The following is a 55592-nucleotide window of genomic DNA, read 5'->3' on the forward strand; positions in this document are numbered from 1 at the left end:
CACGACACCTACTTCGTGGTGGCGCACTTCCACTACGTGCTGGTGACCGGCGCGCTGTTCTCCATCATCGCCGCCACCTACTACTGGTGGCCGAAGTGGACCGGCCGCATGTACAACGAGTTCTGGGGCAAGTTCCATTTCTGGTGGACGATCGTGTTCGTCAACCTGCTGTTCTTCCCGCAGCACTTCCTGGGCCTGGCCGGCATGCCGCGCCGCATCCCGGACTACAACCCGGTGTTCGCGGACTGGAACCTGGTCAGCTCGATCGGCGCGTTCGGCATGTTCGTCACGCCGTTCATGATGGCCGCGATCCTGTGGTCCTCGCTGCGCAGCGGCAAGAAGGCCGACGCCCGCGCGTGGGAAAACGCCAAGGGCCTGGAGTGGACCGTGCCGTCGCCGGCGCCGCACCACACCTTCACCACGCCGCCGGTCATCAAGGACGGCGACCTGGCGCACGGCGACGTGACGCACTGATACGGTCGACCCTCGCGCCATGAACGCCCCCGTCCTGACCCCCGAGGAAGTCGCGCGCCGCCGCAAGGCGGTGCTGCGGACCGCGTGGGTGATCGGCGGCATTGCCTTCGCCATCTTCGTGGCCTTCATCGGCCGCGCGGTGCTGGGCGCATGAGCGCGTCCCCGTCCAACTCGGCCGGGCTGTTCAAGCTGGTGGGCGTGGCCGTGGCCGTGTTCGTGCTGACGTTCTCGCTGGTGCCGCTGTACCGCATCGCCTGCGAGAAGGTGTTCGGCATCCGCCTGGAGCAGGGTCCCGGCCAGGCCGCGGCCGTCGCGGCCGCCAAGGCGAAGCGCACCGTCACCGTGCAGTTCGACGGCGGCGTGAACTCCAAGCTGCCGTGGGCCTTCCATCCCGAGCAGCTGACCATGCAGGTGGTGCCCGGCGAGCTGTACGAGGCCAAGTATTTCGCCCGCAACGACAGCGAACGCCCGATCGTGGGCAGCGCGGTGCCGTCGGTGGCGCCGGCGCGCGCGTCGGGCTATTTCACCAAGACCGAGTGCTTCTGCTTCACCGCCCAGACCCTGCAGGCCGGCGAAAGCCGCGACATGCCGGTCCGCTTCATCGTGGATCCGGACCTGCCGGCGGAGGTGAAGACGATCACCCTGTCGTATACCTTCTTCAAGAACGATGCACTGACCGCGCAGATCGGCAGGGGCCATACATCGCCCTCGCCGCTCGCGGCACCCTGATCACGCTCAGCAACCGGAAGCCACGCCATGGGACAAACCCATTCGCCAGACGCCAACATCTACTTCGTGCCGCATAGCTCCAAGTGGCCGTTCGTGGGTTCCATCGCCATGTTCGTCACCATGGTCGGCGTGGCCAGCTGGCTGAACGACATCTCGTGGGGCATGTGGACCTTCTACGCCGGTGTGCTGATGCTGTGCGCCACGTTGTTCATGTGGTTCGGCGACGTCATCCGCGAGTCGGTGGGCGGCAATTACAACCGCCAGGTGGACGTGTCCTTCCGCATGGGCATGGTGTGGTTCATCTTCTCGGAAGTGATGTTCTTCGCCGCCTTCTTCGGCGCCCTGTTCTACGCGCGCACGCTGGCGCTGCCGTGGCTGGGCGGCGAGGGCGACGGCGTGATGACCAATAGCCTGCTGTGGGAAGGTTTCAGCGCCGCGTGGCCGAGCGCCGGCCCGGGCCAGGTGGGCGGTCAGTTCCAGACCATCCCCGCATGGGGCCTGCCGCTGCTCAACACGCTGATCCTGCTGACCTCGGGCGTGACCATCACCATCGCGCACCACGCGCTGAAGGCCGGCAACCGTAGTCAGCTGCTGATCTGGCTGGGCGCCACCGTGCTGCTGGGCTGCACGTTCCTGTTCTTCCAGGCCGAGGAATACATCCACGCCTACAAGGAACTGAACCTGACCCTGGGCTCGGGCATCTACGGTTCCACCTTCTTCATGCTGACCGGCTTCCACGGCCTGCACGTGACCCTCGGCACGATCATGCTGGCGATCATCTGGTTCCGTTGCGCGAAGGGCCACTTCAGCAAGGACAACCACTTCGGCTTCGAGGCCGTGGCGTGGTACTGGCACTTCGTGGACGTGGTGTGGCTGGGCCTGTTCCTGTTCGTTTACGTGCTGTAAGAGGCGGGACCAGGGATACGGGAGTCGCAGCGCGCATCCCGAGGGCACAAAGAGCGACGGTCGCCCGTCGCTCTTTGCTTTTGCGAATCCCGAATCTCTGCGGCCGGATCCCGGCCGGCGTCAGCCGGGATTGACGCCGTGCGGCTGGATCCAGCCCATCTTGATGGCCAGCACCACCAGCAGGATCAGGCCGACGGACAGGGCGATGCGCCGGGTCAGGGCGTTGACGGTGCGCTTGCTCTCGCTCTTGTCGACCAGCATGTAGTACAGGCCGGCACCCAGGTTCCACACGATGAGGATGAGGAAGGCGATGATCAGCAGGGTTTTCAGCGAATCGTTCATGGCGTCCTCGGCGGGGCGCGGGCGATGAGGCAAGCATTATCGCTTCCCCGGCGTGAGCCCGGGGTGGGTGCGACATTCGGACGCAGTCCATGAGCCGGCGCATGCCGCTGCCGATCGGCTGGACCCTGGCCGTGCTGGCCATGTCGCTGTTCGGCAGCCTGGGTGCCTGGCAATGGGGTCGGGCCGAACAGAAGGAGGCCATGCTGGCCGACACCGCGCGCGTGCTGGCCGAGCGCCAGCCGCAGGCGCTGGCGCTGGCCGCGGATGCGTCGCGGCTGCAGGCTTACGACTGGGTGGTGGGCGAGGGCGAGTTCCTGCCCGGCCCGGCCATCCTGCTGGACAACCAGACGCGCGACCGCCAGCCGGGCGTACGCGCCTACCGCGTGTTCCTGCCCGCGGGCGGCGGCGAGCCGCTGCTGGTGGAACTGGGTTGGCTGCCCGTGCCGGGCGACCGCACGATGCCGGCCGTGGCCCCGCTGCGGGGCCCGCAGCGCATCGCCGGCCTGCTGGTGCCGCCACCGTCGGAAGGCATCGCCCAGGCTTCGCCCACGGTGTTGGCAGACGGCAGCTTGCTGGTCATCGCGCTGCAGCGGGAGGCGCTGGCGCAGGCGCTGTCCCTGCCGGCGCTGGCACCGCGCGTGCTGAAGCTGGACCCGGACCTGCCGCTGGGCTACGCCCGCGATCTCGACATCCTGCCGAACACGCTGCCGCCGGAACGCCACGTGGGCTACGCGGTGCAGTGGTTCGGCCTGGCCGCTGCGGTGTTCATCACGGCGCTGGTCCTGACCTGGCGCAGCCGGCGGGCCGGTAGACGGGGCCGGTAGACATCCTTCGACCCGCCATGCCCGCATGCTCTGGGGATGCGATCGGTTTGCAGTGAGCCTGCCGGCCCCCGGTATCCACGGCAGGCGGGGCTGTCGTGACGGGTCGACCATCGCGAAGCGCGTGGTTCGACAGGCTCACCACGAGCGGCCATCGAGCGGCGTTGTACGGCATCCAGCGGGCTTGGCCTGCGGGATCGTGCTGTCGGGCGTCGGCATAGGGGCAATGAGCGCGCGGGCATGAGAAAATGCCGCCCATGGACCCCAAACCATTCGATCCCGCCCAGCGGCGTCGCGGGCGGTGGATGCTCGTCGGCCTGTTCGCCCTGTTCTTCGGCACCGTGTTCGGGGCCGGCATCCTGCGTTTCTCCGGCTGGCAGCCTGCGGGGCACAAGAACCATGGCCAGCTGCTGCAGCCGCCCGCGGATGCACGCGATCTGGCCCCTGCACTCGTCGATGGCGGTACGTACGCGTGGCAGCCCGCCGAGCGCCGCTGGCGCATCGTGGCCGCACCCGCACCCGGCTGCGCGGATGCGTGCCTGGCCCTGGCGCGGGACCTGGACAAGGTCTGGCAGCTGTTCGGCCACAACGCCGACGAAGTCGACATCCTGTGGATCGGCGACTACCCGGCGCAGGCGCCGCGCCACACGGCGCTGCGCCAGGTCCGTGCCGACGATCCTCTGCGCGCGCGCCTGCCGCAGGTGGACGATGCCGCCGGCACGCCGGTGTACGTGATCGATCCCCACGGCTTCGTCATCCTGCGCTACGCCCCGGGTTTCGACCCAGGCCACCTGCGTACCGACGTCGCCAAGCTGATCAAGCTCATCTGAGCTCCCGAACGAACCGCAGACCATGATGAATGCTGTTGCGCGCCCCGTGATCTACCGACATTTCCACCGCATCGCCTGGCTGGCGGTCGCGCTGACGTTGTGCGTCGTCGTGTTCGGCGCCTTCGTGCGCCTGTCCGATGCCGGTCTGAGCTGCCCGGACTGGCCCACCTGTTACGGCCGCGCCGCATGGCCGAAGGCCGTCGACGAAGCGGCTTCGCACGTGGCAAGCGAGATCCGTCCGTTCGAGACCCACAAGGCGTGGCGCGAACAGGTGCATCGCCACATCGCCGCGTCGCTGGGCGTGCTGGTGCTGGTGCTGGCCCTGCTGGCCGCGCGTCGTCGGCGCTGGGGCATCGCGCAGATCCTGGCGGCCGCCGGGCTGGTCGGTGCCGCCATTCCGCTGTACATGCACGGCGAACACGTCGCCGCGTCGGCGCTGGCGATCCTCGGGGAAGCCATCCTGCTGTTCGCAGCCCTGCGCTGGTCGAACATCGACCTGGCGCGCGCCGCCGCCCTGACGCTGGCGGTGATCATCTTCCAGGCGCTGCTCGGCATGTGGACGGTGACGTGGCTGTTGAAGCCCATCGTGGTGATGGGTCACCTGCTCGGCGGCCTGACCACCTTCTCGTTGCTGGTGTGGATGGCATGGCGCGCGACTGATCGGCCCATCACGCTGGCCGACGCCGGGGTGCTGCGGCGCTGGCTGGCCGGCGGCCTGGTGCTGCTCGGCATCCAGATCGCGCTGGGCGGCTGGGTCAGCGCCAACTACGCGGCGTTGGCCTGCGGCCTGGATTTCCCCAAGTGCGTGGGCCAGTGGCTGCCGCCGGCGGACTTCCGGGAAGGCTTCGTGCTGTGGCGGGGCATCGGCGTGGACTATGAGGGCGGCGTGCTGGACGGCGCATCGCGCATCGCCATCCAGCTGACCCATCGCGCCATGGCAGTGGTCGTGGCGCTGTACGTGCTGGCCCTGGCGCTGCGCCTGTTCCGCACCCCCGGCATGCGCGGCTGGGCGCTGACGCTGATCGTGCTGATCGCCGCGCAGGTCACCCTGGGCATCCTCAACGTCAGGCTCAACCTGCCGCTGCCGGTCGCCGTGGCGCACAACGCCGGTGCCGTGCTGCTGCTGTTCACGATGGTCTCGCTGCTCGCACGCCTGCGCAGGCCCGACTGATGGCGTCCACGTTCCGCCAGTACTGGGACCTCACCAAGCCGCGCGTGGTGGCGCTGATCGTGTTCACCGCGCTGGTGGGCATGTGCCTGGCCATCGAGGGTCTGCCCGATGGCGGGCAACTGCTGCGCGGCGCGCTGGGCTTCCTCGGCATCTGGCTGGCCGCCTCCAGCGCCGCCGCCATCAACCAGCTGCTGGATGCGCGCATCGACGCGAAGATGGCGCGCACCTCGTGGCGTCCGTTGGTGCAGGGCCAGGTGCAGCCGTGGCAGGCGCTGGCGTTCGCCCTGGTGCTGGCCGCACTGTCGATGGCGATCCTGGTGCTGTGGGTCAACACGATCACCGCCATCCTGACCTTCGCGTCGCTGATCGGTTACGCGGTGGTTTACACGGTGTTCCTGAAGCGCGCCACGCCGCAGAACATCGTCATCGGCGGTATCGCCGGCGCGGCACCGCCGCTGCTGGGCTGGGCCACGATGACCGGCATGCAGGGCGAGTGGGACTGGCCGCACGCGCTGCTGCTGGTGCTGATCATCTTCGTGTGGACGCCGCCGCATTTCTGGGCCCTGGCGATCTTCCGTCGTGAAGACTATGCGCGCGCGCTGGTGCCGATGCTGCCGGTGACGCACGGTGTGACCTACACGCGCTGGCAGATCCTGTTCTACACCGTGCTGCTGGTGGAGGTGACCGTGCTGCCGGTGGTATTCGGCATGAGCGGCTTCTTCTACCTGGGCGGCGCGCTGGTGCTGGGCTCGGTGTTCCTGTGGTATGCGTGGCGCCTGCTGAACCCGCCGGACGAGTTCTTCGCCATGCGCGTGTTCAACTACTCCATCGTCTACCTGATGGCGCTGTTCGCCTTCCTGCTGGTCGACCACTGGGCGATGCCGCTGCTGCGTCCTGCCGCCTCGGTGGGCGGCATCGCGTTCGTGCCGGCGGGGTGATGCTGCGGTAGGAGCGACGTGAGTCGCGACCACTCCTGATCGGCGCTTCTTCTGCTTGGCTCGTGCGATGCCGTTGCCGCGCTTCCGCACGAACGAACTTGAAACGTGGCTTCGTTCGTGCGGTCGCGACTCACGTCGCTCCTACAGACCCCTCAGCGTTCGGGCTTCGCCAACCGTTCCATCACCACCGGCTCCAGCGACTTCAGTCCGGCCGCACGGCCCAGCGTGAGCGCCGCTTCCGGCGATGCGCCATCGACCTGGACGGCCGCCAGCGCCAGCAGCGCACCGACGCGGTTGCCCGAGGCGCAATGCAGCAGCACTTCGCCGTCGCGTTCTTTCAGCAGGGCATGCAGGGCCGCGGCGTTCGCTGGCGTGATGTCGTCCTTGCCGGCGATCGGCAGGGCGATGTAGTCCATGCCGAGGCGACGCACCTCGGCGGCCTGGTCGTAGCCGCGATCCTCCTGGGGAGCGCGCAGGTCGATCACCGTGCGCACGCCCTCGGCCTGCAGGCGCGCAAGATCGTCGCGCGAGGGCTGGCCACCGGTATGCAGCCCGGGTCGGGGCTGGACGAAATCGTGGGCGGTGGCGGCGAAGGACGCTGCGCACAGCAGCGCGGAAAACAGCAGGGATGCGGTGCGTTTCATCACGGAGTCCTCAATGGCGACCGATGCGGGCCTGCAGCAGCGTGCGCAGTTCGTACTTGTCGGCTTCGTCCAGCCCGATATTGCGTTGCTTGGCCTGCAGTTCGTCAAGGCGCTGCTGCAGCATCTGCTTCTCCAGCTGAACCGCCGCATCCAGGACCTCCTGCCGCCAGCCGTCCTCGTCGCCGGGCAGCTCCTGCATCGCCAGCTTCTGCAGCGCCGCGGCCTCGTCGCGTTCGGCGAAATGTTCCAGCAGCGCACCGGTGGTGATGTCGGGGCGCGCATGGACCAGCGCCAGCAGCTCCAGCAGCAGTTCCATGCCCGGCAATCGAAGGCCCGAGAAACCATGCGTCGATTCGATCGCCAGGGCCAGCGCGGGCTTGTGCAGCAGGCGCACGATGATGTGGCGGACCAAGCTGGGCTTCTGGCCCGGCTTGGCAGCGGGTGCGCGGCGTGCCGGTGCCGGCGCGGGTGACGGCGTCGCGGTGCCCGCGCCCACGCCCGTCACCACCGTCAGCTGCTGGCGCATCAGGTCGCCGAAGGCGCCATCGGGAATCTGTGCCAACAAGGGGCGTGCGCGCTCAGCAAGACGCGCCTTGCCGTCCAGCGTGGACAGCTTGATGTCCTTGCCCAGTTCCTGGAAGAAGAACTCTGACAGCGGCATCGCCTGCTGCAGGCGCGCGTCGAATCCCGCCGCGCCTTCCTGTCGCACGATGGTGTCGGGATCCTCGCCATCGGGCAGGAACAGGAAGAAGGCCTGCCGCCCATCTTTCATGCGCGGCAGTACCGATTCCAGTGCGCGCCACGCCGCGCGCTGGCCGGCGGCGTCGCCGTCGAAGCAGAAATACACGTCGGGCGCGTTGCGGAACAGCAGTTCGGCGTGTTCCGGCGTGGTCGCCGTGCCCAGCGTAGCGACGGCCTCCTTCACGCCGAACTGGAACAGCGAGACCACGTCCATGTAGCCCTCCACCACCACCAGCCGCGCGATCTTCTGGTTGGCCTGCTTCACCTGCCACAGGCCGTACAGCTCGCGCCCCTTGTGGAACAGCGCGGTCTCCGGCGAGTTGAGGTACTTCGGGCCATCGTCCTTCTGCAGCACGCGGCCGCCGAAGGCGATCACGCGTCCGCGCCGGTCGTGGATGGGGAACATCACCCTGTCGCGGAACTTGTCGTAGACGTGGCCGCGGTCGTTCTTCGAGAACAGGCCGGCGCGGTCGAGCAGCTTCATCCGCCGCTCGTCGGTGCCCAACGCGTCCTTCAGTGCGGAATAGCCATCGGGTGCGTAGCCGATCATGAACTGCGTGCGGATCGCCGCATCCACGCCGCGGCCATCGAGGTAGGCCTTGGCCTTCTCGCTGCCCTCCAGGTTGCGCTGGAAGAAGCGCGCGGCCGCTTCCAGGGCGTTGAACAGGTCGCGGGTATCGTTGTTCTCGTTGCGCTGCTGCGTCTCGCGCGGCACTTCCATGCCGTTGCGGCGGGCCAGTTCTTCCACCGCATCGAGGAATTCGAGGCGGTCGTAGTTCATCAGGAACGACAGCGCGGTGCCGTGCGCGCCGCAACCGAAGCAGTGGTAGAACTGCTTGGTCGGCGACACCGTGAACGAGGGCGAGCGCTCGTCGTGGAATGGGCAGCAGGCCGAGTATTCCTTGCCCTGCCGCTTCAGCGGCACGCGCGCGCCCACCACCTCGACGATATCCGTCCGGGCGAGCAGTTCGTCGATGAAGGCGTCGGGGATGCGGGCCATGGGCCACATAGGATGCCATGCCCGGCCGGGCCGCCGGGGTCGCGCGCTACCATGCCGCCATGCCTGCGACGATGCCCTCCGACGACGCCCTGCTGGCCCGACTGCGCGAGGCCGTGGGCGCGGCGCACGTCCTGACCGGTACACGGGCGACGCGCCGCTACCGCAAGGGCTACCGTTTCGGCGACGGACCGGTGCTGGCCGTGGTGCGCCCCGGCACGCTGCTGGCCTTGTGGCGCGTGCTGGAGGCCACGGTGCAGGCCGGGCGCATCGTGCTGATGCAGGCGGCGAACACCGGGCTCACCGGTGGTTCCACGCCGGATGGCGACGACTACGACCGCGGCATCGTACTGGTCAGCACCCAGCGGCTGGCCGGCGTGCAGGTGATCGAAGACGGCCGCCAGGTGGTCTGCCTGCCAGGCGCGACGCTGGACGTGCTGGAGAAGACGCTCGCCCCGCTGGGACGCGAGGCGCATTCGGTGATCGGCTCCTCCTGCATCGGGGCGTCCGTCCTCGGCGGCGTGTGCAACAACTCGGGGGGCGCGCTGGTACGGCGTGGCCCGGCCTACACCGAGCTGGCGCTGTACGCACAGGTGGGTGCCGACGGCGTGCTGCGGCTGGTCAATCATCTCGGCATCGCCCTGGGCGACACGCCGGAGGAGATCCTGACGCGGCTGCAGGCGGGCGACTACACGGCGACGGACATCGCCCGCGATGCCGCCCGCGCGGCTTCCGACCGCGGCTACGCGGCCCACGTACGCCAGGTCGATGCGCCGACGCCGGCGCGCTACAACGCCGATCCGTCGCGCCTGCATGAGGCGTCGGGCTGCGCGGGGCGGCTGGCCGTGTTCGCGGTACGGCTGGATACGTTCGAGAAGGACGAAGCCGCCGTGTTCTACATCGGCAGCAACGATCCGGACGACCTGACGGCCGTACGACGCCACCTGCTGACCGCCTTCGAGCGGCTGCCGATCTCCGGCGAGTACCTGCATCGCGACGCCTTCGATATCGGCGACCGTTACGGCAAGGACACCTTCCTGTTGATCGACCGCTTCGGCACCGACCGCGTGCCGGCGGCATTCGCCCTGAAGAGCCGCATCGACGGCTGGTGCGAGCGGTGGGGCCTGCGTGGCCTGACCGACCGCGTGCTCCAGGCGGTGTCCGGGTGGTTGCCCGACCACCTGCCGCCACGTCTGCGTGATTTCCGCGCGCGCTACGAACATCATCTGCTGCTCAAGGTGTCGGCACAGGACGCAGGCGCCACGCGCGATTTCCTCGACCGCTTCTTCGCCGGCCGCGAAGGCGCATTCTTCGCCTGCGATGCCGATGAGGGCCGCAAGGCGTTCCTGCACCGTTTCGCCGTCGCCGGCGCCGCCGTGCGGTATCGCGAAGTGCATCGCGACGCCGTCGAGGACATCGTCGCGCTGGATGTCGCCCTGCGCCGCGACGACCGCGACTGGGTGGAGACGCTGCCCCCCGCGCTGGCGGACACCATGGTCGCGCGTCTCTACTACGGGCACTTCTTCTGCCACGTCTTCCACCAGGACTACATCGTGCGGCGGGGAACGGATCCGCTTGCGGTGGAGCACGCGCTCTGGAAGCTGCTGGATGCGCGTGGTGCCGAGTATCCGGCCGAACACAATGTGGGCCACCTCTACCACGCCAAGCCGCAGCTGGCCGCGTTCTACCGCGGGCTGGATCCCACCAACACGTTCAATCCCGGCATCGGCAAGACCAGCAAGCGGACTGATTGGAAGGAGTGAGTGGAGAGGAGTGAGGAGTGAGTAAAAGCGGCTTTCTCGCACTCCTCACTCATCCCGACTCACTTCTCGAACTCTGCGCTCGTCGATCACCGCCGTGATCAGCGCCCCGGCGAAGAACACCACGCTGGCGTAATAGATCCACACCAGCATCAGCACCAGCGCGCCCATCGATCCGTACGCGCTGCCGGGTGCCGCTTCGGCCAGGTAGAGCCCGATCAGGTAGCGCCCGCCTGCGAACAGCAGCGCCGTGATGACGCCGCCCAGGAACGCCTGCCTCCACGCCACGCGCCGGTCCGGCAGGTAGTGGTAGAAGAAGGCGAAGGCGAGCGCGTACAGCAGCAGGGTACTGGTGTAGCCCAGCACGGGCAGCAGCGACGGCAGCCTGGCGAAGGCCACCTGCAGCGCCGTGGTGGCGATCATCGACACGATCAACAGGAAGCCGATGGCCAGCACCACGCCCAGCGAGAACACCCGCTTCTTCAGCCACGCCATCAGGCCATTCAGACGCTGCGCGTCGGTGCGGAAGATCAGGTTCAGCGCACCCTGCAACTGGGCGAAGACCACGGTCGCGCCCACCAGCAGCAGCGCGGTGCTCCACAGCCCCGCCAGCGAGCCCAGGTCGGGGCGGGCGTCGGCGTTGCGGATGACGGTCCTGGCCACGGCGGCGGCATCGGAGCCGGCAAGCTGGCCAATCTGGTCCAGCAGCGACTGCTGAGCGGGCGGGTACAGCGAGGCCGTCAGCCACAGCAGCAGGATCAGCAGCGGCGCCAGCGAAAGCAGCGCATAGAACGACAGCGATGCGGCCTGCGTCATCAGGTCGGTCTCGATGAAGCGGCGCATCAGTGCTAGGGGCAGGCTGCGCTCGGCGCGCGCACTCAGCCGCTGCAGGTGTTGCCGGATGGCGGGAAGGCGGACAGGCGTGTGCATGGGCCGAGGGTGGCCCGCCGCGTGTCAGCGCTTCGTTAGCGCGGCGTCGTCGGGACGTTCACGTGGACGCGTCGGCCAGCGCGCGCAGTGCCTCGCCGCTGACGCGCTGCACGGTCCATTCGTCCATGCCGGTGGCACCCAGGCGGCGATAGAAATCGATCGCGGGCGTGTTCCAGTCCAGCACCGACCATTCGAAGCGGCCGCATCCGCGTTCCACCGCCAGGCGCGCCAGATGCACCATCAGCCGCTTGCCCAGCCCCAGGCCGCGATATCGGGGATAGACGAAGAGGTCTTCCAGATACAGCCCCGGCTGTCCGAGGAAGGTCGAGAAACTGTGGAAGAACAGGGCGAAACCGGCCGGCGTGCCGTCGGCCTCGGCGATGACGACTTCGGCCGCAGGCCGCTCCCCGAACAGGTGCTGTTCCAGCAGGGCCGGCGTGGCAACGGCCTCGTGGGCGAGTTTTTCGTACTCGGCCAGGCCGCGGATGAAATCGAGGATCTGCGGGATGTCGGCGCGGGTGGCCGGGCGCAGGGTGATGGTGGGGGTCTCCATGGCGTCAGGATGCCATGGAGACGCGCCCCGGCGGGTTCTCGCTCAGCCCGCCAGCTTCTTCTTGATCAGCGCGGACACCAGGCCCATGTCGGCCTGGCCGGCCAGGCGCGGCTTCAGCACGCCCATCAGCTTGCCCATGTCGGCCGGGCCGGACGCGCCGGTCTCGCCGATGGCGGCCTCGATGGCAGCCAGGATCTCGGCCTCGCCCAGCTTGGCTGGCAGGTAGGCGTCGATCACCGCGATCTCGGCGCGCTCGACGGCGGCCAGGTCCTCACGGTGGGCGGCTTCGTACTGGCTGACCGAATCCTTGCGCTGCTTGACCATCTTCTCCAGCACGGCCAGCACGGCGGCATCGTCCAGTTCCACGCGCTCGTCGACTTCCTTCTGCTTGATGGCGGCGTTGATCAGGCGGATGACGCCCAGGCGATCCTTCTCGCCGGCCTTCATCGCGGCCTTCATGTCATCGGTGAGCTGCTGTTTCAGGGACATGGGTGACTCCTGCGGAGGGTGGGGCGGCGCCCGCGGGCGCCAAAAACACAAAAAGCCGGCGACGCTTGCGCGTGCCGGCTTCTCGCGAAGCGACGCGGCTCAGTACAGGCGCTGGCGCTTGGTGACGTCGCGCGAGCTGCGGCGCAGCTGGCGCTTCACCGCGGCGGCGGCCTTGCGCTTGCGCTCCTGGGTCGGCTTCTCGTAGAACTCGCGCTTGCGGGTTTCGGCCAGGACGCCGGCCTTTTCGCAGGTGCGCTTGAAGCGACGCAGCGCAAACTCAAACGGCTCGTTTTCGCGGACTTTGACGCTGGGCATACGTAATCTCGGTGAAGTAAAGGCCCGGGCAGACCGGGTGAGCCGCGTATTATAGCGGCTGACTCCGGCGCTGCAACCCACCCCGGCTTGTCCCTGTCCCCCAGGAGCACCAGATCCCCGTCATGAAAGTCCTCGGCATCGAAACCAGCTGCGACGAAACCGGCGTGGCCGTCTACGACACCGGCCGGTCCGGCGCGGCCGGCCTGCGGGCTCACGCGGTCTACAGCCAGATCGCACTGCACGCCGAATACGGCGGTGTGGTGCCGGAACTGGCCAGCCGCGACCACGTCCGCAAGCTGCTGCCGCTGATCCGGCAGACCCTGGCCGAGGCCGGCCTGGAGACCCGGGACCTGGACGGCGTGGCCTACACGGCCGGCCCGGGCCTGGTCGGCGCCCTGCTGGTCGGGGCCGGCGTGGCCCGGTCGCTGGCCTGGGCGCTGGACGTGCCCGCCGTGGCCGTCCACCACATGGAAGGCCACCTGCTGGCCCCGCTGATGGAAGACGATCCGCCGGAAGCACCGTTCGTGGCGCTGCTGGTCTCCGGTGGACACACTCAGCTGGTGGCCGTGGACGCGATCGGCCGCTACCGCCTGCTGGGCGAGACGCTGGACGACGCCGCCGGCGAAGCGTTCGACAAGACCGCCAAGATGATGGGGCTGCCGTACCCCGGTGGTCCGCAGCTGGCCGCGCTGGCGGAACAGGGGACGCGGGGCCGGTTCAGATTCGCCCGGCCGATGACCGACCGCCCCGGGCTGGACTTCAGCTTCTCCGGCCTGAAGACGCAGGTGCTGCTGGCCTGGCGCGACAGCGACCAGTCGGAACAGACCAAGGCCGACATCGCGCGCGGCTTCGAGGATGCGGTGGTCGACACGCTGGCGATCAAGTGCGAACGCGCGCTGGACGAAGCCGGCAGCGACGTCATCGTCATCGCCGGCGGCGTGGGCGCCAACAAGCGCCTGCGCGCGAAACTGCAGGACATGGCGCTCAGGCGCGGCGGCCGCGCCTGCTTCCCGCGTCCGTCGCTGTGCACCGACAATGGCGCGATGATCGCGTTCGCCGGCGCACTGAGGCTGGAGGCGGGCCAGCACGAGACGGCCGAAGTGAAGGTCACGCCGCGCTGGGACATGGCCACGCTGGCGACCGTGGCCGCAGCGGGCTGAGGGGAACGGGGCGGCGAATTCCGTTCAGGTTCAAGGCGGTGCGGCTAGGCTTTCCCGCTCCGCCAACCGGTGCGCCCGCCTGCGCAATGCAGACGCCAGGGCGCGCATGAACCACCTCAAGGGGTAACGGAATGACCGAACAGCTGGATGCCCTGCGCGCAAGCCTTGCGCCGTATCCATGGGCGTATACCGTCGTCGTCGCCTGCGTACTGGTACTGCTGGCGTGGCTGGCCAACTGGATCACCAAGCGCGTGCTGCTGCGCGGCCTGCGCCGGCTGCTGGCCACGCTGCCGCTGGGCCAGGGCGACCACCAAGTCCGCCTGCGGGTGATCCCGCGCCTGGCCAACGTGGTGCCCGCGGTGGTGCTGGCCGCCGGCGTCGCCTTCGTGCCGGACCTCCCGGCGCTGCTGGTGACGGTCGTCCGCAACGTCTGCTTCGCCTTCATCATCCTCACGGTCGCGCTGGCCGTCGCGGCGGCGCTGGACCTGGCCAACGAGGTCTACCAGCGGCGGCCCGATGCCGCCGACAAGCCGATCAAGGGCTACCTGCAGTTGCTGAAGATCGTCGTGTTCGTGGTCGCGGCGGTGCTGATGGTCGCGGCGCTGATCGACCGCTCGCCGGTGATCCTGCTGTCGGGCCTGGGCGCGATGATGGCGGTGCTGATCCTGGTGTTCCAGGACACGCTGCTGTCGCTGGTGGCCAGCGTGACGCTCAGTTCCAACGACATGGTGCGGGTGGGCGACTGGATCGAGATGCCCAGCCAGAACGCCGACGGCGACGTCATCGACATCGCGCTGCACACAGTGAAGGTGCAGAACTGGGACAAGACCATCACCACCATCCCCACCAAGAAGCTGATCAGCGACTCGTTCAAGAACTGGCGCGGCATGAGCGAGTCTGGCGGACGGCGCATCAAGCGCGCGCTGTACCTGGACCAGAACAGCGTGCGGTTCCTGGACGAAGACGGGCAGGCGCGGCTGCGCCGCTTCCGCCTGCTCGCCGACTATCTGCAGCGCAAGGATGGCGAGCTGGACGCCTGGAATGCGCGCCTGGCCGAGCAGGGACGCGAGCGCGTCAACCAGCGCCGCATCACCAACCTGGGTACCTTCCGCGCCTACGTCGAGGCCTACCTGCACGCGCATCCCGACATCCACGACGGCATGACGCTGCTGGTGCGCCAGTTGCCGCCGGGCCCGACCGGCCTGCCGCTGGAGGTCTACTGCTTCACCCGCACCGTGGCATGGGGGCCGTACGAAGGCATCCAGTCGGACATCTTCGACCACCTGCTGGCGATCCTGCCGGAGTTCGGGCTGCAGGTGTTCCAGCAGCCGGGTGGGGCCGACGTGCGCCGGTTGCACGGTGTGCCAGGTGCGGCCGTGGCGGCCATGGGCTGAGCGCGCCCATCGATTGCGCGTACCATTCCCGCACCCGGATCCAGAGCCCCCCATGGACATCGTTTTCATCGAAGACCTGCGCATCGAGACCGTCATCGGCATCTACGACTGGGAGCGCGGCATCCGCCAGACCGTGGCGCTGGACGTGGAGATGGCGTTCGACAACCGCGTGCCGGCGGCGAGCGACGACATCGCGCACACGCTGGACTACAAGGCCGTGTCCAAGCGGCTGATCTCCTTCGTGGAGGAGGCGAACTTCGGCCTGGTCGAGACACTGGCGGAGCGGTGCGCGGCGATCATCCGCGACGAATTCGGCGTGGCCTGGGTGCGGTTGAAGCTCAGCAAGCCCGGCGCGGTCACCGGCGCCCGCAACGTGGGCGTGCTGATCGAACGCGGCGAACGTCCGGCCTGACGCCATGGGAATGGCCTATCTCAGCCTGGGCAGCAACGTCGAGCCCGAACGCCACCTGCGCGCCGCCGTCGCCGCCCTGCGCGCGCGGTTCGGCGAGGTGCTGCTGTCGCCGGTCTACCGCACGCGGTCGGTCGGTTTCGACGGCACTGACTTCCTCAATGCCGCCGCCATGATCGACAGCGACCTCGATCCCCTCGCGCTCAACGACTGGCTGCATGCGCTGGAAGATGCGCATGGCCGGGATCGCAGCGGGCCGCGCTTCTCCGACCGCACGCTCGACATCGACATCGTGCTTTATGACGACCTGGTGCTGCAGGGGCCGGGCAACCTGCGGCTGCCCCGCGATGAGTTGAAGCACGCGTTCGTGCTGCTGCCGCTGGTGGACATCGCGCCGGAGGCGGTCGAGCCGCGCAGTGGACGCACGCTGGCGGCGCTGTGGCGCGAACACCCCGACCACGCCACGCCTCCCCAGGCGGTGCCATTCCCGTAGCGTGCGCCGCGCGCACGACCTCATGACCATCGCCTGCGCGACCGCATGATCGCGATCCGGCGCAACGGGCAGTGCGCGTGAGTCGGCAATCCTGCGGTCGTGCGCATGGCGCACGCTAGGTGGGGCTTTATGCCGTGTGCCGGCCGCCGTCGACGTGGATCACCTGGCCGGTGACGTAGCCGGCGGTGTCGCCGAGCAGCCAGGCGACGGTGCCGGCGATGTCGCCGGGATCGCCGATGCGGCCCAGCGGCGTCTGCGCCAGCAGTCGGTCCTGCACGTGTGGATCGATCCCGCCATCCGGCCACAGGATGGCGCCGGGCGACACCGCGTTCACCCGCACCTCCGGCGCCAGCGATGCCGCCAGCCCGCGCGAGACCGCCAGCAGCGCGGCCTTGGAGGCGGCGTACACCGCCAGGTCCGCACGCGGTTTCTCGGCATAGATGTCGGCGATGTTGACGATGGCGCCGCGTGCGGCCCGCAGGTGCGGCGCTGCCGCCTGCGCCAGGAAGAATGGCGCGCGCGCGTTGACCGCGAACAGTTCCTCCCATTGCGCCGGGGTGGCGCCGCCCACGGGCGTGGGATAGAACGCCGATGCGTTGTTGACCAGGGCGTCCAGACGGCCGAAATGGCCCACGGTTCTCGCCACCAGTTCGGGCAAGCGGTCGAAGACCGCCAGGTCGGCCTGCAGCATCAGCGTGCTGCCCTGGCGCCCGGCTTCCAGTTCGTCGACCAAGCCGTGCATGTCGGCGGCCGAGTCCCGGTAATGCAGCGCCACGTCGCAGCCGTCGGCATGCAGCCGGCGGGCGATCGCGGCGCCGATGCGACGGGCGGCGCCGGTGATGAGGACGACACGACGCGACGTGGGCATGGCAGGCTCCGGAACAGGAGTCCGCATTCTCCCTGCTTTGCACCGGAATGGCGCAAGACCGCACCGAAAAATGTGAGTCGATCTTCGCGTCGATGGGATGCTTGACGGCGCGAGCGTCGAGCGGGCATGTTGCGACGCATCACCCCGTGCCGGATGCGCCGGCCGGGACAGCAGGAAGGCGAATGGACTGGGCGAAGTACCGCACCACGACCTTTGACGAACTGATCCAGGCCGATGGACGGCCGCGACCGGCCGCACGCCGCTTGGTCGAATACCTGGCCGGACTGTCCGGCCGCGAACTGGCCGAACGCCAGCTCGCCGCCGACGTGGTGGCGCGCGTGCAGGGCATCACCTTCACCGTGTACTCCGACGGCCGCAACGTCGACCGCACGCTGCCGTTCGACCTGATCCCGCGCATCATCCCGCTCAGCGAATGGCAGCGCACCGAAGCCGGCCTGAAGCAGCGCATGCGCGCGCTGAACCTGTTCATCGGCGACATCTACGGCAGGCAGCAGATCGTCAAGGACAAGGTGTTCCCGGCGATGCTGCTGAAGGATTCGGTGAACTTCCGCGCGCAGTGCGTCGGCATCACGCCGCCCTTGGGCGTGTGGGCGCACATCTGCGGCTCGGACCTGGTGCGCGACGGCGACGGCACGCTGTACGCGCTGGAAGACAACCTGCGCATCCCCAGCGGCGTCAGCTACATGCTGGAAAACCGCATGGTGGCCAAGCGCGTGTTCCCGGAACTGTTCGAGACCAGCTCGATCCTGCCGGTGGACGAATACCCCAGCCAGCTGTACGACACCCTGGCCGCGCTCTCGCCGCGCCCGGGCGACACGCCGGTCATCGCGCTGCTGACGCCGGGCGTGTTCAACAGCGCCTACTTCGAGCACGCCTACCTGGCGCAGGCCATGGGCATCGAACTGGTCGAAGGCAGCGACCTGTTCGTCGCCGACGACGACTGCACCTACATGCGCACGGTGTACGGGCCGAAGCGCGTGGACGTGGTCTACCGCCGGGTGGACGACCTGTTCATCGATCCGGAGGTGTTCCATCCGGATTCCGTGCTGGGCGTGCCCGGCCTGATCCGCAGCTGGCGTGCCGGCAGGGTCGCGCTGGCCAACGCGCCGGGCGCCGGCGTGGCCGACGACAAGGTGGTCTTCGCCTACGTACCGAAGATGATCAAGTACTACCTGGACGAGGATCCCATCCTGCCCAACGTACCCAGCTACCTGTGCCACAACGCCAAGGAGCGCAGGTACGTGCTGGAGAACATCGAGAAGCTGGTGGTGAAGCCGGCCAACGAATCCGGTGGCTACGGCATGCTGATCGGCCCGCGCTCGACCAGGCGACAGCGCGAGAAATTCAAGGCATTGATCGGAGCCAACCCACGCAACTACATGGCGCAGCCCACGCTGGCGCTGTCCACTGCGCCCATCGTCACCAAGCAGGGCCCGTCGCCGCGCCACATCGACCTGCGCCCGTTCGTGCTGTCGCGCCAGGACACCTATGTCACCACCGGCGGGCTGACGCGCGTGGCGATGGTGAAGGGTTCGCTGGTGGTCAATTCCTCGCAGGGCGGTGGCGCCAAGGACACCTGGGTGGTGGACCTGGCCGACGACGACGGGGAGAACGCCTGATGCTCTCGCGGGTGGCCGACAACCTGTACTGGTTCAGCCGCTACGTACGGCGTGCCGAGAACACCGCGCGCCTGGTCGGCGTGGGCAGCCAGCTGCAGCTGGACATGCCCCGTTCGGTGCGGTTCGCGTGGCGGCCGATGATCGACACGGTGGGCGCGGGCGACTGCTTCGAGCAGTGCTATCCGGATGCCGGCGACGCCGCAGGCGACGTGGACGTGATCCGTTTCCTGCTGCTGGACGAACGCAATCCCTCATCGCTGCGCACGTCCGTGGATTCCGCCCGGGAAATCCTGCGCGGCATCCGCGACACGCTGCCGCAGGACGTCTGGGAAGCGATCAACGACCTGCACCTCTACATCGGCGCGCAGGGCGAGCGCAGTCTGGGCCGGCGCTACCGCATGGAGTTCCTGCAGCGCATCGTCGACGGCTGCCTGAAGGTCTCCGGCCTGCTCAGCGCGAACGTCAGCCGCGACATCGGGTACCAGTTCCTGCGCCTGGGCACGGCGCTGGAGCAGGCCGACATGACCACGCGCATCATCGATGCCGGCGCCTCCGGCCTGGTCACCCCGCGCCACGAAGAGGATCGCGAAGCGTTCCAGAACATGCAGTGGATGAGCGTGCTGCGTTCGCTGGCCGCGTACCAGATGTTCCGTCGCCACGTGCGCCAGCGCGTCACCGCGGAACTGGCCCTGCGGTTCCTGCTGCAGAACAACGAGTTTCCGCGCAGCGTGCACTTCTGCCTGACGCGCGCGCAGAGCGTGCTGCCCACCATGCCGCCCCGCCCTGGCGTGGACCGCCATCTCAACCGGGTGATCGGGATGACCCGCAACGCCGATCCGGCCGTGCTCGCGGAGCGGAACCCCGCCGCGTTCATGGACGAGATCCAGACGCACCTGGGCGCGCTGCACGATGCCATCGCCGCGGGCTACTTCCACGGGTGAACCCGATCAGTCGCGGGCACGCCACGCAGCGGCCGACACGGCCGCGAGCTTGCTGGCGATCAACGTGCCGGCCACGCCCGCCGCGATACGCCATGCCGGCGGCACCCACCATGCCAAGCAGAGGGCAGTAAGCCCCAGTCCCACGCAGAACACGAGCAGCGCGACCACCCAGGGCTTCAGGCCGCCGGCAGCCATCGGTCGTTACTGCTGCTGGCCCTGTGCGTCGCCCGGATCCTGTCGCGAAGGAATCCGGCGGGGCGGCATGGCCGGCAGCGGCCCCGGCACGTCTTCGCGTTCCTGCGGCGGTTCCCACGGGAAACGCGGCAGGCTGTGCACGGCGGCTTCCAGCTTGCGCGACCAGGTGTCGTGGATCTCGGCGTACAGCGGGGTGTCCGCTTCCAGCCGCATCTTCTGGCTGATCTTCAGGTCGCCGCTGCGCAGCAGCGCCATGTCCACCGGCATGCCGACCGACAGGTTGGAGCGGATGGTGGAATCCAGGGACACCAGTGCGCAGCGCGCCGCATCCTCCAGCGATGTTTCCGGGCGGATGATGCGGTCCAGGATCGGCTTGCCGTACTTGGATTCGCCGATCTGCAGATAAGGCGTTTCCGGCGAGGTGGCGATGCAGTTGCCGAGCGGATAGACCATGTACAGGCCGGGACGCTCGCCCGCGATCTGGCCGCCCAGGATCAGCGTGGACTGCACGTTGACGCCGCTCTGCTGCGCCTCGTCCTTCATCTTCACCTGGCTGGCGACCAGGGTGTCGCCGACGTACTCCGCCACTTCGTACAGGTGCGAGAACGTGCGCAGGCTCCGCGTCGCATCCGGATCGTCGGCATCGCGCTGCAGCCGCGAGATGGTCAGCTGCGTGGTGGCCAGGTTGCCGGCCGACATGATGACGAACACGCGGTCGCCGGGCCATTCGAATACGTGCATCTTGCGGTACACGCGCACATCGTCGAAGGAGGCGCTGGTGCGGGTGTCCGCGGCGAAGACCAGGCCTTCGTTGACTTCGATGCCGACGCAATAGGTCATGGCGTGTCCGTTGCTGCTGTGCACCACGATTCTATGCGCGACCCCCGGGGTTGGCTAGGGCCGCCATTCCAGTGTTAGACGGCCCGTACAATGGCCGGGTTTCCCGCTGCCCGGTGCACCATGCAGGCCGATCTGCCCCTCCCCGACGACGACGCGCGTGCGCACAGCGAACGCCTCGCGGCCTTCATCCGCAACGAGATCGCCGCCGAGGGCGGCAGCATTCCGTTCTCGCGCTTCATGGAGTGCAGCCTCTACGCGCCCGGGCTGGGCTACTACAGCGCGGGCAGCACCAAGTTCGGCGAAGCGGGCGATTTCACCACCGCGCCGGAGCTGGGGCCGCTGTTCGCCAGCTGCGTGGCGCAGGCGGTGGCGCCGGTACTGCAGCAGCTGGGCCCGGAAGCCGGGTTCGTCGAGATCGGCGGCGGCAGCGGTGCATTCGCCGAGATCATGCTCAAGCGGCTGCTGGAACTGGATGCGCTACCCACGCGCTACGCCATCCTCGAGCCCAGCGCCGATCTGCGCGAACGCCAGCGCGAACGGTTGGGGCGCCGGCTCATCCCGCCCGTGTTCGAACTGGTCGAGTGGCTGGATGCGCCGCCGGACGAGACCTGGAATGGGGTGCTGTTCGCCAACGAAGTGATCGATGCGCTGCCCACTCCGCGCTTCACGCTGCGTGACGGTGAAGTGTTCGAGGAAGGCGTCGCGCTGGACGGGGAGGGTCGTTTCGTCCGCACCGACCGTCCGGCCGACGCGCTGCTGTCGGCCGCAGTCCGCCATGTCGAACGCTACCTGGATGCGCCGTTCCCCGATGGCTACCGGTCCGAGCTGCTGCCGCAGCTGCCTTACTGGATCCAGGCGGTGATGGGCGGCCTGGACAGGGGCGTGATGCTGTTCGCCGACTACGGGTACCCGCGGCGCGAGTTCTACCAGGCCGACCGCGACGACGGCACGCTGCGCGCGTACTACCGGCATCGCGTCCACAACGATGCCTACTTGTGGCCGGGCCTGCAGGACATCACCGCGTCGGTCGACTTCACCGCGTTGGCCGAGGCCGGTACGAATGCCGGCTTCGACCTGGCCGGCTACACCACGCAGGCGAACTTCCTGCTGGGCAACGGTCTGCAGGAGCGGCTGGACGAAGCGCAGGCGCGTGCGGACGAGGCCACCCTGTTGCGCCTGCGCAACGAAGCCAAGCGGCTGACGCTGCCCAGCGAGATGGGTGAGCGCTTCCAGCTGATGGGCTTCTCGCGCGATGTCGAGTTCGGCGCGGCCTTCCTGTTCAACGACCTGAGCTGGCGCCTGTGAGCGGTGTTTTCATGTTGAAGCCGTTCCATCGCCCGCGCCTGTGGTGGGGCCTGTGGCTGCTGGCTGTGACGGGCGTCGTCGTCCTGTCGCTGGTCAACCTGAGCGGCCTGCCGCCGGTGCCCGAAGGGGGCGACAAGGTGGAGCACTTCCTCGCCTACGCGCTGTTGTCGGCGTCGGCGATGCAGCTGTTCGCGACGCGACGCGGCTGCGTGGTCGTGGCAGCACTGCTGATCGCGTTGGGCGTCGGTCTGGAGTTCGCCCAGGGCGCGCTGACCGCCACGCGCATGGCCGATCCGCGCGACGCCCTGGCCAATACGCTCGGCGTGGTGGCCGGCCTGTCCACGTTGTTCACGCCCTTGCGCGACATGCTGCTCGCCTTCGATACCCGGCTTCGACCGCGACGCGCATCGTAGGAAAAGAGGAAAAGCCGGGCATTACCCGGCTTTTCTTCGACGGCAGCATGCCTCAGCGCGGTTGCAGCGTGATGCGGTCCAGCACCCACATCTGCGGCCGGGTGTCGCCGGTGAAGCGCACGCACAGGTCCTGCCTGCCGGCGGTGCCGGCGGGCAGCGGTGCGTCCAGGTCCAGGAATCCGTCCGCGCCTGGCGCCGCCGGCAGCGGCACGCTGGCCAGCGTGTGGCCCTTGCAGCCGCCTCCCAGGATTTCCAGCTCGCCCAGCGGCGACTTGGCCGGTTCGAACGTGCGGTGCGGCTCGTCGTGCGCCAGCTGGAAGTAGTACGGGATGCGTCCCGCACGCACCTTGATGGACGCGATGCCGTCCAGGTCGGCCTGGTTCCACTGCCAGCACGGGTAGAAGATCGTGGCATTGAAGATCGCGCGTTCGCCCTCGGCCGGGCCGTCGTCTTCCAGACGCAGCAACAGGCGGCCCGCATCGGGGCACACGGCCATCGCCTCGTCGGTGCGCGTGAGCAGTGCGGCGGGCGTCAGCTCGAACGTGGTGGCGGGCGCCAGCGCGCGGCCCTCGGCGAAGGCCGCCGCACGCACGGTGACCGGCAGCTTCAGGTCGAGCGGCGATGCGAAGGCCTTGGAAGTCGATGTCGGTTCACTGCCGTCGGTGGTGTAGTGCACCGGATAGCCGAGCGGATTCGACAGCGTGACCTTCACGGTACCCGCCTTGCGGTCGTCCTCGGTCGCGATCATCGCTTCGAACGGCGTCTTCGCGTAGCCCAGGCCGATGGCGTCGTAGCGCTTCAGCTGCGTGGGCAGGCGGCGGGTGAAGTCGACGAAGTCCTTCTTCGCCGCGGGCGTCCAGCCGGTTTCGGCGACCGACGCCAGGCGCGGGAAGGCGTTGTGCTGCAGGCGCGCGAACGTGCGCGTGTGCTCGGTCCACAGGTTGGCCTGCAGGCCGAGGATGTGGTGGCGCTGGCTTTCCTCCAGCTCCGGCGGCACCGGCTCGAACGCGTAGACGTCCTGCAACGTGATCAGTGCGGGGCGACCCGGCGGCTCGTTCGGCGACGCCGTCTGCAGGTAGTCCAGGTAGGTCTTGTTCGACGGCGACATCACCACGTCATGGCCCTGGCGCGCGGCCTTAAGGCCGCCTTCGATGCCGCGCCACGACATGACCGTGGCTTCCGGCGGCAGCTTGGCTTCCAGGATCTCGTCCCAGCCGATCAGGCGCTTGCCGTGTCCGGCGAGATACTTCTCCAGCCGCTCGACCAGATACCCCTGCAGATCCATTTCGGTCTTGGCGCCGACCTGGCGCATGCGGGCCTGCTCGCGTGCCGACGCTTCCCACTGATCCTTCACTGCTTCGTCGCCGCCGATGTGCACGTAAGTGCCCGGGAACAACTGCACCACTTCGCCCAGCACGTTCTCGAAGAAAGCGATCGTCGGTTCCTCCACGTTGACCAGGTTGGGGAACACGCCCCACTCGCTGGACGGCACCAGCGGCGTGTCGGTGGAGCCGAGTTCCGGATACGCAGCGAGCGCCGCCGTCGCGTGACCGGGCACATTGATCTCGGGCACGACGGTGATGTGGCGTTCGGCGGCGTACTTCACCACGTCGCGGATCTGGTCCTGCGTGTAGAAACCGCAATAAGGGCGCGGCTCACCGGTTTTCGGGTCCTTGCCGCCATCGCCGGCGGGAATGCGGCAGCCGCCGATTTCGGTGAGCTTCGGGTACTGCTTGATCTCGATGCGCCAGCCCTGGTCGTCGGTCAGGTGCCAGTGCAGGGTGTTGAGCTTGTGCAGGGCCATCGCGTCGATGATCTTCTTCACCTCGTCGACGGTCTGGAAATGGCGCGCCGGGTCCAGCATGAAGCCGCGCCAGGCGAAGCGCGGTGCGTCTTCGATATGCAGCGCCGGCAGCGTGACGCCGCCCTTGTCGCCCTGGGTGGCGAGCTGCCACAGCGTCACCGCACCGTAGAACAGGCCGCGCTCGTCACGTGCCTTCACCGTGACGCCATCGGGCGTGATGTCCAGCGTGTAGGCCTCGGGCGAGGCCGCAGCCGCATCGCCCGTTTCCAGTACGAAGCGGATGCCTTTCTTGCCATCGGCGTCCGCGATCGCCAGCGCAGGCCCGCCTGCCGACTGAAGGTAGGCGGCGAACTGGCCGGCGACGCGTGTCGCCGGTTCACCGGTGGCGGACAGAGGGGTGTCGGCATTGATGACGAACGATCCTTCGCCCGCCTGCAGCGTGGCGGGCGCGGGAATCAGGGCCGGCGTGACGGGCGCCGAAGCGGTCGCGGCGCCGGCATCGCTGTCCGGTCGGGCGCAACCGGCCAGGACCAGCAGGGTGATGGCCATGCCGGCCAGGGCGCGACGGACGAAGGGTCGTTTCATCGGAATCCTCGTGGGCGAACGAGCGGAGAGTGCCAAAAAAAAGCGGGCCCGGACAAATCCAGGCCCGCAGAGGGAGAGCGTTCCCTTACATCGGTGATGCGATCAGAACTTGAAGCGGAAGTTCAGGTAGTACTGGCGGCCGTTCTGGTAGATCGAACGCGGCTGGTCGCGGTTGAGCGCGTAGTACTTCAGCTTCGGCTCGTTGAGGTTCAGGCCATCCAGCGTGACCGTCAGCCAGTCCGTCGCCTTGTAGCCCAGCGACGCGGACAGAACGTCGGTCTCGTCCTGGTAGAACGCGGTGGCACGATCCAGGCCGCTGTAGAACTCAGAGCGGTAGGTGTAGTTCACGCGCGCGTTGAAGCGGTCGTTCTCGAAGTACGCCCCGATGTTGTAGGTGTTCTTCGAGGTGCCCACCAGGTCGCGGCCATCATCCTGTTCGCCGTCGGCATACGTGTAGTTGGCGTTGATGCCGAAGTTGTCGCCGATCGGTTGTTCGTACGTCAGCTCCACGCCCTTGACCTTGCCGTCGCTGTTGACCGGCACCGTCAGCACGTAGTCCGCCAGGTAGCCCTGCGGGTTGGTCGTGCTGTAGGTCATGTACTGGCGCGTCTCCTGGCCGTAGGACACGTAGTCCTTCAGGTCCATGTAGAACACGCTGGCGGCCAGCAACGCGCGAGGTGCGAAGTACCACTCCACCGACACGTCGAAGTTGGTGGACAGGATCGGCTTCAGGTCGGGGTTGCCGCCGCTGCCCGAGCCCGGTGCGCCTACGGACGGCGGCGGGCTGAGCGAAACGGCGCCCGCGAGGGCCGAGTAGTCCGGGCGGGTCATCGTGCGCGAAGCCGCGACGCGGGCCACCAGGTCCTCGGTGATATCGAATTTTAAGTTGGCGCTGGGCAGCAAGTCGGTATACGTATGGCGGGTGATGACCGGCAAGTAAGGTCCGAAATCCGAACCGGTGATCGCATCCGGCGAACCTGTGCCCGACACGTTGTTGTGGATGCGTTCTTCGGTCCGCACGTAGCGCAGGCCGACGTTACCGCTCCAGCGGTCGCCTTCGAGGTTCAGCTGCGCGTAGGCCGCGGACGATTCTTCGTGGATCCCGTACAGGCCGGCCCAGTCGGTGCGCGTGGTGGGGTTGCGGTTGGTGAAGCGGTCGTTGAAGGCAGCCAGCTGCTGCGGCGAGTAGTACCAGATGTCGCGCGGGAACGTACCGCCCAGCCCGTCGGCGAAGTCGCCCGGATAGTTGGCGTAGCCACCGGTCGGGTAGTTGGCCGGATCGAACGGCGACTGCGTGCCGACCGGGCAGAAGTACGGTTGGCCCCAGTCGAATGCGACGGTGTTGCCGCTCGCGTCCTTGCACGCCGGCCCTTGGCCGGTCGCGCCCAGCGACTCACGGCTGTGCTCGGCATAGCGAGCGCCGAACTGCAGCGAGGACATGGCGCCCTTGTCGATGAAGTATTCGCCATCGATCTGACCCCACTTCTCTTCGTCTTCGACCTTGACGTCCTGGTAACCGAAGATCCAGCCCAGCGTGTCGGCAGCGTTGCTGGCGGGATTGCCGCCGATGTACCAGTCGGCGGCACCGACGCCGTTGAGGCCCCAGCCACCGCCGGCGCCGATGCCCACGTTCCACTCTGCCACGTCCTGGGTCGGCGTCTCGCCGGTGCCGTCGGACGTGCCCAGCTGCGCCTTCAGCACCAGCGAGTCGCTGGGCTGCCACTTGGCATCGAACGCGATGAACGAGGAGTCTGCACTCGCATCAGGACGCGAGATCTGGTCGTATACGCCATACGTCGTGCCGGGCACGCCGGCGAAGTCGGCCTGTACCAAGGTGCCGTTGCGGACGACGTAACCCGGTAGCGGCGCCTGGCCATTGCCCTGTGCCAGGAAGTGCGTCACCCACAGCAGGTAGTTGCGGTTGTAGTTGCCGGCCTTCTGGTCCGACACGAAGGCGTTCACGCCCAGCGTCAGGTCGTCGGTCGGCTTGATCTGGACTTCGAGCAGGCCGCCCTTGCGCTCGCGCTTCTGCTCGAACAGTGCCGAACCGATCATCGTGGGATACCACACGCCGGCGAGGTCGGGGTTGGAGAGTGCGACCGCACTGCCTGGCGCGATCTGCTCGTAACCCAGCAGTTCCTGGCCATCACGGCGCAAGCTGCGCTCTTCCGAGAACGCCTGGACCAGCACGCCGAGGGTGCCGGCGTCGTTCTTCCAGTTCAGCAAGCCACTGAACTGCGGTTCGGTTTCGCTCGGGAGGTCGGAATAGACGGCACCGATAGATGCTTCCGCGGTGAAGTTTTCCGCGAACTCCAGCGGCTTGCGGGTGATGATGTCGACAGAGCCCGCCACGCCGCCTTCCACCAGGCTGGCCTGCGAAGACTTGTGCACGACGATCTGGCTGACCAGTTCCGACGGCAGCAGGGTGTAGCTGACGCTGCGGCCGACCGTGCCGGTCTGATTCAGCACGAACCAGTCGCCGGAGGCGATGTTGTGCCCGTTGAACAGCGTCTGCGTGAGGCTCGGGTTGGTGCCGCGCATCGACACGCGGTCGTTCTCGTCGAAGCCGCCTTCGTTGGCGCCGGCCGAGCTGACCGTCACGCCGGGGATGCGCTGCAACGAGTCGGCGACGTTCTTGTCGGGCATCTTGCCGATGTCTTCGGCGGTGATCACTTCCACGTGACTCTTGGCCTCGCGCTTGACGTCGAGCGACTTCTCCACGCTGCCACGGATGCCGGTGACCACCACGGTGTCGAGGTCGGTCGCCTGGGTGCCGGTCGGCTGGGCGTCCTGCGCGTGTGCCTGCACCGCCACACCCAGACAGGTCACGATGGCGGCGGAAAGGATGGATCTGCGGTACGTCATGATGTCTCTCCCATCATTCATTGTTTGAGTTTCGGCAGGTCTTGCTCGCGCTTGCTCCGCCGTGCTGAAGCCGTTACTGCAATCGACGCCACGCCTGTCCCGGCGCTTGCTCTTCAATCTTCCTGCTGTTGCTCCAGGTACCACTTGGCGGCACCCACCACCCCGAGCTGCCCGTGCTCCACCAGCTTCACGGGAATGCGTTCCAGCGCCTCGCGCATCGTTCCCTTGTTGAGGAAGCGCGCCACGAAGCTGCTGTTGATCAGGAAATCGCGGATCCTGGGCAGGATCCCGCCGGCGAGGTACACGCCACCCTGCACGCCGTAGAGCAGGGCCATGTCGCCGACCACGCTGCCGAGCAGGCCGCAGAACACGTCCAGGCTTTCGCGCGCCAGCGGGCTCTCGCCCGACAGCGCAGCAGCCGTGACCTGGCCCGGATGCATGTAGCCCGAAGGCGCGGCCCCGCGGACGGCGCACAGCGCCGCGTGCAGGTTCAGCAGGCCCGGACCCGACAAGGCGTGTTCGACCGGTACGTGCGTGCGGGTCTTCAGCATCTCGGCCAGTAGCGCCATCTCGAGCGCATTGCCGGCCGTGAGCGCGGCCTGTCCGGCTTCAGTGGCCAACACCACCGCGCGTGCGCCGGTCGGGATCCACACGGCTGCGCCCAGGCCGGTGCCCGGACCCAGGATCAGCGTCGGGCCGCGCGCCGGTGCGATGGCGGGGCCGGTCAGCTGCAGCACCTGGCTGGCATCCACCTGCGCGGCGGCATGCGCCACGGCTTCGAAATCGTTGACCAGGCGGACGTCGTCGAAGCCGAGCCGCGTGCGCAGGTCGGCCAGCGACAGGCGCCACGGCAGGTTGTTGGTGATGACGGTGCCGTCTTCCAGCGCATAACCGGCGCTGGCGATCACGCCGCGCGTCACCCGTCCGTGGTCGAGGCTCAGGTGGGCGAGGAAGTCCTGGACGATGTCGCCCAGGCCGGCGTGCTCGGCGCAGGCGTACTTGCGGTACTCCAGCACGTGGACCGGCGTGCCGGCGTCGCCGCTGCCGCGCACCAGACCGATGCGGACGTGGGTGCCACCGACGTCCGCCGCGATGAAGGCGTCGTGCGCCCCGCGGCTGGTCTCTGTCGGCAATGGATTGGCAATGGCGACCACACGTCTCCCCACATGTCCGCGGCCGGGACCCCTCATCCCGATGGGGCCGGAGTGTGGAAAGTGTTTGACAACGTTGTCAAGACTCTGTCATGAAATAGGCGTTCGAGCGGCCAAGTGATGTCGAAGAATGACAACAATTGCCGTATTCATCATTCGATTGCGCGCAGGAATGTGTTCAATGCAGTCTCCCGGAAGACGAGAAGGGGCGAGTCCGATGGACTTCATGCTGCAGTGCATGATGCCGCTGCACTCACATCACTCAGCCCGAAGGGGGCCGGACCCTCGCCTTTTCTCGATCCGTTCGCGCGGCCATGACAACGTTATTCCCGCTCCTGGCCGCGGACCTGGCGGGCGCGCCGGAACCGGGGATTGCATGGTCGCCGGTAACGGTTACGCCCCGCTCCGCTCGTTCGCCCTCGTCGGTAAGGCGTGCTCCATCAGCGCCTTCCTCAAGCCGATGGAATCCTGCGTGCCCCGCTTCTTCCTGACGCAGCCGGCGGCGCTGTCCAGACGCAGCGGTGTAAGCAAGGGACTGGCCCTCAGCCCGGTCGCGCTGACAGGGGCGGCGGTGATGCTCGCCGGGTCCTTCCTCCAATGGGGGTATCCCGGTGCGCCGGCCGGCCCGTGCGTCATCGGCGGTGGTCTGGCGCTGCTGCAGCCCGCGGCGCGCCCGGGCGCGGGCACGACGGGCCTGATCGATGGCGCACGACACGGCGTGCCGACGGGCATCCGCAACAAGCGGACCGCCACCTTTCACAGCGCGGCGGCAGGGCATCGGGCGGGTCGTCCGCGGCCGGCGACGGCCGTGCCGGAACGCGGCATCATGGCGGACTCGCCTCCATGACGGAAACGCCCATGCGCCGACCCACCATCAAGGACGTCGCCGAACGCGCGAAGGTCTCGCTGAAGACCGTGTCCCGGGTCATCAACAACGAACCGTCGGTGCTGCAGGGCACGCGCGCGCGCGTGCTGCACGCCATCGCCGAACTGGACTACGAACCGGACCAGTCCGCGCGCAACCTGCGCAGTGGCACGCCGTTCGTGATCGGACTGGTGTACGACAACCCCAACCCGTACCACATCATCGGCGTGCAGAACGGCGTGCTGGCGGCGTGCAAGGAGACCGGCTTCGGCCTGCAGATCCATCCGGTGGATTCCACCTCGCCGTTGCTGGCGGAGGAACTGGTGGAGTTCGTGCAGCGCTCCCGCCTGGCCGGCCTGGTGTTGACCGCGCCGATGTCCGAGCGCGCCGACCTGGTGAATGCGCTGGCCGCGCGCGGGGTGAAGCTGGTGCGCATCATCGCGGCGACGGAAGATCCGGAAGATGGTCTGCCGTGCGTCTATGTCGACGACCGCGATGCCGCCTACGAGATCACCGAACACCTGATCCAGCTCGGCCACCAGCGCATCGGCTTCCTGTGGGGCGGACTGGCGCACCGGTCGAGCACCGAACGCTATGCCGGTTACGAGAAAGCGCTGAAGGACTACGGCATCACGCTCGACAAGCATCTCGTCGTGCCGGGCGACTACACGTTCGACGACGGTTTCCGTGGCGCGCGCCGATTGCTGGCGCTGCGTGAACCGCCCACCGCGATCTTCGGCTCCAACGACGAGATCGCGGCCGGCGTGCTGGCGGCGGCCAAGTCCGCCGGCATGAACGTGCCCTACGACCTGTCCATCGCCGGCTTCGAGGACAGTCCGTTCTCCAAACAGTCGTGGCCGCCGCTGACCACCGCCAAGCAGGCCACGCAGGACATCGCCAAGCAGGCCGCGCGCCTGCTGATCGCCGGCCTGCGCCAGGACGCGTACGACGACCATCCCACCGCCGTGCACAACCAGGGCTTCGTGCCGCAACTGGTGGTGCGCGGTTCCACTGCGCCGGTCCGTCCGCGCGCGGACCGACCCGAACCCCCGACACCATGACCGACACCCCGTTGCCCGCGCCCTCCGACACCCTGATGCACCAGGAGGCGGCCCAGACCGCCGACATCGTCGCCGACCAGTACGCGCGCAACGCCGCCACGGTGAAGGCGCTGGCCGACGACCTGCGGCGCAACCCGCCGCCGTTCGTGGTGACCTGCGCGCGCGGTAGCTCGGATCACGCAGCGACGTATGCGAAATACCTGTTCGAGACGCAGCTCGGCGTGGTCACCGCCTCGGCGTCGCCGTCGGTGGGCTCGGTATACGAAGCGAAGCAGCGGTTGGCGGACGCGCTGTACGTGGTGATCTCGCAGTCGGGCAAGAGTCCGGACCTGCTGCGCAATGCGACGCAGGCGAAGGAGGCCGGTGCGCGCGTGGTGGCGCTGGTGAACGTGGAAGACTCACCGCTGGCGCTGCTGGCCGACACCGTGCTGCCCTTGCGCGCCGGTCCCGAGCGCAGCGTGGCGGCGACCAAGAGCTATCTCGGTTCGCTCGCGGCGATCCTGCAGCTGGCCGCCCACTGGAAGAACGAAGCGCCGTTGCATGCCGCCACCGATGCGTTGCCTGACGCGCTGCAGCGGGCCTGGCAGGCGGACTGGTCGCCGCTGACCGATGGGCTGGCGGGTGCGCACAACCTGTTCGTGCTCGGCCGCGGCCTGGGCCTGGCCGCCGCGCAGGAAGCGGCGTTGAAGTTCAAGGAAACCTGCGGCCTGCATGCCGAGGCCTACAGCTCGGCGGAAGTGAAGCACGGGCCGATGGCGCTGGTCGGTCCGGGCTTCCCGGTACTGTGCTTCGCCCAGCCGGACGAAACCGAGGCCGGCACGCTGGCGCTGGCGCAGGAATTCCGCGGTCGGGGCGCCCAGGTGTGGGTCGCATCGCGCCAGGGCGATCTGCCGCTGGCCGACGCCCCGCATCCGGCCTGCGCGCCGCTGCTGACCATCCAGAGCTTCTATCGCGCGATCAATGCGCTGGCGTTGCGGCGCGGCCACAACCCCGACGTGCCGCCGCATCTCAACAAGGTCACCGAAACGGTATGAATGCCATGCGCACCGCCACCGCCCTGTGCAATGCCCGCGTGCTGACGCCGGACGGATTCGTCGAAGGCCTGGCGGTGCTGATGCAGGACGGCCGCATCGCCGATCTGGTCGCGGACGATGCGATCCCGTCAGAGGCGGCACGGCACGATCTTCACGGCGCGACGTTGCTGCCCGGCTTCATCGATGCGCAGGTCAACGGCGGCGGTGGCGCGCTGTTCAACAACGACACGAGCGTGGAGGCGATCCGCACCATTGCGCAGGCACACCGGCGCTTCGGCACCACCGGTTTGCTGCCGACGCTGATCAGCGACGACGCCGAGGTGATGGCGCGGGCGATCGCGGCGACGCGCGAGGCCATCGCGCAGGGCGTGCCGGGCGTGCTCGGCATCCATCTGGAAGGCCCCTACATCGCACCTGCGCGCAAGGGCACGCACGACGCGGCCAAGTTCCGCGTGCCCGGCGCGGACGAGGTCGCGATGGCGACCTCGCTGGACAACGGGGTGACCCTGTTGACGCTGGCCCCCGAGCAGGTGCCGGCCGACACGATCCGCGCGATGGTCGCGCGCGGCGCCATCGTGTTCGCCGGCCATACCGCGGGCACCTACGAACAGATTCTTGCGGGCATCGAGGCCGGGGTGTCCGGGTTCACCCATCTCTACAACGCGATGTCGCCGCTGCAGGGGCGCGAGCCCGGCGCAGTGGGTGCGGCGCTGGAAGACGACGGTTGCTGGTGCGGCGTGATCGTCGATGGCGTGCACGTGCACCCGGCCAGCCTGCGGGTGGCGCTGTCGGCCAAGCCGCGCGGCAAGGTGTTCCTGGTGACCGATGCGATGCCGATGGTGGGTGCGGACGATCCGTCGTTCGATCTCTATGGCGAAACCATCGCGGCCGTCGATGGCGTGGTGCGGAATGCGGCCGGTGCGTTGGCGGGGTCGGCGCTGGACATGGCGAGCGCCGTGCGCAACTGCGTACGGTTGCTGGATCTGCCGCTGGAGGAAGCGGCGCGCATGGCGTCCACCTATCCCGCCGATCTGCTTGGCCTCGGGGCCACGCACGGCCGCATCGCGCCCGGCTATCGGGCCGACCTGGTCGCGCTGGACGACGACCTGCAGGTCGTCGGTACCTGGATCGGCGGCGCGTGATCCTGCGCGCATGAGCGCCGCGCCGGTCCGGTTCGCGTCCGTCGACGCGCTGCGCGGCCTGACGGTGGCGGCGATGCTGCTGGTCAACACGCCCGGCGACTGGTCGCACGTGTATGCACCCCTGCTGCATGCGGAATGGCACGGCGTCACGCCGACCGACCTGGTGTTCCCGTTCTTCCTCTTCATCGTCGGCGTGTCGGTTTCGCTGGGCATCGTGCCGCGTGCCGAGGCAGGCGTGGCGCGCGACGTGCTGGTGCGCGCGCTGCTGTGGCGCGCGGCGAAAATCGTCGCGCTCGGCCTGGCGCTGCACCTGCTGGCGTACCTGATGCTGGACCGTGCGCACGTCCGTCCCTGGGGCGTGCTGCAGCGGATCGGCGTGTGCTTCGCCATCGTGGGGCTGGTGGCGCTGTATGCGAAACCGCGCACGCAGTGGGCGCTGATCGGCGTGATCCTGCTGGGCTACTGGGCGCTGCTCGCGCCGTTCGGCTACGCCCCCTACACGAATCTGCCCGCGCGGGTGGATACGGCCCTGTTCGCCCCGTGGCTTTACCAGTGGGATGCCACGCTTGCGCGCGGCCAGGACCCCGAGGGGCTGCTGAGCACGTGGCCTGCCATCGCCACCACGCTGATCGGCGTTCGCGCCGGCGCCTGGTTGCGGGGCGGTGCGCTTCGCATGCTGGTGCCGGCCGGCATGGCGGCCGTGGCCATCGGCCTGGCGTGGAGCAGCGTGTTTCCGTTGAACAAGTCGCTGTGGACCTCGTCGTTTGCGCTGTTCACCGCAGGCTGCGCGTTGCTCGCGCTGGCGCTCGCCCATGTGGCGGTGGACCGGCAGGGATGGCCGGCCGCGGGGCGACGCTTCGGTGCCAACGCCATCGCCGCGTACGTCGGTGCGGCCGTGATGACGTACGTACTGCTCGGACTCGGGTGGATGGAGCCGCTGTACCGGGCCGGATTCGCCGACTGGATGACGCCGCGCTTCGGCCCGTACGTGCCGTCGTTGGCGTTCGCGCTGTCGTTCGTCGGCGTGTGGTGGTGGGTGGTGTGGGCGATGGACCGGCGGGGCTGGTACCTGAAGGTCTGAAGGCCCGGCGACCGTCACGCTTTTCTTCGCCGACCCGGCGTACAACGACGGTCACCGTCGCCGGAGCGTCCGCATGAAGAGGCCGTTGCTGCTTGCCTGTCTGGTGTGCCTGGCGTCCTGCCAGCGCGCGACGGTCGACGAGAACGGTGCGCGGGTCGTGCTGGCGTCCAGCCCCCAGCGCGTCGCCACAACCGCGGGAATTCCCGCCTCGCAGGGGACGCTGCCCCAGGCAACGGCCACGCTTGCCCCGGTATCCGGCGCAGGGCGCACTGCGGGCGGCATGTCGCCACCCCGCGTCGTGCCCGACCCCCCGTTCACCAGCACGCCCGTCGCCACGTTCAATGAGCCCTGGGCGATGACGTTCCTGCCCGACGGCCGCCTGCTGGTCACCGAAAAGCGCGGCACCCTGCGCCTGGCCCATGTCGCCACCGGCCAGGTAGGCCAGGTCACCGGTGTGCCGGCCGTCGCCTACGGCGGCCAGGGTGGACTCGGCGACGTGCTGCTGCATCCGCGCTTCGCCGACAACCGTCTGGTCTACCTGAGCTATGCCGAAGCGGGCAGCGGCAGCACGCGCGGCGCCGCGGTGGCGCGCGCCACGCTGACGCTGGATGCGAGCGGAAACGGCGGCAGCCTGTCCAACCTGCAGGTCATCTGGCGGCAGCTGCCCAAGGTCAACGGGGAAGGCCACTACGGCCACCGGCTGGCGTTCGGTGCGGACGGCAAGTTGTGGATCACCTCCAGCGACCGCCAGGCGATGACGCCAGCGCAGGACCTGCAATCCGCGCTCGGCAAGCTGATCCGCCTCAACGACGACGGCAGCGTGCCGCCGGACAATCCGTTCGCCGCGCAGGGTGGCATCGCGGCGCAGGTGTGGACGCTGGGTCACCGCAACCTGCTGGGCATCGCGTTCGACAATGCGGGACGGCTGTGGACGCACGAGATGGGGCCGGCCGGCGGCGACGAACTGAACCTCATCGAGCGCGGCAGCAACTACGGCTGGCCGGTGGTCTCCAACGGCGACCACTACGACGGCACGCCGATCCCCGACCATGCCACGCGCCCGGAGTTCAATGCGCCCGAAGCCTGGTGGACGCCGGTGATCGCGCCGGCGGGCTTCGTCATCTACTCGGGTAACCTCTTTCCGTGGTACCGGGGCAAGGGCTTCATCGGCGGTCTGGCATCGCAGGCGCTGATCGAGATCGAATTCAACGGCACGCAGGCGCGCGAGGTGCGGCGCTACCCGATGGGACGGCGCATCCGCGAAGTCGAGCAGGGACCCGACGGTGCGCTGTGGCTGCTGGAGGACGGCGGCGGCGGGCGATTGTTGAAACTGACGCCCAACCGCAGCTGATCAGCGCGCAGTTCCTGCTTCGCGCTGCTGGCGCGAGTGGCGGATGTCCAGGTACAGACTGTAGGCGGCGGTGAACGCCGGCAGCAGGTTCTGCAGCACGCCCACCGCGTCCTGCTTGGACGAGAACAGGAAGTAGCTCAGCGCCATCAGGCTGCCCGCCAGGCTCATGTACCAGAACAGGCGCGGGATCACCGGACGGCGCGCGCGCCGCGAAGCGACGAACTGCACCAGCCAGCGGCCGCCGAACATCGCCGCGCCGGTCAGGCCGATCAGCTTCCACGGCGTCATGTGCAGGCCGGTCCAGCCCAGCCAGACGATTTCCTGGTTCATCACGCTCATGGCTTGCGTCCCGTGCCGATCTCGCTGACGGGGGTGACGTGGCTGCGCTGGATCAGCCAGGACACGCCCATCAGGTCCCGGATGCCGACCAGCGCGCGGCCCAGGTTGGTGTACTTGGACTGGCCCGAACCGCGCGGCCGGTGCGATACCGGCACGCTGACCGTCTTCCAGCCCGCGCGCTGCATCAGTGCCGGCAGGTAGCGGTGCATGTGGTCGAAGTAGGGCAGGTCGAGGAAGGCGGCGCGCTCGAACAGCTTGATGCCGCAGCCCGTGTCCGGCGTGTCGTCGCGCAGCAGGCGCTGGCGGATCCGGTTGGCCCAGCGCGAGGCCCAGCGCTTGCTGGCGGTGTCCTTGCGGTCGACGCGCCAGCCGGCAAACAGCTTGGTCTGCGCATCGGCCTGCTCGCGCGCGGCCAGCAGCTTGGGGATGTCGGCGGGATCGTTCTGGCCGTCGCCGTCCAGGGTGGCGATCCAGGGCGACAGGGCATGCTTCACGCCGGTGCGGATGGCCGTGCTCTGCCCGCTGCGGCGCTGGTGCACCAGCACGCGCAGTTCCGGCACTTCCGCCTTCAGTGCGGTCAGCACGTCGCGGGTGTCGTCCTGGGACTGGTCGTCGACGCAGACGATGTCGAACGGGATGCGCCCCCGCAGGTGCTGCACCACCTCTTGCACCAGCGGGCCGATGTTGCCGCGCTCGTTGAACACCGGGATCACGATGGAAAGGGCCGTCATGGCAGACCTCACGGGGACAGCCGATTATTGTCCGGCCCGGCAGGTCAGGAAAATGTCGTGGTCCGGCTGGTACAGCGAGGTCCGCACGTCGGTCAGGCCCAGCAGCGTATGGAACAGGTCGTCGTGGCTGTGGGGCGCGGTGGCCACCCGCCGCAGGCAGGCCGCGTCCAGCCGGGTGGAGGCGCGCCAGCCGTCCGAGAACCAGGCCACCATCGGCACCTCCAGCTGCTCGCGGGGTGCGATCGAGTAGGGCATGCCGTGCAGGTACAGCCCCTTTTCGCCCAGCGACTCCCCGTGGTCGGACACATACAGCAGCGCCGTGTCGTAGCCGGGCAGGGCGGCCAGTGTATCGATGGCCGTGGCCAGCACGTGGTCCGTGTAGCCCAGGGCGTTGTCGTAGGCGTTGACGATCTGCTCCCGGCTGCAGCGCCCCAGGTCCGAGGATTCGCAGACCGGGGTGAACCGCTGGAATGCGGGCGGATAGCGTTCGAAGTAGGTCGGGCCATGGTTGCCCAGCATGTGCAGGACGATCACCTGGTCGCCCGTGTGGCGGCGGGCAGCATCGGCCAACCCCTCCAGCAGGATGCCGTCATGGCAACGCACGCCATTGCACAACGTGGCGTCCTGGCGCGCGCGCATGTCCTCCACCTGCAGTCCCGAGCACACGCCCTTGCAGCCGGACTGGTTGTCGCGCCACAGCGTGGCCACGCCCGCGCGCTGCAGGACGTGCAACACCGACTGGTGGCCGCGGATGGCCTTCTCGTCGTACTGCGCGCGCCCGTACGGCGAGAACATGCACGGCAGCGAGACCTCCGTGCTGCTGCCGCAGGCGGTGACGCGGGGGAAGTTCAGCACCCCGCGCCGTGCGAGCTCTGGGGTGGTCTGCCTCGCATAGCCGTTGAGGCCCCAGTTCGCGGCGCGGGCCGTTTCGCCCACCACCAGCACCAGCAGGCGCGGCCGGCGCATGGTGGCCGCCGGCGACTGCACGGCATCCTCGCCGATCGGCAGTTGCGCGCGCGCGCGGCCGGGCGGCTCTTCGCTGACCACCTTCGCCAGCGATACCAGCACGTTGGCCGGCGTCACCAGGTAGCGCACTTCGCGCTGGTTGCGCAGGAACGCGGTCAGGGGCTGGGTCACCGGCAGCACGCCCAGCACGGCGGTGCCGACCATGCCCGCCAGCAGGGCGACGCGCAGGGCCAGCGTGCGCTTCCACGTGCGTTCGCGCAGCCGCACACGCCAGATCACCACCAGTGCGGGCAGCGTGGCGAAGAGCGGCAGCAGCGCGTCGATGCCGGCCAGTTCGCTGGCCTCGCGCCAGTCGGTGTGCAGCACGTTGCGCACCATGTCGGCGTCGATGTAGATGCCGTAGGCCGCCATGTAGTGGCCGGCCAGCGCGGACGTCACCACCAGCAGCGACAACACCACGCGGGCGGTGCGTCGCCACACCAGTAGCGTCAGCCACACGCCATTGGCGGCGGTGACCAGCAGGAACAGCGACAGCGCCCATTGCCACTGCGTCAGCGGTTGCGGTGCGGCCGCCCGCCAGAACACGCCATTGGCGAACAGGCTGAAGTACAGGCACGCGCCGACGATCAGCGTCTCCGTGCCCATCCACGGACGCGCCAGGAGCAGGGTGCGCATGCGCTGCCACGCGCGGACGAGCGGCGAGTCGTGCAGGGCGGTGGTGCTCATGCGCGCGACTCCGTCGGCACGGATCCGCTGCGGCCGAAGCAGGCCTCGACCGCGCATGCCACGCCCCAGCAGACCGCCAGGCTGGCGACGTCATGCGAGAGGAAGTGCGCGCCGCGCAGCTGTTGCGCCAGCCCGAACACCATGCCCGCGAGCAGGCCGATGCCCAGGCCCGCATAGCGCCAGCGCGGCGCCACACGCAGGAAGAAGAAATACAGCGCCACCCACGCGAATCCGCCCGCGGCATGCGCCGCGGGAAAGCACGCGGCCGGTCCCAGTGTGGCGGGGCGTGTTTCGAACAGGTCGATGAAGGGCCGCTGCCCGCCCAGTCCGGCCAGATCCCACGGGCAGTCCATGTGGGTCAGCGCCTTCAGCGCGGCCACGCAGGCGACGGACGCGAAGACGGCCAGCAGCAGGCGCGCCGCCGGCCGCGTCCACGCTGCGGTCGGCGAGCGCCAGCGCCACAGGGTGGCCACCAGCAGGCCGGCCCAGGCGACCTGGCTCAGCAGGCGACCGCCCCGATGCAGCACGCCCTCCAGCAGCACGCTCCGCTTCAGCGCCCACGCGCCGCCTTCCCATTGGAACAGCCAGCGCGCCCAGTGCAGGTCGAGCTGCCGCGCGGCCGCCCACGCGAGCAGCAACAAGGGCAGTGAGGCGAGCAGCAGTCGCGGCGTTGCGCGGCGCGGAAGCAGCAGGGCGTACGAAGGGGAAATCGACATGCAACACGAGCGCAGGAACAAGGTCCGCGCATGCTGGTGGTCGCGATGTCGTAACGCGGTCGGACAGCCGTCGGAAGTCCGTTAAAACGCGCGCGAATGATTCTCGCGCGCGTGCGCCGTTGCTGCGGATTCAGTCTTCACTGACATCGGCCGACCAGTCGGCCGGCACATCGCAGCCTTCTCGCCATGCGTCGCCGGGCGCGAGGATCCATGCGCGCCGGTTGGAAGCGCCGATGTCGACGACCTTCGCCGGATCGAGGCAGGGCCCGATGGCTTCCTTGCGCAGGAACAGCCAGCGACGCTCCGGCGCTTCCAGCAACCAGGCATGCGCGTGCTGCCACTGGTCCACCCACGGCTGCTTGAAGCCGAAGTCGGTGACGGGGCGGTCCGCCTGCAGCAGGTGCTGTTCGCGCCAGCCCAGCATGGCCAGCTCCGCGTCCGGCCCGATCCGCTGTCCCACGCGCTGCATCAGCGCCTGGGCGGAGCTGTCGGGGCTCAGCGCCGGCATGAAGCCCATGCCGTAGGCCGTCCACAGGGCGGCGGTGACGGTCACCAGGGCCACCCCCACGCGGTGGCGGGAGGCACGCGCTATGGCGAACATCGCCACCGCCGCGACCATCGCGAAACCCACCAGCCACCGGCCCAGTTGGGCGACGGTGTCCATGTCCATGCCGCGGCCCTCGACCAGCGACTGCAGGCGTTCAGGCGGTGCCGCCAGCAGCCACGCGCCCAATGCGCCGGCCACCACCACCAGCACCGCCATGTAGGCCCACAGCGTCGCGCGCACTGCGCGTCGGCGCAGCAGCCCGGGCAACAACGGCGCCGCGGCCACCGCCAGCGCCGGCAGCATCGGGAAGATGTAGACCTCGCGCTTGCCGGGGCTGGCGCTGAAGAACACCAGCACCAGCAGTGCCCAGCCCAGCAGCAGCGCATGGCGTGCGTCCACGCGCTTCACCCGCCGCCACCAGGCGGGCAGCAGCCAGGGCGCCAGCAGCACACCCGGCAGCCAGAGCGTCAGCATCGTCTGCAGGTAGTACCAGGCCGGCTTCACGTGGTGCCAGGCGTTGGCATAGCGGGTGCCGGTCTGCTTGAACAGCATCTCGCGGGCGTAGGCGTGCAGGGCGGGATCGGCCGAGGTCAGCGCGACCGACAGCATCGGTACCAGCCACACGCCCGCGCCCGCGATGAAGCCCGCCAGGCCTGCCAGCGCATGCAGGCCGCGATGCGGGGGCAGCGCCTGCCGCGATTTCAGCCGCACCCACAGCCAGGGGATGAAGACCAGCAGCGGCAGGAAGCCCACGCCCTTGGTCACCGTGCCCAGGCCCGCGGCGAAGGTGCCCAGGGCGAGCAGCCAGGGGCTCGGCTTCTCCAGCAGGTAGCGCAGCAGCGCCCACAGCGACAGCGTGGTCATGCCCACCAGCACCATGTCGATCTGGGCGCGCTTGGCCTGCAGCGCGAACTGCAGGCACACGAACAGGCCGAACACCGCGTACGGCACGGCATGGCGCCCCCACAGCCGGCGCGCCAGGTCGCCGCTCAGCCACAGGGTCAGCAGGGCCGCCAGCAGCGACGGCAGCAGGAAGGCGACCTGCCAGTCGCGGACCAGCAGGTAGCTGGCGGCCTGCAGCCACATGAAGACGGGCGGCTTCTCGGCATACAGCTCGATGCCCCGGTGGGGGAACAGCCACTGCCCGGTCTCCACCATGGTGCGTGCCGCCAGCACGAAGCGGGGTTCGTCGGCCGGCATCGGCTCGCGCATGCCCAGCCCGGCAAGCAGCGCCCAGGCCATCAGCAGGAGCAGCAGCGGGGTCTGCCAGCGGGGGGCGTTGCGGAGGTGCATCGGGGTCATCGGCGTTCGCGGTGGCCTGCAGCGGAACGCATGATGGTGGATCATGGCGCGTAAGAGAACCGTCGGAACTCCGACGGCGCTTCGACATCCGGCCTGCGAGACTGCGGGTCCCCTACGCGCAGCTGGGTATCCGCCGATGCGGTTGCTGGTCATCGAAGACAACCGTAGTCTGGTGGCGAACCTCTTCGACTATTTCGAGGCGCGCGGACACACCCTGGACGCCGCCCCGGATGGCCTCACCGGGCTGCACCTGGCCAGCACCCAGACCTACGACGCGATCGTGCTGGACTGGATGCTGCCGCGCCTGGAAGGGCCCGAGGTCCTGCGCCGTCTGCGCGAGGACCACGGCTCGGACGTGCCGGTGATCATGCTGACCGCGCGCGACGAGCTGCCCGACAAGATCGCCGGCTTTCGTGCCGGCGCGGACGACTACCTGACCAAGCCTTTCGCGCTGCCGGAACTGGAAGTGCGGCTGGAGGCGCTGATGGCGCGTGTGCATGGCCGCCAGCGCCGCAAGGTGCTGGAGGTGCACGACCTGAAGCTCGACCTCGCCACGCTGGAAGCCACGCGCGCCGGCCAGCCGCTGCATCTGTACCCGGCGTGTCGCAAGCTGCTGGAAACGCTGATGCAGGCCAGCCCGGCTGCCGTCACCCGCCAGCAGCTGGAACATGCGCTATGGGGCGACCATCCGCCCGACGGCGACATGCTGCGCTCGCATATCTACGAACTGCGCCGCAGCGTGGACGGCCCGTTTCCGGTGAAGCTGATCCAGACGCTGCCGCGGACCGGCTACCGGCTGGCCGTGCCGCACGCATCGGGGGACGCGTGAGGGTCAGGCGCAGCCTGCGCGCGCACATCCTGATGTGGCTGGGCGGCTATGCCCTGCTGCTGACGGCGGCGGTGATGCTGCATGGCTTCCTGGTCAACGAAATCGCCGAGCGGCTGGTCTGGGATTCGCTGCTGAAGACCGAGCTTGAGCACCACCTGCAGCGCCGCGCCGACGATCCACGCTATCGCTGGAGCGACACCGACGACCTGCAGCTGTACGCCTCCACCGATGCGCGTCCGTTGCCGCCCGAAGTCGTTAGCCTGCCGGAGGGCATCCATGACGAGCTGATGCTCGGCGACCGCGAGGTACTGGTGCTTGTCCGCACCGTGCAGGGGGTGAAGTACACGCTGGTGCTCGACATCACCGAACTCGAATCGCAGGAAGACACGCTGACGCTCATCGTGCTCGGACTGGCCATCACCCTGGTGGTGGTGATGGGTGCGCTGGTGGCCTGGGGCCTGCGTCGATCGCTGCGTCCGTTGACCGGGCTTGCGGCGGACATCGGCACACTGTCGCCGGACAGGACCGGGCAGCGGATCACGGTGCCCGAGAAAGCGACCACCGAGCTGGTGGTGATCGCCGGCGCACTGAACGACTACCTGCGTCGGCATGAAGCGTTCGTCGAGCGCGAGCGCATCTTCATCGACACCACCAGCCATGAGCTGCGCACGCCGGTGGCCATCATCGCAGGCGCCAGCGAACTGGCGCTGGAGCAGCCGGACCTGCCGGCGCCGGCGCGCCAGCAGGTCCAGCGCATCCATCGCACCGCGCGCGACGTCGAGCGCCTGATCGCACTGTTGCTGACGCTGGCGAAGGATCCCGCGCGCCTGTCGCGCAGCAGCGACGTGGTGATGCTGCACGAACTGCTGCCCGACATCATCGACGACCATCGCCACCTGCTGGCCGGCAAGGATCTGCAGGTGATCGTCGACGACCTGCAGCCCTGCAGCGTGTCCGCTCCGCTCCACATCGTCCAGGCCGCGATCGGCAACCTGCTGCGCAACGCGATCGAGAACAGCGATCGCGGCCAGATCCACGTGCGGCTGGATGCCGACGCCACCGTCACCCTGCAGGACCCCGGCCATGGCATGACGCCGGAGGACATCAGTCGGCTGTACGCACAGATGGCCCGCGGCGGCGGCCGCGAAGGCGGCGGCATCGGCCTGGATCTGCTGGCCCGCCTGTGCGAACACCTGGGCTGGACCCTGTCCATCCAGTCCGCGCCGGGGCGCGGCACGATCAGCCGGTTGCGCCTGTCGCGTTGACGCGGACTTTCGTCCGGATGGCGGTAGCATGGCCCGTCGCCACCGAGTCGAGCGCATCGCCATGAAGCTGCCGCTGTCGTGTCCTGCCTTCATCCTGCTGGTGGCCTGCACGCCGACGCCGCCTCCACCGCCCGCCGTGCCGGCTGAGCCGCCGCCGGCAATGTCGCCGAAGGTGCCATCGGCCGCTTCACCCACTGGGCCCGCGCTGGCACCGCCCTCCTTCGATTGCGCCAGGGCGGGCAGCGCGGCCGAGAAGCTGGTCTGCGGTGATGCCGAACTGGCGGCGCTGGATCGTCAGCTGGCCGCGCGTTACGCCCAGGCCACGGACGCAGACCCGGCCGTGCAGCGCGGGTGGGTGAAGGAACGCGACGCGTGCTGGAAGGCGGACGACCTGCGCCTGTGCGTGCTGGAGGCGTACCGGACCCGGCTGGTGGAACTGGCGATCGGCGCGCCCGGGCGGGTCGTTCCCAAGACCGTGGAGTACCGCTGCAGCGACAACCGCAAGCCGTTCACCATGGTGTACTACAACGACATCGATCCGCAGGCGGCGGTGATGACCTGGGGCAACGACCAGGCGATCGTGTTTCCGCAGCCGGCGGCCAGTGGCGCGAAGTACGGCCGCGTCGGCATCGAATACTGGGAGCACCAGGGGGAAGCGAGCGTCGACTTCTTCGGCAACAAGCTCAGCTGCAAGCCCGTCCCGTAACGCCGCGCCGTTTCAGCGCACGCGGCGATAACGTACCTCGTTGTGGCGGTCGCCCACCTGGGTGGTCACCAGGCCGTCGCGCGTCTGGTCGACGTCGAACACGGCGTTGCCCACGTTGAGGCGACCCTCGTTGATCCAGCCGTCGACGGTCTGGTCGCGCGTGCGCGCCGTGGCACGGCCATCGGCATCGATGGTCAGGGTGACGTCGCGGTCATAGACCGCGTTGTAGCCCTCGAACCTGCCGACCATCCAGGATGGCACGTACGAGGTATGGCGCGCACCCTGGTAGCGGTCGTCGTGCTTGTTCGCGTTGTGCGCGATGGCGCCCAGGATGGCGGCCCCGATCAGCACGCCTGCGGCGACCTTGGCGTCATGGTCGTCGTGGTGTCCCGACGAACCGGTATGCACGCGGAACGTCGCACGGCAGCCGTCGTCCACCCAGATCTCGCGGCGGCTGTAGTCCCAGGTGCGGCCCTGCGTACAGGACGCGCCGGACAGTTGCCGGTCGAGCGTGACGTAGCCGGCGGTCGCGATCGGACAACGCTGGTAGCGGTCGTTGCGGCTCTCGCAGGTGACGTAGTCGTCGGCGCGGGCGTCGACACTCCACAGCCCGGTACCGACGAGGCAGACGGACAGCAGGAGGCGCATGCGTTCCATGACGGGTCCTTCGCAGGGTGGCAGGGTGCGGCCTCCCCGGCCGCGTCGCCACCATACCTCCGGCGCGCGTTGAATGTGAGCCGAAATCGCGACCGTCCGTCAGCTGTCCGCTCGCCGTCGCTCCCGGACGGCGGCCACCCGGGCGGCCTGCAGCGCCTCACCGATCTGCACCCCCGTCATGCCTTCCCGCACCACATCGCGTGCGCTGACCTGCAGCGCGGCGCGGTGCAGGTCGACCAGGGCGCGCCCCTGGGGATAGTCGGCCGCCTCCTGGCCGCCGCGACCGCGCTTGTCGGCCTCGCAGACCGTGGCCAGCCAGGGAATGCGTTCCGGCCGGCGGAACGCATCGCAGCGAGCGAGCAGTTCGATCACGGTGGCATCGCGCAGCTCGAACAGGCGGTGCACGTTGAGGTGTTCCCGGCAGGCCATCACCGCCAGTTCGCGATGATCGACCGGGACCTTGAGCCGCTCGCACAGCGCGATCACCGGCTTTACGCCGGCATGCTCGTGGCCGATGTGTTTCGGCAGCACGTCGGCGGGCGTCAAGGCCTTGCCCAGGTCGTGCACCAGTGCGGCGAATCCGATCCGCGCGTCGCCCGGCGCGAGCCGCGCCGCCATGTCGCAGACCATTTCCTGATGGATGCCGGTATCCACCTCTGGGTGGTATTCCGCGCGCTGGGGTATGCCGTACAGCGCATCCACTTCGGGCAGCACGACGGCCAGCGCACCGCAGTCGCGCAGCGTGGACAGGAAGGCCGATGGCCGCGTGGACGCCAGTGCGCGCTGCAGTTCCTGCCATACGCGCTCGGGCACCAGCGCATCCAGTTCGCCGCTGTCGACCATCGTACGCATCAGCGCCACCGTTTCCGGCGCGAGGGTGAAGCCCAACGGGGCGAACCGCGCCATGAAGCGCGCGGCGCGCAACACCCGCAGGGGATCCTCGACGAAAGCCGGGCCCACATGACGGAGCACGCGAGCCTGGATGTCGCGCGCGCCGCCGTACGGATCGACGAGCGTGCCATCGTCGGCCTGCGCGATCGCATTGATCGTGAAGTCGCGCCGCTGCAGATCCTCTTCCAGCGTCACCGAAGGATCGGCATCGACGACGAAGCCGCGATAGCCACGCCCGCTCTTGCGTTCGGTCCGCGCCAGCGCGTACTCCTCGCCGGTATCGGGATGCAGGAACACCGGGAAGTCGCGACCCACGGCCTTGAAGCCTCGCGCTTCCATCCCGGCCTGGGTGGCGCCTACCACCACCCAGTCGCGATCGCCGGGCGGCAGGCCCAGCAACCGGTCGCGTACCGCGCCGCCGACGAGATAGGTCTTCATGCCGCCATGATGCCGGATCGGCAACATCACTGTCTGCGGTGAGCGGTTGTGGCAGCGTGGCCGCGAATCAGCACGACCTGCGCCATCGAGACTTACGCCGCTCCCACGGCAGGCATCGCCGGCTTCAGCTCTTCGGCATCTGCGCGGTGGGGCAGGTGAACGCTTTGCGCTTGGCCTGCACGCGCCCCATCATCCGGTCGCTCACCGGCAACGCATTGCCGTTGAGGCGCCAGTCGTAGATCACGCTGAAGGCCAGCACGCGCGCCACATATTCGCGCGTTTCCTTGTAGCTGATCGTCTCGATCCAGAGGTCGGGATCGAAACCGGGGCGCTGCGACTGCCAGCGTGCCGTCGGTGCGGGCCCGGCGTTGTAGGCGGCGATGGCGACATAGGGCACGCCATACTTGTCTTCCATCTCGCGCAGGTAGGCCGTGCCGATGGCGATGTTGGTGTCCGCGTCGTACAGGCTGGACGCACCGGCATAGGGAATGCCCAGCCGCTTGGCCACGCCCGCGCCCGTGCCGGGCAGCACCTGCATCAGGCCCATCGCGTTCGCGCCCGAGCGTGCCTTCGGATTGAAGATGCTCTCGGCGCGGATCTCGGCGGCGACCCAGGCCGGGTCGATGGCATGCCGGGCCGCCTCGCGGCGGATGGTGTCGCCGTGGTGCAGCGGGAAGCGCAGTTCGTACAGCCGCTGCTCGTCGGGCTGCCTGCCCAGCGAGAACACGGCGCGGTCGAACCAGCCGTTGTCGCGCGCCACCTCCACCGCGATCCGCCGCTGGGTATCGTTGAAGCGCGACAGCGCTTCGTTCCATTCCGCCGTGGCCCAGCCCGGGCGCTCCAGCTGCCACAGTTCCATCGCGCGCACGATGGCCGGGTCGCGTGCCACCGTCTGCTTGGCGTCGGGCGGATCACGGGGGATCCAGGCGCACAGCGCGTAGTCCTGCCCCAGTCGGTCGGCGGCGAGGAAGCCGTGGAAGGTGGGGCTGGTGGCGGCCTCGCGGAACAGGCGCTGCGCGCCCGTGCGATCGCCGGTCTTCTCGCTCATGCGCGCCTCGAAGTAACGCCAGCGCGAATCGTTGCGCTGCGACGGCGGCATCTTCCGCAGCGCCGCGAGCGCCGCCGGCCAGTCGCCGCGGGACATCGCCTCGCGCACGCGCCATTCGTGCAGGCGCTCGTCGTAGGCCGATTCGGGCACGTTGCCGAGCCGGCGGGCGGAATCCGGTCCGTACGAGGCGACGGTCCACAGGGCGATCTGGTACAGCACCTGGCCGCGCTCGGTGTCGCCCATGCCCAATGCATCCGCGTACTGCGGCAGCAGGCGTTCGGCAGTGTCCGGATCGGATTGCGCCAGCTTCGCCAGTCCATGCGCGGCCATGCGTCGGCTGCGGTCGGTCTTCGGCCAGTTCAGCGCGCGCGGATGGACGGCATCGATGAAGGCGGCGTAATCATTGGCGAGCGCCGCTTCATCCGTCGGCAGGCCGCGTGCGGCGCTGCGCATGACACCGGTCTGGCGCTCGGCGGCCGCGGCTTCGATGCGTTCCCACCGCAGCGCCGCTGGAAGGCCGCCCTGGGTGGCGAGCACGTTGAACACCGGGTCGCAGCCGTCGGGCAGCGACTTGGCACCCTTGCGCCAGATCGCCTGCGCCTGTTCCGTCCATGCGGCATCGAGGCGTCCGGTGGCCTGGCGCGCCTGCAGGTGGGCGCACTGCAGCGCCACGCTGTCGGTGGGCTGCCAGGCGGCGAGGAAGGTCGGCCATTCCTGGCGCCGGGCGAGGGCCGCCAGCCACAGGGTGCGGAACTGGGCGGCCACCGCCTGGCCGTCGTGGCGGCGCAGGAAGTCCCTGGCCTGCGCGCTCGTCACGACGTCAGGGTCGTGGCGCAGCGCCGCGAACTCCAGCCAGCCGGACAGGGGATGGCGCGCCAGTGCGGCCGAGCTGGCGGGTTCAAGGCGACCCGCTTCGGCGTTGGCGAGCGCAGTGCGGAATGCGGGACGCTGGGCCTCGAGCGATTGCGCGTGAGCGCGTACGGACAGGCACAGGGCGGTGGCGGCAGCGAGTACGATGAGGGGAATGCGGACCATGCCGGGACTATACCCATGCCGGCTGAACGTCCCTGTAGATGGACACGACGTCGAGGTGAGGCTTGGAAGGTGTGTGGATGTTCCCCGTGCTCGGCGTGGTGGCCGGCATCCTGGCAGGCCTGCTCGGCATCGGCGGAGGCCTGGTGCTGGTGGCGGCACTGGCGTGGATACTGCCGCTGCACGGCATTCCGAAGGAGGCCGCGATGCATGCGGCGCTGGCCAGTTCGCTGGCCAGCATCATCCTGACCGCATCCTCGTCGGCGTACGCGCACCATCGCCGCGGCAGTGTGCTGTGGCCGACGGTGGCGTGGATGGTGCCGGGCCTGCTGCTGGGCGGCTGGCTGGGCAGCGGCCTGGCGGTCCATCTGGACGACCGGGTGCTGCGCTGGATCGTCGCCGGCTACTGCTTCATCGCGGGGGCGCAGATGGTGTTCGGTGGCCGCGCGCATCCGGAAGGACGAGGCGTACCTGCGCCCCGTGGCGTGGGCATCAGCGCGGCCGGCTCGGTCATCGGCGCGGTATCGGCGGTGGTCGGCATCGGCGGCGGCAGCATGACCGTGCCTCTGCTGGTGTGGCGCGGCGTGCAGCCGGTGCGTGCCGTGGGCACCTCCAGCGCGTGCGGCGTGGCCATCGGCATCGCCAGCGCGGCGGGCTATGCGCTGCATGCGCCCGCCGGCGCATTGCCGGCGCATGCCGTGGGCTACATCTACCTGCCCGCCGCCATCGGGGTGGCCATCGCCTCCGTGCTGGCCGCGCCCTACGGCACCAGGCTGGCCCATCGCATAGGCGGCAAGGCGCTGAAACAGGTGTTCGCCGCGTTCATGGTGATGATGGGCATCGCCATCCTGGCCAGCGGCTGACAGCACATTATCTACATGCATTTACGTGTTAATGCTTGTGACGTCAGCGTGTAGAAACTCTTGGTATATACATTTACTCCAAGATAATCTCCGTTACCATTTTCGAAACGGTGACTTGTTTCCGTTGTAGGTGTTTTACGGGTTCTTTACAACGAAGGCGCACGACGCCCGGCATCGGCCGGGCGGCCCGTCCCTCCGGAGAGAGCATCCATGAAAGCACGCCGCAAGAAACTGGCTTCGGCCATCCAGATTGCCGTATTCCTCGCTATTCCCGCCGTGGCCGTGGCGCAGGAAGCCACCACCCTCGATACGGTCACCGTGACCGGCAGCCGCATCAAGCAGACCAATGCGGTGACCGCGCAGCCGGTGTTTGTGCTGGACCGCGAGAAGATCGCCCAGACGGGCGTGCAGAGCGTTGGCGAAATCCTCCAGCAGCTCACCGCAGGCGGCAAGGCGCTGAACGCGAAGTTCAATTCCTCGGGCAACTTCGGCTATCCCTCCGACGGCGGCGGCATTGGCGCCGGCTCCGCGCAGGTCGACCTGCGCCATCTGGGCTCGCAGCGCGTGCTGGTGCTGGTGGACGGCATCCGCTGGGTGAATGAGTCGTCCGCGTCGGGCGTCAGTGGCAGCGCCGACCTCAACACCATCCCGCTGTCCATCGTCGACCGCATCGAAGTGCTGGAGGACGGCGCATCGGCCATCTACGGCTCGGACGCCATCGCCGGCGTGGTGAACATCATCACCCGCAAGAAGTTCGAAGGCGTCGAGGTCCACACCTACTACGGCGAATACAGCCGCGGCGGCGAGACCACCGAGGCCTCGTTGACGCTGGGCGGTGGCGGCGAGCGCTTCAGTGGCGTGTTCTCGGCCAGCTACTATGAGCAGAAGCGCATCAGCGCAGCGGATTGGGAGCAGTCCGCATGGCCGGAACCCGGCGCGGGTCTGGCCGCCGGCAGCTCGGCGATCCCGCAGGGCCGCTTCACGTTCTGCGATCCGGCGCGGCCGGTGGGCAGCTATGGATCGTGCACGCCCAGCGAAGAATTCTTCTACGACCTGGCCCTGGACGACGGCACCACCACGCCGGTCTGGAACCCGGCCGACCCCTCGGCCGGCACGTACCACGACTTCACCGGGGCCGACCGCTTCAACTTCGCGCCGTACAACCTGCTGCTGACGCCGAGCAAGCGCAAGTCGATGTTCGGTTCGGTCAACGTCGACCTGACCGACAACGTGCGCCTGCACGCGAAGATGCTCTACAACAACCGCCAGTCCGCCAACCAGGCCGCGCCGGAACCGATCTTCGTGGGCCCGTACGCAGGCACCGGCGGCATCGCCGACACCATCATGATTTCGGCGGCGAATCCGTACAACCCGTTCGGCATCGACCTGATCCCCGGGCAGAACTTCGGCTGGATCACCAAGCGCCCGGTGGAAGTCGGCCCGCGCATCTTCAACCAGGATGTGGACACCACCTACTTCAACCTCGGCCTGGACGGGGTGTTCAACCTCGGCGACCGCAGCTTCAGCTGGGATGCGAATTACGTGCATGCCGAGAACAAGGCCGAACAGGTGTTCCTCAATGGCTACAACATGGCCAACATCGCGCTGGCGCTCGGCGACCCGACGGTCTGCGCGGCAGTGCCCGGCTGCGTGCCGCTGGACCTGTTCGGCGGTCAGGGCCGGCCGATGACGCAGGAAATGATCGACTGGATCCGCACGCGCCAGATCGACAGCAGCAAGCAGGTGCTGGACATCGCGTCGGCCAACCTGACCGGCGACCTGTTCGGCATCGGCGACCGCATGGCGCAGTTCGCGGCCGGCGTGGAGCATCGCCGCTACAAGGGCGAGTTCAACCCGGATCCGCTGCGCCAGACGGGCGAATCGCAGGACTCCTTCGCTGCGCCGGTGTCGGCCGACTACGACGTCAGCGAGGTCTACACCGAGTTCAACTTCCCCGTGCTAGCCTCGTTGGACCTGAGTGCCGCGGTGCGCTTCTCCGATTACTCCACCTTCGGCAGCGAGACCACGGGCAAGCTGGGCTTCCGCTTCCAGCCGATCGAGGATCTGGTCTTCCGCGGCACCTACTCGCAGGGCTTCCGCGCGCCGAACCTGGGTGAGCTGTACGGCCTGACCCAGTTCGGCGCGACGCTGGTCGACCCGTGCGGTCCGACCGGTTCGCCAGTGGTGGACACCACCGACGGCGTTTCGGCGGGACTGGAAGCCGCGTGCGTGGCACAGGGCGTGCCGAACAACTTCGAACAGGCCAACACGCAGATCACCACCTTCACCGGTGGCAATCCGGATCTTTCGCCCGAGAAATCCGACAGCTACACGGTGGGCGTGGTGTACAGCCCGGGCTGGGCGGAGGGGCTGTCGTGGTCGGACAAGCTGGACTTCGAGCTGAGCTACTACCACCACAAGATCGATGATGCGATCGCCCCGCGCGACATCCAGGCGCTGCTCAATGCCTGCCTCGCGGCCGGCGGCCAGGATCCGGCGCTGTGCTCGCCGTTCACCCGCGGCAGCAGCGGCAACCTCAATCCGCCGGAGAACTTCCTGGACAACCTGGCGACCATCGAGACCGATGGCCTGGACGTGAAGGTCAACTGGGCCAGTCCGGACTGGGGTTGGGGAGTGTTGACCGCGGCACTGCAGGCCACGACCGTCTTCAATTACGAGGCGGTGGATATCGACGGCAACCGTTCGCAGCGGCAGGTGGGCTGGGAAGTCTCCGACAGCGCCATCCCGCGCTGGCAGGGCAACCTGCAGCTGGGCTGGAAGCGCGGCCATTTCGATGCCACCTGGAACGTGCGCTACATCAGTGCGGTGAAGGAGGACTGCGGCAACGCCGTCATCTCCGCCGTGCCGGGCTGCCTCAACGACGAGGGCGTCAACACGCTGGGCTCGACCACCTACAACGACGTGCAGTTCGGCTGGAAGGACGCTTTCGCGCTGAACGGCCTGAAGCTGTCGCTGGGTGCCAACAACGTGTTCGGCAAGGAGCCGCCGGTGTGCGTGACCTGCTCGCTCAATGGCTACGACGCCGGTACGTACGACCTGCCGGGTGCGTTCTGGTACGTGAGCGCGGACTACCGGTTCTGAAGATCACCCGTGGTTGCTGCACGGGAGAGCCGCCTACGGGCGGCTCTCCTGCTTTCGGCTGGCGCAAGGCGCGACGAGCGGTCGCGGGGGCATGGGCTGTCGGACGGGTTGAAAAATGAGACTCATTCGCATTTAATGTGGCGCGTCGGGTTCGTGCCTGCCGCCGCGCGCCATGCGGGCGGAGCGCCGGGCCCCCTCTGCCACGTCTCCCCTCAGGTCCCCCATGCACCGCTCGTCGTCCTTCTGCCCGCCTTCTTCCCCCCGTCGTACCCTGCCTGCGCACCTGTCGCGGGGCCGACTGCAGGCCGCGATCGGCCTGGCCGTCATGTGCCTGTCCGCCGCCGCGCTGGCCTCGCCGCAGCAGGCGGATGCGCCCGAAGGCAGCGCCAGCGCCACCGACCTGGATACGGTTCTGGTGGTGGGCCAGCGTGCCAACCGGGTCAGCAACGGCGCCACCAACCTGGACCTGGCCATCAAGGAAACGCCGCAGTCGATCAGCGTGGTCAGCAGCGAACAGATGCAGCAGTTCGGCACGGACAGTCTCAACGAAGCCCTGCGCCTGACGACCGGCATCCAGGTGGAGGAGTGGGAAACCAACCGCACCAACTTCACTGCGCGCGGCTTCGATATCGCCAATACCCAGATCGACGGCGTGGGCCTGCCCAACAGCTGGGGCATCGTCACCGGCACCCAGGACACGTTCGGCTACGAGAAGCTGGAAGTGATCCGCGGTGCAAACGGCTTGCTGACCGGCGTCGGCAACGCCGCCGGCACCATCAACTACGTACGCAAGCGCCCGACCAACGACGCGCAGGGTTCGGCCGGCATCAGCTACGGTTCCTGGGGCACGACGCGGGCGGAAGTGGATTACTCCACGCCGTTCACCGAGAACGGCACCTGGGCCGGCCGTGTGGTGGCCGCGCACGAGGAGGGCGAGTCCTACCTGCGCGGCAAGGACGACACGCGCGACTTCCTCTACGGTGTGATCGATGGCCAGATCGGCGAGAACGGCACGCTGACGCTCGGCTACTCCTGGCAGCAGGGCAGGACCGACGGCAACATGTGGGGCGCGCTGGGCTTCATGTACAGCGACGGCACGCAGGCCGAATGGGATCGCGGTGCGTCGACCACCCAGGACTGGACGTACTGGGACACTACCACCAAGACCGGCTTCGTCGAGTACGCGCACCAGCTGGGACAGGACTGGCAGCTGAAGCTGTCCTACAACCGCCGCGACATCCGCAACGACGAAAGGCTGTTCTACGCCACCGATCTAGACGGCGCCGGCATGGATCCCGTGACGGGCATGGGTCTGCAGGGCTATCCGTGGGGCGGTGCTGACACGTTCACGGCCGATCTGCTGTCGGCCACCTTCAATGGCCGCTTCCAGATGCTGGGTCGTGAGCATGAGGCGATGTTCGGCATCAGCTGGTCGATGAGTGAAACCGTCAGCAGCCAGTATGCCGGTGCGCTGTGCGACGGTGCGCAGTGCGGCTATATCCCCATGCCGGCGTTTCCCTGGCCGGGCGACTACATCCCGGAGCCGGTCTGGGGCGACCTGTCCGTCTACAGCACACTGAACGAGCGCCTGAAGCGCGCCTATGGCGCAACCCGTCTGTCGCTGACCGATCGCCTGAAGGCCGTCGTTGGCTTCAACTGGGCGGAGTATCACCGCGATGGCGTCAACTACGCGGTGCCGTTCAACCAGACCGAACGCAAGACCAGCCCCTACGCCGGCCTGACGTTCGATTTCACCCCCAATCTCCTGGGCTATGTCAGCTACTCGGACATCTACCAGCCGCAGAGCCAGTCAGATGCGGACGGCGTCTACCTCGATCCGACCAAGGGCTCGAACTACGAGCTGGGGCTGAAGGCAGACTGGCTGGACAAGCGGCTGCTGACCACGCTGGCCGTATTCCGCGCCGAGCAGGAGGGCCTGGCTACCGGTGCCGGCTACAACGATCAGGGCCAGTTCTACTACGAAGGCGTCGATGTCGAGTCCAAGGGCGTGGAGTTCGAGGCCACCGGCAGGGTCAGCGACCATGTGGACGTGGTGTTCGGCTACACCGCGCTGAAGCTGACCGGACAGGACGGCGACGACACGTACCGCTGGGTGCCGCGCCGCACCGCCAATTTCATGGTGAGCGGCCGCCTGCCCGCGTACACGGCGCTGTCGTACGGTATCGGCGGACGCTGGCAGAGCGAGATCTCCAACGTCGAGAGCAACGGCTTCACCGTGCGCCAGGGCAGCTACGCCGTGGTGAACGGCTTCGTAGGCTGGGACTTCGTGCCGAACGCGACGTTGCGCCTGAATGTCAACAACGTTGGGGACGAGAAGTACATCAACACGTTGCGCTACAGCGGCTATTACGGCGCACCGCGCCACTACACGCTGAGCTTGAACTGGCGGTTCTGAGCCGCAGGTCGTCTTCCCATCGAGACACGAGCCATCGCCATGTCCCGCACGATCACCGCCTTCCCCGCACCGCGCCTGCACCTGCTGGCCCGCATCGCCGCCGCCATCCTGGGTGGTTACGGCTTCACCTGGGGCTTCATCGCCGCCGGCGCCAGCCTGATGTTCGCCGCCGGCATGGGCTTCCATGACGCCGAGTTCCTCGCCAGCCTGCTGGGCGTGCTGGCGTTCGTGGCGGTGTTCCTGTGGACGTTCGCGGCGCGGCGCCTGTGGGTGGTGTGGGCGGTGCTGGCCGGCGGTGGCGCGCTGCTGGCGGCGACCGGCTCGTTCGTGCAGTCGCTGCTGGTCTGAATCGGAGAACGTCGCCGTGATGCAGAGCTTCCGCCAGGCGATGGCCTGGCTGCATACCTGGTTCGGGCTGGTCCTCGGCTTCGTTCTGATGGCCGCGTTCTTCTTCGGCGCGCTGTCGGTCTTCGACCGCGAGATCGACCGCTGGGCGATCCCGTCCACGCGTTTCGAGCCGCAACCCATGCCGTCCTACGAGCGGATCCTGCGTCCGGCGTTCGAGCGCATGCAACCGCTGCCAGCCACTGTCGATGCGATGCGGCCGCGGGTGAACGGCGCCATGCCCGACCGATTCGACACGGTGGTCAGCTGGAGCGCGTACACCACGCACCGCGATCCGGTGCTGCAGCTGTTCGCAGGGTACGAAGTACCGAATGCGAAGGACCCGGAAGAGGCCATCTGGGCCGACGCCACCATCGACCCGCGCGACGGCACGCCCTTGCCGAACGATCGCCTGAAGGTCGGCAGCGGCTTCTTCTATCCGATGCACTACGGCCTGACCCTGGACTGGAAGAACCTAGGCATCTGGATCGTCGGGTTCTCCGCGCTGATGATGCTGGTGGCGCTGGTCACCGGTGTGGTGATGCATCGCAAGATATTCCGCGAGTTCTTCACCTTCCGACCGGGCAAGGGCGGACTGCGCAGCGTGCTGGACCTGCACAACCTGACCGGCGTGGTGGCGCTGCCGTTCCATTTCTTCTTCGCCTTCACCGGCCTGCTGATCTTCGCGGCGACGTACTACTTCCCGCTGGGCCATACGCAGCTGCACGACCTGCACGACCTGCATGCGGAAGTGGAGGCGCGCGAAACCGGTTTGCCGCACCAGCGCGCCGGCATACCGGCGGGGCTGGCCAACGTGGATGCGATGGTCGCCGAAGCCCAGCGCCGCTGGCGGGCGAACGACAAGGCCGGCGACGTCGGCTTCCTGGTGCTGCAGCACGTGGGCGACGCGAACGGCTACGTCAGCGTGTATCGCGCCGGCACCGACCGCATCGCACTGGTGGGCGACGGCATCCACTTCAAGGCATCCACGGGCGAACTGATCCGCGAGGACCCCGCGCCCACGGCGACCGGCCGCGTGGCCGAGTTCCTGACCGGCCTGCATCTGCAGCACTTCCGTCATTGGCTGCTGCGCGGCATGTACGTGCTGGGCGGACTGCTGGGCGCGGTGTGCATCGCCACCGGCTTCCTGTTCTTCGTGGAGAAGCGCAAGCGGCAACATGCGCGCCAGGGACAGCAGGGCGCGCGCGTGGTCGACGCACTGGCGGTGACCACGGTGACCGGCATGGTGCTGGCGGCGCTGGGCATCCTGGTCGCCAACCGGCTGTTGCCGGAAGACCTGCCGGCCCGCGGCAACTGGGAGCGCTATGCGTTCTGGGGCACATGGGCGCTGGCACTGCTGCATGCGGCCTGGCGCAGCGCGCCGGTCGCGCGGGGCC

At 68.5% G+C, this 55592-nt stretch carries 52 protein-coding genes (2 of these 52 cut by a window edge); 31 read left to right on the forward strand and 21 right to left on the reverse strand.

Going from position 1 to position 55592, the window contains the following annotated elements:
• The 4 genes in view from ctaD to IAE60_RS04325 are tightly spaced (at most 27 nt apart) and all read left to right on the forward strand, a layout consistent with a single transcriptional unit that may run on beyond the window.
• A protein-coding gene (ctaD, locus tag IAE60_RS04315) for a cytochrome c oxidase subunit I (RefSeq protein ID WP_162108601.1) crosses the window boundary here: on the forward strand, positions 1-474 show its 3' portion. 1140 nt of this gene lie to the left of the window's left edge; the window shows 474 of its 1614 coding nt (coding positions 1141-1614); its start codon lies beyond the left edge, outside the window; the stop codon is at positions 472-474.
• A 19-nt stretch (positions 475-493) separates the two neighbouring features.
• Positions 494-628 (forward strand): hypothetical protein, encoded by a 135-nt coding sequence (locus IAE60_RS18900; protein ID WP_260618863.1) that lies wholly within the window; start codon positions 494-496, stop codon positions 626-628.
• Positions 625-1203, forward strand: a complete 579-nt coding sequence (locus IAE60_RS04320) for a cytochrome c oxidase assembly protein (protein ID WP_187574001.1) — start codon at positions 625-627, stop codon at positions 1201-1203. The genes IAE60_RS18900 and IAE60_RS04320 overlap by 4 nt, the downstream gene beginning before the upstream one ends.
• A gap of 27 nt (positions 1204-1230) precedes the next feature.
• Complete coding sequence (locus IAE60_RS04325; protein ID WP_162108603.1) at positions 1231-2109, forward strand: cytochrome c oxidase subunit 3; 879 nt, start codon at positions 1231-1233, stop codon at positions 2107-2109.
• Between the two features lie 120 nt (positions 2110-2229).
• Here IAE60_RS04325 and IAE60_RS04330 read toward each other — a convergent pair whose 3' ends face one another.
• A complete protein-coding gene (locus tag IAE60_RS04330; RefSeq protein WP_162108604.1) occupies positions 2230-2451 on the reverse strand; it encodes a twin transmembrane helix small protein in 222 nt (73 codons plus the stop codon).
• Between the two features lie 89 nt (positions 2452-2540).
• On the opposite strand from IAE60_RS04330, the gene IAE60_RS04335 reads away from it, so the two are divergent.
• The 4 genes from IAE60_RS04335 to cyoE all read left to right on the forward strand — a co-directional run bounded on the left by IAE60_RS04335 (position 2541) and on the right by cyoE (position 6211).
• Complete coding sequence (locus IAE60_RS04335) at positions 2541-3275, forward strand: SURF1 family protein (RefSeq protein WP_187574002.1); 735 nt, start codon at positions 2541-2543, stop codon at positions 3273-3275.
• 254 nt (positions 3276-3529) lie between these two features.
• Positions 3530-4102: a hypothetical protein gene (locus IAE60_RS04340; protein WP_187574003.1), complete on the forward strand. Its 573-nt coding sequence runs from the start codon at positions 3530-3532 to the stop codon at positions 4100-4102.
• A 25-nt stretch (positions 4103-4127) separates the two neighbouring features.
• Positions 4128-5273: a COX15/CtaA family protein gene (locus tag IAE60_RS04345; protein ID WP_187574661.1), complete on the forward strand. Its 1146-nt coding sequence runs from the start codon at positions 4128-4130 to the stop codon at positions 5271-5273.
• The gene (cyoE, locus tag IAE60_RS04350; RefSeq protein WP_244966652.1) at positions 5273-6211 is read left to right on the forward strand and encodes a heme o synthase; all 939 of its coding nucleotides are present in this window, start codon (positions 5273-5275) and stop codon (positions 6209-6211) included. Before IAE60_RS04345 ends, cyoE begins: the two co-directional genes overlap by 1 nt.
• Positions 6212-6363: 152 nt before the next feature.
• On the opposite strand, the gene IAE60_RS04355 is transcribed toward cyoE, so the two are convergent.
• Both IAE60_RS04355 and dnaG read right to left on the reverse strand, forming a co-directional pair.
• On the reverse strand, positions 6364-6855 hold the full coding sequence (locus IAE60_RS04355) for a protein tyrosine phosphatase family protein (protein ID WP_187574004.1): 492 nt from the start codon (positions 6853-6855) through the stop codon (positions 6364-6366).
• A 10-nt stretch (positions 6856-6865) separates the two neighbouring features.
• Complete coding sequence (gene dnaG / locus IAE60_RS04360) at positions 6866-8596, reverse strand: DNA primase (RefSeq protein ID WP_187574005.1); 1731 nt, start codon at positions 8594-8596, stop codon at positions 6866-6868.
• 71 nt (positions 8597-8667) lie between these two features.
• Between dnaG and dld the strand changes: the two genes are divergently transcribed.
• Positions 8668-10356, forward strand: coding sequence for a D-lactate dehydrogenase (gene dld / locus IAE60_RS04365; RefSeq protein ID WP_187574662.1), 1689 nt, complete (start codon positions 8668-8670; stop codon positions 10354-10356).
• A gap of 45 nt (positions 10357-10401) precedes the next feature.
• On the opposite strand, the gene IAE60_RS04370 is transcribed toward dld, so the two are convergent.
• The 4 genes from IAE60_RS04370 to rpsU all read right to left on the reverse strand — a co-directional run bounded on the left by IAE60_RS04370 (position 10402) and on the right by rpsU (position 12640).
• Positions 10402-11283, reverse strand: coding sequence for a YihY/virulence factor BrkB family protein (locus tag IAE60_RS04370; RefSeq protein ID WP_187574006.1), 882 nt, complete (start codon positions 11281-11283; stop codon positions 10402-10404).
• A gap of 58 nt (positions 11284-11341) precedes the next feature.
• Complete coding sequence (locus tag IAE60_RS04375) at positions 11342-11836, reverse strand: GNAT family N-acetyltransferase (RefSeq protein WP_162108610.1); 495 nt, start codon at positions 11834-11836, stop codon at positions 11342-11344.
• A 42-nt stretch (positions 11837-11878) separates the two neighbouring features.
• Positions 11879-12325: a GatB/YqeY domain-containing protein gene (locus tag IAE60_RS04380; RefSeq protein WP_187574007.1), complete on the reverse strand. Its 447-nt coding sequence runs from the start codon at positions 12323-12325 to the stop codon at positions 11879-11881.
• Positions 12326-12424: 99 nt separating this feature from the next.
• Entirely contained in the window at positions 12425-12640 is a 216-nt protein-coding gene (rpsU, locus tag IAE60_RS04385) for a 30S ribosomal protein S21 (protein WP_002808376.1), read from the reverse strand.
• 122 nt (positions 12641-12762) lie between these two features.
• Between rpsU and tsaD the strand changes: the two genes are divergently transcribed.
• The 4 genes from tsaD to folK all read left to right on the forward strand — a co-directional run bounded on the left by tsaD (position 12763) and on the right by folK (position 16096).
• Positions 12763-13800 carry a tRNA (adenosine(37)-N6)-threonylcarbamoyltransferase complex transferase subunit TsaD gene (gene tsaD, locus IAE60_RS04390; protein WP_187574008.1) on the forward strand — a complete coding sequence of 346 codons (1038 nt, stop codon included), beginning with the start codon at positions 12763-12765 and terminating at the stop codon, positions 13798-13800.
• A gap of 131 nt (positions 13801-13931) precedes the next feature.
• A complete protein-coding gene (locus IAE60_RS04395; RefSeq protein WP_187574009.1) occupies positions 13932-15194 on the forward strand; it encodes a mechanosensitive ion channel family protein in 1263 nt (420 codons plus the stop codon).
• A 52-nt stretch (positions 15195-15246) separates the two neighbouring features.
• Positions 15247-15606 carry a dihydroneopterin aldolase gene (gene folB, locus IAE60_RS04400; RefSeq protein WP_187574010.1) on the forward strand — a complete coding sequence of 120 codons (360 nt, stop codon included), beginning with the start codon at positions 15247-15249 and terminating at the stop codon, positions 15604-15606.
• Positions 15607-15610: 4 nt separating this feature from the next.
• Positions 15611-16096 carry a 2-amino-4-hydroxy-6-hydroxymethyldihydropteridine diphosphokinase gene (gene folK, locus IAE60_RS04405; RefSeq protein ID WP_187574011.1) on the forward strand — a complete coding sequence of 162 codons (486 nt, stop codon included), beginning with the start codon at positions 15611-15613 and terminating at the stop codon, positions 16094-16096.
• A gap of 127 nt (positions 16097-16223) precedes the next feature.
• Here the strand turns inward: folK and IAE60_RS04410 are convergent, their stop codons facing one another.
• The gene (locus tag IAE60_RS04410; protein WP_187574012.1) at positions 16224-16964 is read right to left on the reverse strand and encodes a pteridine reductase; all 741 of its coding nucleotides are present in this window, start codon (positions 16962-16964) and stop codon (positions 16224-16226) included.
• A gap of 182 nt (positions 16965-17146) precedes the next feature.
• Between IAE60_RS04410 and IAE60_RS04415 the strand changes: the two genes are divergently transcribed.
• Together IAE60_RS04415 and IAE60_RS04420 are read left to right on the forward strand one after the other, a co-directional pair.
• Positions 17147-18604 carry a circularly permuted type 2 ATP-grasp protein gene (locus IAE60_RS04415; RefSeq protein ID WP_187574013.1) on the forward strand — a complete coding sequence of 486 codons (1458 nt, stop codon included), beginning with the start codon at positions 17147-17149 and terminating at the stop codon, positions 18602-18604.
• Complete coding sequence (locus IAE60_RS04420; protein ID WP_162108616.1) at positions 18604-19545, forward strand: alpha-E domain-containing protein; 942 nt, start codon at positions 18604-18606, stop codon at positions 19543-19545. Before IAE60_RS04415 ends, IAE60_RS04420 begins: the two co-directional genes overlap by 1 nt.
• A 6-nt stretch (positions 19546-19551) precedes the next feature.
• Here IAE60_RS04420 and IAE60_RS04425 read toward each other — a convergent pair whose 3' ends face one another.
• The gene (locus IAE60_RS04425) at positions 19552-19740 is read right to left on the reverse strand and encodes a hypothetical protein (RefSeq protein WP_162108617.1); all 189 of its coding nucleotides are present in this window, start codon (positions 19738-19740) and stop codon (positions 19552-19554) included.
• Positions 19741-19746: 6 nt separating this feature from the next.
• Positions 19747-20580, reverse strand: coding sequence for a proteasome-type protease (locus IAE60_RS04430; RefSeq protein WP_185894818.1), 834 nt, complete (start codon positions 20578-20580; stop codon positions 19747-19749).
• Between the two features lie 120 nt (positions 20581-20700).
• Between IAE60_RS04430 and IAE60_RS04435 the strand changes: the two genes are divergently transcribed.
• Both IAE60_RS04435 and IAE60_RS04440 read left to right on the forward strand, forming a co-directional pair.
• Positions 20701-21885, forward strand: a complete 1185-nt coding sequence (locus IAE60_RS04435; protein WP_187574014.1) for a class I SAM-dependent methyltransferase — start codon at positions 20701-20703, stop codon at positions 21883-21885.
• A gap of 11 nt (positions 21886-21896) precedes the next feature.
• A complete protein-coding gene (locus IAE60_RS04440; protein ID WP_187574015.1) occupies positions 21897-22298 on the forward strand; it encodes a VanZ family protein in 402 nt (133 codons plus the stop codon).
• Positions 22299-22350: 52 nt separating this feature from the next.
• On the opposite strand, the gene IAE60_RS04445 is transcribed toward IAE60_RS04440, so the two are convergent.
• The 3 genes from IAE60_RS04445 to IAE60_RS04455 all read right to left on the reverse strand — a co-directional run bounded on the left by IAE60_RS04445 (position 22351) and on the right by IAE60_RS04455 (position 28742).
• Positions 22351-24687, reverse strand: a complete 2337-nt coding sequence (locus IAE60_RS04445; RefSeq protein ID WP_187574016.1) for a beta-N-acetylhexosaminidase — start codon at positions 24685-24687, stop codon at positions 22351-22353.
• Between the two features lie 102 nt (positions 24688-24789).
• Complete coding sequence (locus IAE60_RS04450; RefSeq protein ID WP_187574017.1) at positions 24790-27552, reverse strand: TonB-dependent receptor; 2763 nt, start codon at positions 27550-27552, stop codon at positions 24790-24792.
• Between the two features lie 113 nt (positions 27553-27665).
• The gene (locus tag IAE60_RS04455; protein WP_187574018.1) at positions 27666-28742 is read right to left on the reverse strand and encodes a glucokinase family protein; all 1077 of its coding nucleotides are present in this window, start codon (positions 28740-28742) and stop codon (positions 27666-27668) included.
• A 337-nt stretch (positions 28743-29079) separates the two neighbouring features.
• Between IAE60_RS04455 and IAE60_RS04460 the strand changes: the two genes are divergently transcribed.
• The 6 genes from IAE60_RS04460 to IAE60_RS04485 all read left to right on the forward strand — a co-directional run bounded on the left by IAE60_RS04460 (position 29080) and on the right by IAE60_RS04485 (position 35237).
• Positions 29080-29550 (forward strand): hypothetical protein, encoded by a 471-nt coding sequence (locus IAE60_RS04460; protein ID WP_187574019.1) that lies wholly within the window; start codon positions 29080-29082, stop codon positions 29548-29550.
• An 11-nt stretch (positions 29551-29561) separates the two neighbouring features.
• On the forward strand, positions 29562-30629 hold the full coding sequence (locus tag IAE60_RS04465) for a LacI family DNA-binding transcriptional regulator (RefSeq protein ID WP_187574020.1): 1068 nt from the start codon (positions 29562-29564) through the stop codon (positions 30627-30629).
• Positions 30626-31663, forward strand: a complete 1038-nt coding sequence (locus tag IAE60_RS04470) for an SIS domain-containing protein (protein ID WP_187574021.1) — start codon at positions 30626-30628, stop codon at positions 31661-31663. The genes IAE60_RS04465 and IAE60_RS04470 overlap by 4 nt, the downstream gene beginning before the upstream one ends.
• Positions 31660-32805 (forward strand): N-acetylglucosamine-6-phosphate deacetylase, encoded by a 1146-nt coding sequence (gene nagA / locus IAE60_RS04475; protein WP_187574022.1) that lies wholly within the window; start codon positions 31660-31662, stop codon positions 32803-32805. The genes IAE60_RS04470 and nagA overlap by 4 nt, the downstream gene beginning before the upstream one ends.
• A 10-nt stretch (positions 32806-32815) precedes the next feature.
• A complete protein-coding gene (locus IAE60_RS04480; protein WP_187574023.1) occupies positions 32816-33886 on the forward strand; it encodes an acyltransferase family protein in 1071 nt (356 codons plus the stop codon).
• Positions 33887-34166: 280 nt separating this feature from the next.
• Positions 34167-35237 carry a PQQ-dependent sugar dehydrogenase gene (locus tag IAE60_RS04485; RefSeq protein WP_187574663.1) on the forward strand — a complete coding sequence of 357 codons (1071 nt, stop codon included), beginning with the start codon at positions 34167-34169 and terminating at the stop codon, positions 35235-35237.
• Here the strand turns inward: IAE60_RS04485 and IAE60_RS04490 are convergent, their stop codons facing one another.
• The 5 genes from IAE60_RS04490 to IAE60_RS04510 all read right to left on the reverse strand — a co-directional run bounded on the left by IAE60_RS04490 (position 35238) and on the right by IAE60_RS04510 (position 40564).
• On the reverse strand, positions 35238-35576 hold the full coding sequence (locus tag IAE60_RS04490) for a lipid-A-disaccharide synthase N-terminal domain-containing protein (RefSeq protein WP_162108628.1): 339 nt from the start codon (positions 35574-35576) through the stop codon (positions 35238-35240).
• Complete coding sequence (locus IAE60_RS04495) at positions 35573-36307, reverse strand: glycosyltransferase family 2 protein (RefSeq protein WP_185894829.1); 735 nt, start codon at positions 36305-36307, stop codon at positions 35573-35575. Before IAE60_RS04495 ends, IAE60_RS04490 begins: the two co-directional genes overlap by 4 nt.
• 24 nt (positions 36308-36331) lie before the next feature.
• On the reverse strand, positions 36332-37948 hold the full coding sequence (locus IAE60_RS04500) for a phosphoethanolamine transferase (RefSeq protein WP_187574664.1): 1617 nt from the start codon (positions 37946-37948) through the stop codon (positions 36332-36334).
• Positions 37949-37995: 47 nt separating this feature from the next.
• The gene (locus IAE60_RS04505; protein ID WP_187574024.1) at positions 37996-38715 is read right to left on the reverse strand and encodes a phosphatase PAP2 family protein; all 720 of its coding nucleotides are present in this window, start codon (positions 38713-38715) and stop codon (positions 37996-37998) included.
• 130 nt (positions 38716-38845) lie between these two features.
• Positions 38846-40564: an ArnT family glycosyltransferase gene (locus IAE60_RS04510; protein WP_185894831.1), complete on the reverse strand. Its 1719-nt coding sequence runs from the start codon at positions 40562-40564 to the stop codon at positions 38846-38848.
• Positions 40565-40700: 136 nt separating this feature from the next.
• Here IAE60_RS04510 and IAE60_RS04515 point away from each other — a divergent pair, with 136 nt between their 5' ends.
• Genes IAE60_RS04515 through IAE60_RS04525 form a run of 3 tightly spaced genes read left to right on the forward strand, consistent with a single transcriptional unit; the run spans position 40701 to position 43364 of the window.
• Complete coding sequence (locus IAE60_RS04515; RefSeq protein WP_187574025.1) at positions 40701-41393, forward strand: response regulator transcription factor; 693 nt, start codon at positions 40701-40703, stop codon at positions 41391-41393.
• Between the two features lie 32 nt (positions 41394-41425).
• Positions 41426-42658 (forward strand): sensor histidine kinase, encoded by a 1233-nt coding sequence (locus IAE60_RS04520; protein ID WP_187574665.1) that lies wholly within the window; start codon positions 41426-41428, stop codon positions 42656-42658.
• Between the two features lie 28 nt (positions 42659-42686).
• Positions 42687-43364 carry an MliC family protein gene (locus IAE60_RS04525; protein WP_244966654.1) on the forward strand — a complete coding sequence of 226 codons (678 nt, stop codon included), beginning with the start codon at positions 42687-42689 and terminating at the stop codon, positions 43362-43364.
• 12 nt (positions 43365-43376) lie between these two features.
• Here the strand turns inward: IAE60_RS04525 and IAE60_RS04530 are convergent, their stop codons facing one another.
• From IAE60_RS04530 to IAE60_RS04540, 3 genes are all read right to left on the reverse strand, one after another.
• Positions 43377-44021 carry a DUF3011 domain-containing protein gene (locus tag IAE60_RS04530; RefSeq protein ID WP_244966655.1) on the reverse strand — a complete coding sequence of 215 codons (645 nt, stop codon included), beginning with the start codon at positions 44019-44021 and terminating at the stop codon, positions 43377-43379.
• A 99-nt stretch (positions 44022-44120) separates the two neighbouring features.
• Positions 44121-45350, reverse strand: coding sequence for a multifunctional CCA addition/repair protein (locus IAE60_RS04535; protein ID WP_187574026.1), 1230 nt, complete (start codon positions 45348-45350; stop codon positions 44121-44123).
• 124 nt (positions 45351-45474) lie between these two features.
• Entirely contained in the window at positions 45475-47433 is a 1959-nt protein-coding gene (locus tag IAE60_RS04540) for a transglycosylase SLT domain-containing protein (RefSeq protein WP_187574027.1), read from the reverse strand.
• A 77-nt stretch (positions 47434-47510) separates the two neighbouring features.
• On the opposite strand from IAE60_RS04540, the gene IAE60_RS04545 reads away from it, so the two are divergent.
• The 5 genes from IAE60_RS04545 to IAE60_RS04565 form a co-directional block, all read left to right on the forward strand.
• Entirely contained in the window at positions 47511-48293 is a 783-nt protein-coding gene (locus IAE60_RS04545; RefSeq protein ID WP_244966656.1) for a sulfite exporter TauE/SafE family protein, read from the forward strand.
• Between the two features lie 210 nt (positions 48294-48503).
• Entirely contained in the window at positions 48504-51395 is a 2892-nt protein-coding gene (locus IAE60_RS04550) for a TonB-dependent receptor plug domain-containing protein (protein ID WP_187574029.1), read from the forward strand.
• A 223-nt stretch (positions 51396-51618) separates the two neighbouring features.
• Positions 51619-53811 carry a TonB-dependent siderophore receptor gene (locus IAE60_RS04555; protein ID WP_244966657.1) on the forward strand — a complete coding sequence of 731 codons (2193 nt, stop codon included), beginning with the start codon at positions 51619-51621 and terminating at the stop codon, positions 53809-53811.
• Between the two features lie 39 nt (positions 53812-53850).
• Positions 53851-54159, forward strand: coding sequence for an iron uptake protein (locus IAE60_RS04560; protein ID WP_187574030.1), 309 nt, complete (start codon positions 53851-53853; stop codon positions 54157-54159).
• 19 nt (positions 54160-54178) lie between these two features.
• A protein-coding gene (locus tag IAE60_RS04565; protein WP_244966704.1) for a PepSY-associated TM helix domain-containing protein crosses the window boundary here: on the forward strand, positions 54179-55592 show its 5' portion. It continues 254 nt past the right edge of the window; 1414 of the gene's 1668 nt are visible here — the first part of the coding sequence; the start codon lies at positions 54179-54181; its stop codon lies beyond the right edge, outside the window.

The organism is Pseudoxanthomonas mexicana, from assembly GCF_014397415.1.
Lineage (GTDB): Bacteria > Pseudomonadota > Gammaproteobacteria > Xanthomonadales > Xanthomonadaceae > Pseudoxanthomonas_A > Pseudoxanthomonas_A mexicana.

Excerpts from the sequence above, each read along its gene's own strand:
- IAE60_RS04415 (WP_187574013.1), top strand. The coding sequence starts at position 17,147 with ATGGACTGGGCGAAGTACCGCACCACGACCTTTGACGAACTGATCCAG.
- IAE60_RS04375 (WP_162108610.1), bottom strand. The coding sequence starts at position 11,836 with ATGGAGACCCCCACCATCACCCTGCGCCCGGCCACCCGCGCCGACATC.
- IAE60_RS04500 (WP_187574664.1), bottom strand. The coding sequence starts at position 37,948 with ATGCGCACCCTGCTCCTGGCGCGTCCGTGGATGGGCACGGAGACGCTG.
- IAE60_RS04525 (WP_244966654.1), top strand. The coding sequence starts at position 42,687 with ATGGCCCGTCGCCACCGAGTCGAGCGCATCGCCATGAAGCTGCCGCTG.
- IAE60_RS04495 (WP_185894829.1), bottom strand. The coding sequence starts at position 36,307 with ATGACGGCCCTTTCCATCGTGATCCCGGTGTTCAACGAGCGCGGCAAC.
- IAE60_RS04325 (WP_162108603.1), top strand. The coding sequence starts at position 1,231 with ATGGGACAAACCCATTCGCCAGACGCCAACATCTACTTCGTGCCGCAT.
- IAE60_RS04560 (WP_187574030.1), top strand. The coding sequence starts at position 53,851 with ATGTCCCGCACGATCACCGCCTTCCCCGCACCGCGCCTGCACCTGCTG.
- IAE60_RS04410 (WP_187574012.1), bottom strand. The coding sequence starts at position 16,964 with ATGCCCACGTCGCGTCGTGTCGTCCTCATCACCGGCGCCGCCCGTCGC.
- nagA (WP_187574022.1), top strand. The coding sequence starts at position 31,660 with ATGAATGCCATGCGCACCGCCACCGCCCTGTGCAATGCCCGCGTGCTG.
- tsaD (WP_187574008.1), top strand. The coding sequence starts at position 12,763 with ATGAAAGTCCTCGGCATCGAAACCAGCTGCGACGAAACCGGCGTGGCC.
- IAE60_RS04345 (WP_187574661.1), top strand. The coding sequence starts at position 4,128 with ATGAATGCTGTTGCGCGCCCCGTGATCTACCGACATTTCCACCGCATC.
- IAE60_RS04540 (WP_187574027.1), bottom strand. The coding sequence starts at position 47,433 with ATGGTCCGCATTCCCCTCATCGTACTCGCTGCCGCCACCGCCCTGTGC.
- IAE60_RS04510 (WP_185894831.1), bottom strand. The coding sequence starts at position 40,564 with ATGACCCCGATGCACCTCCGCAACGCCCCCCGCTGGCAGACCCCGCTG.
- IAE60_RS04555 (WP_244966657.1), top strand. The coding sequence starts at position 51,619 with ATGCACCGCTCGTCGTCCTTCTGCCCGCCTTCTTCCCCCCGTCGTACC.
- cyoE (WP_244966652.1), top strand. The coding sequence starts at position 5,273 with ATGGCGTCCACGTTCCGCCAGTACTGGGACCTCACCAAGCCGCGCGTG.
- IAE60_RS04370 (WP_187574006.1), bottom strand. The coding sequence starts at position 11,283 with ATGCACACGCCTGTCCGCCTTCCCGCCATCCGGCAACACCTGCAGCGG.
- dnaG (WP_187574005.1), bottom strand. The coding sequence starts at position 8,596 with ATGGCCCGCATCCCCGACGCCTTCATCGACGAACTGCTCGCCCGGACG.
- IAE60_RS04480 (WP_187574023.1), top strand. The coding sequence starts at position 32,816 with ATGAGCGCCGCGCCGGTCCGGTTCGCGTCCGTCGACGCGCTGCGCGGC.
- IAE60_RS04340 (WP_187574003.1), top strand. The coding sequence starts at position 3,530 with ATGGACCCCAAACCATTCGATCCCGCCCAGCGGCGTCGCGGGCGGTGG.
- IAE60_RS04440 (WP_187574015.1), top strand. The coding sequence starts at position 21,897 with ATGTTGAAGCCGTTCCATCGCCCGCGCCTGTGGTGGGGCCTGTGGCTG.
- IAE60_RS04460 (WP_187574019.1), top strand. The coding sequence starts at position 29,080 with ATGGTCGCCGGTAACGGTTACGCCCCGCTCCGCTCGTTCGCCCTCGTC.
- IAE60_RS04515 (WP_187574025.1), top strand. The coding sequence starts at position 40,701 with ATGCGGTTGCTGGTCATCGAAGACAACCGTAGTCTGGTGGCGAACCTC.
- IAE60_RS04490 (WP_162108628.1), bottom strand. The coding sequence starts at position 35,576 with ATGAGCGTGATGAACCAGGAAATCGTCTGGCTGGGCTGGACCGGCCTG.
- IAE60_RS04425 (WP_162108617.1), bottom strand. The coding sequence starts at position 19,740 with ATGGCTGCCGGCGGCCTGAAGCCCTGGGTGGTCGCGCTGCTCGTGTTC.
- IAE60_RS04445 (WP_187574016.1), bottom strand. The coding sequence starts at position 24,687 with ATGAAACGACCCTTCGTCCGTCGCGCCCTGGCCGGCATGGCCATCACC.
- IAE60_RS04320 (WP_187574001.1), top strand. The coding sequence starts at position 625 with ATGAGCGCGTCCCCGTCCAACTCGGCCGGGCTGTTCAAGCTGGTGGGC.
- IAE60_RS04535 (WP_187574026.1), bottom strand. The coding sequence starts at position 45,350 with ATGAAGACCTATCTCGTCGGCGGCGCGGTACGCGACCGGTTGCTGGGC.
- dld (WP_187574662.1), top strand. The coding sequence starts at position 8,668 with ATGCCCTCCGACGACGCCCTGCTGGCCCGACTGCGCGAGGCCGTGGGC.
- IAE60_RS04355 (WP_187574004.1), bottom strand. The coding sequence starts at position 6,855 with ATGAAACGCACCGCATCCCTGCTGTTTTCCGCGCTGCTGTGCGCAGCG.
- IAE60_RS04455 (WP_187574018.1), bottom strand. The coding sequence starts at position 28,742 with ATGAGGGGTCCCGGCCGCGGACATGTGGGGAGACGTGTGGTCGCCATT.
- IAE60_RS04485 (WP_187574663.1), top strand. The coding sequence starts at position 34,167 with ATGTCGCCACCCCGCGTCGTGCCCGACCCCCCGTTCACCAGCACGCCC.
- IAE60_RS04465 (WP_187574020.1), top strand. The coding sequence starts at position 29,562 with ATGCGCCGACCCACCATCAAGGACGTCGCCGAACGCGCGAAGGTCTCG.
- IAE60_RS18900 (WP_260618863.1), top strand. The coding sequence starts at position 494 with ATGAACGCCCCCGTCCTGACCCCCGAGGAAGTCGCGCGCCGCCGCAAG.
- IAE60_RS04470 (WP_187574021.1), top strand. The coding sequence starts at position 30,626 with ATGACCGACACCCCGTTGCCCGCGCCCTCCGACACCCTGATGCACCAG.
- IAE60_RS04395 (WP_187574009.1), top strand. The coding sequence starts at position 13,932 with ATGACCGAACAGCTGGATGCCCTGCGCGCAAGCCTTGCGCCGTATCCA.
- IAE60_RS04430 (WP_185894818.1), bottom strand. The coding sequence starts at position 20,580 with ATGACCTATTGCGTCGGCATCGAAGTCAACGAAGGCCTGGTCTTCGCC.
- IAE60_RS04520 (WP_187574665.1), top strand. The coding sequence starts at position 41,426 with ATGTGGCTGGGCGGCTATGCCCTGCTGCTGACGGCGGCGGTGATGCTG.
- IAE60_RS04450 (WP_187574017.1), bottom strand. The coding sequence starts at position 27,552 with ATGACGTACCGCAGATCCATCCTTTCCGCCGCCATCGTGACCTGTCTG.
- IAE60_RS04335 (WP_187574002.1), top strand. The coding sequence starts at position 2,541 with ATGAGCCGGCGCATGCCGCTGCCGATCGGCTGGACCCTGGCCGTGCTG.
- folK (WP_187574011.1), top strand. The coding sequence starts at position 15,611 with ATGGGAATGGCCTATCTCAGCCTGGGCAGCAACGTCGAGCCCGAACGC.
- IAE60_RS04530 (WP_244966655.1), bottom strand. The coding sequence starts at position 44,021 with ATGGAACGCATGCGCCTCCTGCTGTCCGTCTGCCTCGTCGGTACCGGG.
- IAE60_RS04420 (WP_162108616.1), top strand. The coding sequence starts at position 18,604 with ATGCTCTCGCGGGTGGCCGACAACCTGTACTGGTTCAGCCGCTACGTA.
- IAE60_RS04435 (WP_187574014.1), top strand. The coding sequence starts at position 20,701 with ATGCAGGCCGATCTGCCCCTCCCCGACGACGACGCGCGTGCGCACAGC.
- IAE60_RS04505 (WP_187574024.1), bottom strand. The coding sequence starts at position 38,715 with ATGTCGATTTCCCCTTCGTACGCCCTGCTGCTTCCGCGCCGCGCAACG.
- IAE60_RS04380 (WP_187574007.1), bottom strand. The coding sequence starts at position 12,325 with ATGTCCCTGAAACAGCAGCTCACCGATGACATGAAGGCCGCGATGAAG.
- rpsU (WP_002808376.1), bottom strand. The coding sequence starts at position 12,640 with ATGCCCAGCGTCAAAGTCCGCGAAAACGAGCCGTTTGAGTTTGCGCTG.
- folB (WP_187574010.1), top strand. The coding sequence starts at position 15,247 with ATGGACATCGTTTTCATCGAAGACCTGCGCATCGAGACCGTCATCGGC.
- IAE60_RS04550 (WP_187574029.1), top strand. The coding sequence starts at position 48,504 with ATGAAAGCACGCCGCAAGAAACTGGCTTCGGCCATCCAGATTGCCGTA.
- IAE60_RS04545 (WP_244966656.1), top strand. The coding sequence starts at position 47,511 with ATGTTCCCCGTGCTCGGCGTGGTGGCCGGCATCCTGGCAGGCCTGCTC.
- IAE60_RS04330 (WP_162108604.1), bottom strand. The coding sequence starts at position 2,451 with ATGAACGATTCGCTGAAAACCCTGCTGATCATCGCCTTCCTCATCCTC.